The sequence below is a fragment of the Bacteroidia bacterium genome, from assembly GCA_040880525.1.
Taxonomy (GTDB): Bacteria; Bacteroidota; Bacteroidia; order CAILMK01; family JBBDIG01; genus JBBDIG01.
Window position 1 is genome coordinate 1 of sequence record JBBDIG010000014.1, and the last position, 57,671, is coordinate 57,671.

Annotated in this window: 45 protein-coding genes and 1 pseudogene (1 of these 46 running past the window's edge); 30 read left to right on the top strand and 16 right to left on the bottom strand. The window is 45.1% G+C overall.

Annotation, left to right across the window (positions count from 1 at the left end; translation table 11 throughout):
• Positions 1–74: 74 nt before the first annotated feature.
• Together WD077_02410 and lepB are read right to left on the bottom strand one after the other, a co-directional pair.
• A complete protein-coding gene (locus WD077_02410) occupies positions 75–329 on the bottom strand; it encodes a hypothetical protein (protein MEX0966062.1) in 255 nt (84 codons plus the stop codon).
• A gap of 8 nt (positions 330–337) precedes the next feature.
• Entirely contained in the window at positions 338–1,186 is an 849-nt protein-coding gene (gene lepB / locus WD077_02415; protein ID MEX0966063.1) for a signal peptidase I, read from the bottom strand.
• A gap of 212 nt (positions 1,187–1,398) precedes the next feature.
• Between lepB and WD077_02420 the strand changes: the two genes are divergently transcribed.
• The 7 genes from WD077_02420 to WD077_02450 all read left to right on the top strand — a co-directional run bounded on the left by WD077_02420 (position 1,399) and on the right by WD077_02450 (position 10,656).
• Positions 1,399–1,728 carry a thioredoxin family protein gene (locus WD077_02420; GenBank protein MEX0966064.1) on the top strand — a complete coding sequence of 110 codons (330 nt, stop codon included), beginning with the start codon at positions 1,399–1,401 and terminating at the stop codon, positions 1,726–1,728.
• A complete protein-coding gene (locus tag WD077_02425; GenBank protein MEX0966065.1) occupies positions 1,718–1,960 on the top strand; it encodes a hypothetical protein in 243 nt (80 codons plus the stop codon). The genes WD077_02420 and WD077_02425 overlap by 11 nt, the downstream gene beginning before the upstream one ends.
• Before the next feature lie 368 nt (positions 1,961–2,328).
• Positions 2,329–3,402, top strand: coding sequence for a 3-phosphoserine/phosphohydroxythreonine transaminase (gene serC / locus WD077_02430; GenBank protein MEX0966066.1), 1,074 nt, complete (start codon positions 2,329–2,331; stop codon positions 3,400–3,402).
• Positions 3,403–3,421: 19 nt separating this feature from the next.
• Positions 3,422–4,375 (top strand): D-2-hydroxyacid dehydrogenase, encoded by a 954-nt coding sequence (locus WD077_02435; protein MEX0966067.1) that lies wholly within the window; start codon positions 3,422–3,424, stop codon positions 4,373–4,375.
• Between the two features lie 21 nt (positions 4,376–4,396).
• Entirely contained in the window at positions 4,397–5,602 is a 1,206-nt protein-coding gene (locus WD077_02440) for a DUF1015 family protein (GenBank protein MEX0966068.1), read from the top strand.
• A gap of 387 nt (positions 5,603–5,989) precedes the next feature.
• Positions 5,990–7,369 (top strand): phosphoesterase, encoded by a 1,380-nt coding sequence (locus WD077_02445; protein ID MEX0966069.1) that lies wholly within the window; start codon positions 5,990–5,992, stop codon positions 7,367–7,369.
• Between the two features lie 668 nt (positions 7,370–8,037).
• Positions 8,038–10,656 (top strand): gliding motility-associated C-terminal domain-containing protein, encoded by a 2,619-nt coding sequence (locus tag WD077_02450; protein ID MEX0966070.1) that lies wholly within the window; start codon positions 8,038–8,040, stop codon positions 10,654–10,656.
• A gap of 239 nt (positions 10,657–10,895) precedes the next feature.
• On the opposite strand, the gene WD077_02455 is transcribed toward WD077_02450, so the two are convergent.
• From WD077_02455 to WD077_02470, 4 genes and pseudogenes are all read right to left on the bottom strand, one after another.
• The gene (locus tag WD077_02455) at positions 10,896–11,657 is read right to left on the bottom strand and encodes an outer membrane beta-barrel protein (protein MEX0966071.1); all 762 of its coding nucleotides are present in this window, start codon (positions 11,655–11,657) and stop codon (positions 10,896–10,898) included.
• Positions 11,658–11,839: 182 nt separating this feature from the next.
• Positions 11,840–12,119, bottom strand: a pseudogene (locus tag WD077_02460) (helix-turn-helix transcriptional regulator).
• Positions 12,120–12,250: 131 nt separating this feature from the next.
• Positions 12,251–12,535, bottom strand: coding sequence for an addiction module antidote protein (locus tag WD077_02465; GenBank protein MEX0966072.1), 285 nt, complete (start codon positions 12,533–12,535; stop codon positions 12,251–12,253).
• A complete protein-coding gene (locus tag WD077_02470) occupies positions 12,532–13,041 on the bottom strand; it encodes a type II toxin-antitoxin system RelE/ParE family toxin (GenBank protein MEX0966073.1) in 510 nt (169 codons plus the stop codon). The genes WD077_02465 and WD077_02470 overlap by 4 nt, the downstream gene beginning before the upstream one ends.
• A gap of 37 nt (positions 13,042–13,078) precedes the next feature.
• On the opposite strand from WD077_02470, the gene WD077_02475 reads away from it, so the two are divergent.
• Together WD077_02475 and WD077_02480 are read left to right on the top strand one after the other, a co-directional pair.
• The gene (locus WD077_02475) at positions 13,079–13,543 is read left to right on the top strand and encodes a gliding motility-associated C-terminal domain-containing protein (protein ID MEX0966074.1); all 465 of its coding nucleotides are present in this window, start codon (positions 13,079–13,081) and stop codon (positions 13,541–13,543) included.
• A 100-nt stretch (positions 13,544–13,643) separates the two neighbouring features.
• Positions 13,644–14,297: a hypothetical protein gene (locus tag WD077_02480; protein MEX0966075.1), complete on the top strand. Its 654-nt coding sequence runs from the start codon at positions 13,644–13,646 to the stop codon at positions 14,295–14,297.
• Between the two features lie 132 nt (positions 14,298–14,429).
• On the opposite strand, the gene WD077_02485 is transcribed toward WD077_02480, so the two are convergent.
• The gene (locus tag WD077_02485; GenBank protein MEX0966076.1) at positions 14,430–15,098 is read right to left on the bottom strand and encodes a nitroreductase family protein; all 669 of its coding nucleotides are present in this window, start codon (positions 15,096–15,098) and stop codon (positions 14,430–14,432) included.
• Positions 15,099–15,231: 133 nt separating this feature from the next.
• Positions 15,232–19,371: a CHRD domain-containing protein gene (locus tag WD077_02490; protein ID MEX0966077.1), complete on the bottom strand. Its 4,140-nt coding sequence runs from the start codon at positions 19,369–19,371 to the stop codon at positions 15,232–15,234.
• A gap of 130 nt (positions 19,372–19,501) precedes the next feature.
• On the opposite strand from WD077_02490, the gene WD077_02495 reads away from it, so the two are divergent.
• A complete protein-coding gene (locus tag WD077_02495) occupies positions 19,502–20,041 on the top strand; it encodes a redoxin domain-containing protein (protein ID MEX0966078.1) in 540 nt (179 codons plus the stop codon).
• On the opposite strand, the gene WD077_02500 is transcribed toward WD077_02495, so the two are convergent.
• Entirely contained in the window at positions 20,031–20,990 is a 960-nt protein-coding gene (locus WD077_02500) for a 2-oxoglutarate and iron-dependent oxygenase domain-containing protein (protein MEX0966079.1), read from the bottom strand. The genes WD077_02495 and WD077_02500 overlap by 11 nt on opposite strands.
• A 247-nt stretch (positions 20,991–21,237) precedes the next feature.
• On the opposite strand from WD077_02500, the gene WD077_02505 reads away from it, so the two are divergent.
• Positions 21,238–21,852 (top strand): hypothetical protein, encoded by a 615-nt coding sequence (locus WD077_02505; protein ID MEX0966080.1) that lies wholly within the window; start codon positions 21,238–21,240, stop codon positions 21,850–21,852.
• A 121-nt stretch (positions 21,853–21,973) separates the two neighbouring features.
• A complete protein-coding gene (locus WD077_02510; GenBank protein MEX0966081.1) occupies positions 21,974–23,014 on the top strand; it encodes a gliding motility-associated C-terminal domain-containing protein in 1,041 nt (346 codons plus the stop codon).
• Positions 23,015–23,228: 214 nt separating this feature from the next.
• Here WD077_02510 and WD077_02515 read toward each other — a convergent pair whose 3' ends face one another.
• Entirely contained in the window at positions 23,229–24,614 is a 1,386-nt protein-coding gene (locus WD077_02515) for a TIGR00366 family protein (protein MEX0966082.1), read from the bottom strand.
• A 271-nt stretch (positions 24,615–24,885) separates the two neighbouring features.
• Between WD077_02515 and WD077_02520 the strand changes: the two genes are divergently transcribed.
• Positions 24,886–25,269 carry a nuclear transport factor 2 family protein gene (locus tag WD077_02520; GenBank protein ID MEX0966083.1) on the top strand — a complete coding sequence of 128 codons (384 nt, stop codon included), beginning with the start codon at positions 24,886–24,888 and terminating at the stop codon, positions 25,267–25,269.
• A 9-nt stretch (positions 25,270–25,278) separates the two neighbouring features.
• Here WD077_02520 and WD077_02525 read toward each other — a convergent pair whose 3' ends face one another.
• Positions 25,279–26,979: a carbamoyltransferase C-terminal domain-containing protein gene (locus WD077_02525; GenBank protein ID MEX0966084.1), complete on the bottom strand. Its 1,701-nt coding sequence runs from the start codon at positions 26,977–26,979 to the stop codon at positions 25,279–25,281.
• A gap of 420 nt (positions 26,980–27,399) precedes the next feature.
• On the opposite strand from WD077_02525, the gene WD077_02530 reads away from it, so the two are divergent.
• The 12 genes from WD077_02530 (at position 27,400) to WD077_02585 (ending at position 43,284) form a co-directional block, all read left to right on the top strand.
• Complete coding sequence (locus WD077_02530) at positions 27,400–28,473, top strand: glycosyltransferase (protein ID MEX0966085.1); 1,074 nt, start codon at positions 27,400–27,402, stop codon at positions 28,471–28,473.
• A 7-nt stretch (positions 28,474–28,480) separates the two neighbouring features.
• Positions 28,481–30,355 (top strand): hypothetical protein, encoded by a 1,875-nt coding sequence (locus WD077_02535; protein ID MEX0966086.1) that lies wholly within the window; start codon positions 28,481–28,483, stop codon positions 30,353–30,355.
• An 18-nt stretch (positions 30,356–30,373) separates the two neighbouring features.
• Entirely contained in the window at positions 30,374–31,504 is a 1,131-nt protein-coding gene (locus WD077_02540) for a glycosyltransferase family 4 protein (GenBank protein ID MEX0966087.1), read from the top strand.
• Positions 31,505–31,692: 188 nt separating this feature from the next.
• On the top strand, positions 31,693–32,676 hold the full coding sequence (locus tag WD077_02545; protein ID MEX0966088.1) for a glycosyltransferase family 2 protein: 984 nt from the start codon (positions 31,693–31,695) through the stop codon (positions 32,674–32,676).
• 39 nt (positions 32,677–32,715) lie between these two features.
• Positions 32,716–33,891 (top strand): dTDP-4-amino-4,6-dideoxygalactose transaminase, encoded by a 1,176-nt coding sequence (gene rffA, locus WD077_02550; protein MEX0966089.1) that lies wholly within the window; start codon positions 32,716–32,718, stop codon positions 33,889–33,891.
• Between the two features lie 120 nt (positions 33,892–34,011).
• Positions 34,012–35,343, top strand: a complete 1,332-nt coding sequence (locus WD077_02555; protein MEX0966090.1) for a glycosyltransferase family 39 protein — start codon at positions 34,012–34,014, stop codon at positions 35,341–35,343.
• A 10-nt stretch (positions 35,344–35,353) separates the two neighbouring features.
• A complete protein-coding gene (locus tag WD077_02560) occupies positions 35,354–36,634 on the top strand; it encodes a hypothetical protein (protein MEX0966091.1) in 1,281 nt (426 codons plus the stop codon).
• Positions 36,635–36,706: 72 nt separating this feature from the next.
• Entirely contained in the window at positions 36,707–37,825 is a 1,119-nt protein-coding gene (locus WD077_02565) for a glycosyltransferase family 4 protein (GenBank protein ID MEX0966092.1), read from the top strand.
• 48 nt (positions 37,826–37,873) lie between these two features.
• Positions 37,874–40,054, top strand: a complete 2,181-nt coding sequence (locus WD077_02570; protein MEX0966093.1) for a bi-domain-containing oxidoreductase — start codon at positions 37,874–37,876, stop codon at positions 40,052–40,054.
• A 74-nt stretch (positions 40,055–40,128) separates the two neighbouring features.
• Complete coding sequence (locus WD077_02575) at positions 40,129–41,322, top strand: beta-L-arabinofuranosidase domain-containing protein (protein ID MEX0966094.1); 1,194 nt, start codon at positions 40,129–40,131, stop codon at positions 41,320–41,322.
• A gap of 7 nt (positions 41,323–41,329) precedes the next feature.
• Positions 41,330–42,070 carry a formyltransferase family protein gene (locus WD077_02580; protein ID MEX0966095.1) on the top strand — a complete coding sequence of 247 codons (741 nt, stop codon included), beginning with the start codon at positions 41,330–41,332 and terminating at the stop codon, positions 42,068–42,070.
• Positions 42,067–43,284 (top strand): hypothetical protein, encoded by a 1,218-nt coding sequence (locus WD077_02585; protein ID MEX0966096.1) that lies wholly within the window; start codon positions 42,067–42,069, stop codon positions 43,282–43,284. Before WD077_02580 ends, WD077_02585 begins: the two co-directional genes overlap by 4 nt.
• An 85-nt stretch (positions 43,285–43,369) precedes the next feature.
• Here WD077_02585 and WD077_02590 read toward each other — a convergent pair whose 3' ends face one another.
• Entirely contained in the window at positions 43,370–43,681 is a 312-nt protein-coding gene (locus WD077_02590; protein MEX0966097.1) for a hypothetical protein, read from the bottom strand.
• 266 nt (positions 43,682–43,947) lie between these two features.
• Here WD077_02590 and WD077_02595 point away from each other — a divergent pair, with 266 nt between their 5' ends.
• Together WD077_02595 and WD077_02600 are read left to right on the top strand one after the other, a co-directional pair.
• Positions 43,948–45,738: an adenylate/guanylate cyclase domain-containing protein gene (locus WD077_02595; protein MEX0966098.1), complete on the top strand. Its 1,791-nt coding sequence runs from the start codon at positions 43,948–43,950 to the stop codon at positions 45,736–45,738.
• A gap of 18 nt (positions 45,739–45,756) precedes the next feature.
• Positions 45,757–47,709 (top strand): adenylate/guanylate cyclase domain-containing protein, encoded by a 1,953-nt coding sequence (locus tag WD077_02600; protein ID MEX0966099.1) that lies wholly within the window; start codon positions 45,757–45,759, stop codon positions 47,707–47,709.
• A 771-nt stretch (positions 47,710–48,480) separates the two neighbouring features.
• On the opposite strand, the gene WD077_02605 is transcribed toward WD077_02600, so the two are convergent.
• The 4 genes from WD077_02605 to WD077_02620 all read right to left on the bottom strand — a co-directional run bounded on the left by WD077_02605 (position 48,481) and on the right by WD077_02620 (position 54,007).
• Positions 48,481–48,825 (bottom strand): protein-tyrosine-phosphatase, encoded by a 345-nt coding sequence (locus tag WD077_02605; protein ID MEX0966100.1) that lies wholly within the window; start codon positions 48,823–48,825, stop codon positions 48,481–48,483.
• A gap of 28 nt (positions 48,826–48,853) precedes the next feature.
• Positions 48,854–49,930, bottom strand: a complete 1,077-nt coding sequence (locus WD077_02610) for a PorV/PorQ family protein (protein ID MEX0966101.1) — start codon at positions 49,928–49,930, stop codon at positions 48,854–48,856.
• Between the two features lie 308 nt (positions 49,931–50,238).
• On the bottom strand, positions 50,239–50,979 hold the full coding sequence (locus WD077_02615; protein ID MEX0966102.1) for a DUF6602 domain-containing protein: 741 nt from the start codon (positions 50,977–50,979) through the stop codon (positions 50,239–50,241).
• A gap of 34 nt (positions 50,980–51,013) precedes the next feature.
• On the bottom strand, positions 51,014–54,007 hold the full coding sequence (locus WD077_02620) for a T9SS type A sorting domain-containing protein (protein ID MEX0966103.1): 2,994 nt from the start codon (positions 54,005–54,007) through the stop codon (positions 51,014–51,016).
• A 255-nt stretch (positions 54,008–54,262) separates the two neighbouring features.
• Between WD077_02620 and WD077_02625 the strand changes: the two genes are divergently transcribed.
• The 3 genes from WD077_02625 to WD077_02635 form a co-directional block, all read left to right on the top strand.
• Positions 54,263–55,198, top strand: coding sequence for a carboxypeptidase-like regulatory domain-containing protein (locus WD077_02625; GenBank protein ID MEX0966104.1), 936 nt, complete (start codon positions 54,263–54,265; stop codon positions 55,196–55,198).
• Between the two features lie 264 nt (positions 55,199–55,462).
• The gene (locus WD077_02630) at positions 55,463–55,732 is read left to right on the top strand and encodes an HU family DNA-binding protein (protein ID MEX0966105.1); all 270 of its coding nucleotides are present in this window, start codon (positions 55,463–55,465) and stop codon (positions 55,730–55,732) included.
• 443 nt (positions 55,733–56,175) lie between these two features.
• A protein-coding gene (locus WD077_02635; protein MEX0966106.1) for a carboxypeptidase-like regulatory domain-containing protein crosses the window boundary here: on the top strand, positions 56,176–57,671 show its 5' portion. The gene runs 3,283 nt beyond the window's last position; only the first 1,496 of its 4,779 coding nucleotides appear in the window; the start codon lies at positions 56,176–56,178; its stop codon lies beyond the right edge, outside the window.

The window sequence follows — 57,671 nt, forward strand, 5'->3', positions numbered from 1 at the left end:
CAAACTTGGTATCCAAATCGTATAATACGTAACTGAATTCCAGGTTAGGGTTTAACTTCCTATCGAATTTAAAATCATCCATCAGGCATCACAATAAATTCACCAAGCTCCAAATTCATGTCTGGACGCAGTTCGGGGGTCTTGTTCCATTCTTTTTCGGCAATTCTACCCATATCCGACAAGTGCATCCGACCCTTTTCAATTTCACCGAAAAAATGTTCCCGGTTAGCGGTACAGATGGTTATGAAATGCATTCCTTCATTGCCATAGTTCCATGATTGGAGCCGAGCGGATGAAATCCTGTATTTGTCCCTGAACAGATCAGCCATGATATTTCCTAAAACACATGCACAATTTTCCCTTTCAATAATTCTTCAGGAATAAAACCAATAAAGCGGGAATCGAATGAATTGTGCCGGTTATCGCCCATCACAAAATAGTAGTTCTGTTTAAAGGTGTATTGGGCGAGTACTTTATCAGGATTGTCTGCAGGTAATACTAATATGTCGAGGTTCGCTTCTTCATAACCATTGATCACTGGCTTTAGCCAGGACCAATTAGCAGGCGTTATTTCTACAGTAGCATCTCTGGCAGGAACAGTAACCGGCCCCCAAAAATCTATGTTCCATTCGTGTGAAGAGCTGCTTCCATAAACTGCTGCCTGCAAAAATCCCTTAGGCAGAATAACTCGCTCATAGCTTTTGGCATTTAATGCTGCTACCACCTTTTCTGCTTCCTTCTCAGTCATTTTTATCTGAATCTCATCCTGGACAGCCGTAATTTGATATTCGCGCTCATTCAATATACTCTTATTAGGCTGCACATCTTTTAGAAGGTAGTTGAACCATAATTCATTTACAGGATCAAAGGTTTCTCCGTTTACAATCGAAATTCCGTTTTGAATCTCCAAATAATCTCCTGGCAATCCTACCAGTCTTTTGATCCACAAGACTTCGCCTTTAGATTGATTCGGTTTGAGAAACAATACTAAATCATTTCTTCCGAGATTTTGGGTGTAGTGGACCAGAACCACGGAGCTAACAGGGATAGTTGGGGCCATTCCTGAAGAAGGGATCAAAAACAATCTATAGGCAAAAAGAAAATACAGGGGCAAACCCACTACAGCCAGTAAAGATAAAAATGTAAAGCTTCGTTGAACAGAATTTAGTCCTTTGAATATGCTCATATTGCAAATATAGAAGCTGCCCTATATATCTCCTTCTATTTATCTTCACTCCTTAGCTTTGGCCCAATAAAAGCGACAAAATCAATTCTGAGATAGGCTTAATGTCCGCAACCTCAATCTTTAGATATTGTTGCTATATCATAAAACTACATTAGTTAAATGCTGTTCTGGATCGAGGAGTAAATTTTAAAATAAAAATCTAAAAACATAAAATGGCAGTATTAGAAGTTTCAGATCATGAATTTGAAGACAAACTGAAAGAGAACAGGAACCTGGTGGTAAAATATTATGCGAGCTGGTGTGGCAGTTGCCGGCTGTTTGCGCCAAAATTCCGGAGAATGTCAGAAGAAGAAGGATTCAAGCACGTGGTGTTTCTGGACATTGACGCAGAAAACAACCCGATGGCGCGTAAAATGGCAAAGGTGGAAACGTTGCCCCACTTCGCGGTTTTTAAAGATGGGGAATTGTTGGATGCCGGATCCACGAGCAAGGAAGAATCAGTGCGTACAATGCTCGAAAAACTGCACAGCGATGAAAATTAGCGTGATAAAGCAACTTGCCGAAACCCATGAAGTGGCAACGCTGAAGAAACTTGAAGACGACCTGGTGGAAGGCCGCAGCATGGAATATGAGGTAGGCGGTGAAGACGAAGGCGAGCAGCTAACCCATATTCTGGGCGCCATCTGGGTAAAGGAGCAAATGAAGATCAATGGCTCCGACATGCGCACCGAGATCAGGAATTTTTCCGGGCGTGTAAGAGGGAGTATTTCCTGAGAACCTGAATGGACCTGCTCACGGCAGGAGATTCCTGCCTTTGCAGGAATGACATCAAAAGGAGGGGAATGAGGTATGAAGCGACCGCTTTTCCCGATAACCATTTCTTATCAAACAGATTGTCATTCCGGAATTTCGTTTTTCACGAAATGTCCGGAATCCCCGGCAAGAGTGCCAGACTTATGCCCCCGGCTTGACCACACTACCAGCGCAGGAGATTCCTGCCTTTGCAGAGGGGAGAATGAGGTATGAAGCGACCGCATTCGAAGAGCAATTATCTGCGTCAGGGATTAAAACAGCATAGCCCATCCTACCAATGAAGTCATCCCCTTTCACATATCTTTGCAGCCCACCCAAAAATACGTTTAATGAAAGAAGTTCACAACTTCAGTGCTGGCCCGGCAATCCTGCCACAACAGGCCATTGACGCTTCTATCGAAGCCCTTCGCGAATTCAAAAACATGGGCCTCAGCCTTGTTGAAATCTCCCACCGCAGTGCGCAATGGGAAGAGACGATGCAGGCTGCCGTTAACCTTGTTCGCGAACTACTCAAGGTACCCGATGATTACTCCATTCTATTTCTTCAGGGTGGGGCGAGTACGCAGTTTTGCATGGTGCCCTATAACCTGCTCTCAGAAAACGGAACTGCTGCCTACGTAAAAACCGGAACCTGGGCCAAGAAAGCCATTAAGGAAGCTCAGCTCTTTGGAAACGTGCAGGTGCTGGGATCTTCTGAGGACAAAAACTTCAGCTACATTCCCAAGGACTTTTCCATACCTGGCGATGCCGATTATTTCCACTGCACTTCCAACAACACCATTTTTGGGACACAGATGAAGGAGTTCCCGGACTCACCTATCCCGATGGTGTGCGATATGAGCTCGGATATTTTCAGCCGTCCTGTGGATGTATCCAAATTCGGGATCATCTATGCCGGAGCACAAAAAAACATGGGCCCGGCTGGAACTACCCTCGTAATCATTAAGAATGAATTATTCGGAAAAAGCGGGCGGAAAATTCCAAGTATGCTGGATTATAAGATCCATGCTGAGAACGATTCGATGTTCAATACCTGCCCTGTTTTCCCCATCTACTTATCTTTTGAGACCCTGAAATGGCTAAAAGGTGAAGGTGGCGTGGAAGGCATAGCCGAGCGCAACAAACGCAAAGCCGAGAAGCTTTATAAAGAGATTGACGACAATCCCATGTTTGTAGGAACGGCAGCCAAAGAAGACCGCAGCTACATGAACATTTGTTTTCTGCTGAAAGACGACAGCCTGAATAATGAATTTATGAAGGCAGCAAAAGAGGCCAACATCAGCGGCATTAAAGGCCATAGAAGTGTGGGCGGCTTCAGGGCTTCTACCTATAATGCCCTTCCTGAAAAAAGCGTAGATGTGCTTATCGGGATCATGAAAGAATTTGCCAACAAACACGCATAACTCATCAACTCAAAAAATTATGGTTAAGATATTAGCTAATGACGGCATAGCGCCAGAAGGACAGGCAATTTTAGAAGATGCCGGATTTGAAGTGGACACCAACAAAATTCCGCAGGAGGAGCTGACAGGTCGGCTAAATGGCTATGATGCCATTATTGTACGTAGCGCTACGCTGGTAACAAAAGAGGTGATAGACAGTGCGCCAAACCTGAAGGCAATTGGCCGTGCAGGAGTAGGTCTCGACAATATTGACGTGGCCCATGCCCGCAGGAAAGGCATTGAAGTGATCAATACACCTGATGCATCGTCACTCTCAGTGGCTGAGCTGGTATTTGCCCACATCTTCACAATGAGTCGGTTCCTGCATTTGTCAAACCACGAAATGCGCACAGGCGGAGAGTTCAAGGCATTAAAAAAGAAATATTCGAAGGGAATAGAGCTAAGAGAGAAAACCCTCGGAATTATAGGCTTGGGCAGGATTGGCCAGGAAACGGCAAAAATTGCCCTGGGACTTGGAATGGAGGTCGTGGCGTTTGACCCTCAGGTAAAGCGGGTTTTCCTGGATATGGATCACCTGGACATTACGCCCACACCGGAAATGGTGATTGAAACCACTTCGAAGGAAGAAGTGCTGGAGCGGTGTGATTTCCTCACACTTCATGTACCCTTCAAGGCGGGCAGCGATTCATTGCTTAGCAAGAAAGATTTTAGCCTGATGAAAAATACGGTTATCGTAATCAACTGCTCGCGCGGTGGCGTGGTACATGAGCAAGAGCTGATAGAGGCGCTGGATCAAAAACAAATCGCATTTGCCGGTCTGGATGTATTTGAAAACGAACCTGTAGTAAACCCGGCACTGCTCGGCCATCAGAATATTTCGGTTTCTCCACATATTGGCGGCTCCACAATAGAAGCCCAGGAACGTGTAGGTGTTGAAATAGCGAAGAAAATTGTCAGACATTTTCAGGGCTAAACAGAACACCTATCTTTCAGCATGGTAAAGATCTTTCCTTTCGTTGCCCTCAGGCCCAAAAAAGAGTATGTGGTTGATTTCTCGACCAATGCTTATGAGACTTCTGCAAATCTGCCGGTGGATGAAAGCAAGTTCAGCTATCAGCAGATCGTTCAGCCCGAAAGTTATTTCAAAAAAGCCATGCCGCCAGAAGAAGCCTTGCAATATGCAAAAGAGAAATTAGAGGAATTCCTGAAAAAGTCTGTATTACAGGAAGAGGAATATCCTTCCATTTATATTTATGAGCAGGTTAAGGATGATCATGTATTCCGGGGATTCATTGCCGGGGCCTCTGTGGAGGATTATGAGATCGGCAAAATCAAGAGGCACGAACTGACCCGCACCCAGAAGGAAGATCAGATCACGGAGTATTTCATGAAATTAGGCATCAATGGAAGTCCGGTACTTCTCACTTATCCAAAAGAGGAGGCGCTGGAAAATCTCCTTCATGAGGGAAGACAACATCGTTCTCCGGTTTATGATTTTACCGATGAAATGGGTATTCACCACGGGCTTTGGCTTCTGGGGAAGGAGGAAGCGCAGCAAGTGCAAAGTCTCTTCAGGCCGGTAGAGGCAATTTATATAGCTGACGGCCACCACCGATGTGCTGCTGCAGCGCGTGCAGCAAAGGAACTGCAGAACTCAGGATTCGCATCTTTTATGGCTTTCCTTATTGCCGGAAGTAATCTATCCATCTATAGTTATAATCGCCTGATAGAAAATCTGGGAGGAATATCAGTGCAGGATTTCCTGGAAAAACTCAGAGCTGATTTTGAAGTAGAAGAGGTAGCCGAATCACAAGCTGCTCCACAGGCAGGGAAATCCTTTGCCTTGTATATGGAGTATAAATGGTACAGGCTGAGATTGAAGAACGAAATTCCGCAGGCATCATCCTATAAGCAAAACCTGGATGTGTGCATCCTTGAGAACCATATCCTCGGGCCGCTGCTTGGCATTACTGACAGCCGCACGGATTCCCGCATCAGCTTTATGGATGGGGCAGCAGGCATACAAGCTCTGGTGAATAAAGTTGACTCCGGTGAGGCAAAAGCAGCATTCGCCCTGCATCCCGCCTCCATTGAGGATATATTTATTATTTCTGATACAAATGAAACCATGCCGCCTAAATCTACCTGGGTAGAGCCGAAATTGAGAAGCGGATTGTTGTTGCACAAACTATCTCAATAGCCAATCGCTTTAGGCTTCTTGCTCAAATTATGGGAACCACCAGCGGTAATTCCTTTGAATTACCGTCTTTCGCAATCTGTAAGATTCTTGGCCTCAGCGCAGTTTATAACTGCCATTACATCAAATTCCTGATCCTCAAAGATATTTTAACCATAGAAAATATAGCAGTTGAAAACTGGAAGAATAAGGAGGTATTAAATCTAAAACCTATGAAACATGATGAGGGAGCCCGATTTTGTGGCCGTTTACATTCCTATAGTGCTCCTTCAACTTCTTAAAAAATATTTTTTTAAATATTTAATATTTAATGCCAGATAAAGCTATTTTTGCTACCATCTTTTAATACGCCTGTGAATAGCAGGCGGAAACTAAAATCACTAAGTATATATGAAAAAGTTAGTAACACACAGAATTTTGCCGGCTCTCTTCGTGATAATGCTGGTCGTATCATCATGTCAGAAAGGAGGGAATGGCAACAGCCAATTGCCAAGACCGGATGAGCACTCATCTGAAGTAGTCACAGCCTGGATGGACCTGATCCTGGAAATGACACGCACCACACCAGGATTTAGCCCACCTGTGGCAGCCAGGGCATTTGGCTACGCAGGCCTCGGGCTTTATGAGAGCGTAAGAGGCGGACAGCCGGGCTACAAAACCCTGGCCGGCCAAGTCTCCGGGCTGAGCCAGAATTATCTGCCTAAAGCATCGCCCAATGGCAAGTATCACTGGCCTGCGGTAGCAAATGCTACCCTGGCTACCATCGCACGCGGATGTTACGTCCCCGCAGCTTTGGCCAACGAGCAGCTCATTGACGATTTGGAATTGGCTTTTAATAATGAATTCCAAAGTCAGATTCCGGGAAGTGGCCCAGGCCGATCACAGGGCTTGGATGCTTATGAACTTTCGGTTGCATTTGGAATCGAGATGGGGGAGAAAATCCTGGATTATGCAATGTCTGATAATCAGGACGAATGTTATAAGAATAATTTCCCTACAAGCTATACGGCACCTACCGGCAATGGACTTTGGGTTCCCACGCCTCCAGCATATCAGCGCGCGTTGCAGCCATATTGGGGTGATGTAAGGCCTTTTCTTGCACAAAATGTTTCTTCTGCTGTCCAACCGGGACCTCCGCCACCATTTTCAATGGATGGGGATTCTTACTTTTTCAAGGAGTGCAAAGAGGTGTATGACGTGGTAAATGCTATCACTTCTGAAGAGTTGAAGATTGCTAAGTACTGGAGTGATGATCCAGGCCTTACAGCCACACCGCCCGGCCATTCACTGTCAATCCTGCGCCAAGTCCTCATTAAAGAGGATGCTGACCTGCTATTGGCAGCAGAGGCTTTTGCCAAATTGGGAATGGGTGTACACGATGCATTTATCTCTTGCTGGAGGGCTAAATTCGATTACAACCTCGTTCGCCCGATTACATTGATCCGTCAACATTTTGATGCTTCATTTACCACGCCTCTTACAACACCTCCATTCCCTGAATACACGTCAGGGCACTCGGTGCAGTCGGGGGCAGCTTCGCTTATTTTGACGGACTTGTTTGGAAGCCACTACAGCTTTACCGATTATACCCATCAAAACAGGACTGACATTGACGGCACTCCCCGGTACTACAGTTCTTTTTATGATTTTGCTGACGAAGCAGCCATCAGCAGGCTCTATGGTGGGATCCACTTCCGCGCAGCCATTGAGAATGGCATCGTTCAGGGCCGCCTGATCGGAAATAATATTTCAGCTTTAAAGTTCAAATAGCTGGTCTCGGACATGGATCTTTAAAAGCCTCACCGGTATGTACTGGTGAGGCTTTTTTAGTGGAATAAGCCCAGGTAAAACGGGATCAGGCATTTTCTTTTGAGATTCACTGGCACCCACATGGCAGGGACCTGGGATTTGCATTGAAATTTCAGCCGATGGATGCCCTACAGGCCCCCAATGTCCGGGTGGAATAAGATTCCCTGGTTCTCCAGAAGAATGGGAACAGACTGGTGGCGATTTTTATCGTGAATATCCTCCAACTTCATGTTGCCCTATGGGGTATTCTGTAACCTTTAGTTCAGGTATTTTTACGTTTGATTGCCTCTGATAGTAACCCTCAATGATTATTAAAGCATTAGTATTGATTGATAGTTATTAAACCAGTTTTTCTCAACATTTAATTTAATTACAATGAAACATATATTTTTCTTCCAATCATGGCTTTGATAATGTTTGCCGGCTGCTCTGGTTAATTATCTTTTGACTGTATTTCTTAAATTGCATTGGTATCCATATTGAGGATTCAAAATGGATACCTTAATTTTCAGATAATGATTATAAAGCACATATTTATTTTGATGGTGTTCTTTCTATGGATGGGTATCCTTCGTTCCCAGCCATCGGGTTTTATAGCTGAATTGAGCACAAGTAAGCATAACGTTTTTGTGAAGAAGTTTGTATCCGACTACGATGGTTTTATTTTAATGCAACAGATGCATCAACATGGATTCTCTCTCACCAAATTTGATGAATGTCTCAATGTAATTTGGTGCAAAATAAAGCCGATATCTTCAATATCCCATACGCATGATATTGCTGGGTCTGCAGATGAAGACTATTTTTTCATGGTTAATAAGGATAGAAATACTTCAGACGGTAGCATTATTACTGTCTCCAAATTGGAAAAAATTGGAGGTGCAGTGGTATGGAGCAAAAATATTGCGTTTCCCGGCCTACAGGGACATCCTAATTTTATAGGGATTACCGAAATCACTGCTACGGCAGATTCCGGTATTGTAATAGTGAGCTCCCACGGATTAAGCAATAACGTATACAAAGTTGTGAGTATTCATAAAATTGCTAAAGATGGGGGGATGGTATTTACCAAAACTTTAGATGAATTGCAGTTTTCCCTAAATTCTATTAACTTGGAAGTACATGAAGTTGATGGTACTATTGCTTTGCTAATGAATGATGCAGCTAGTCACGTTATTGATCGTAATTTATATATATTGCACATAAGTGAAAACGGTGATCCTGTTATTTTCTATAAAGTAACTTCAATAGGCGACAAATGGATGTTTAGAGGGTCAGCAAAATTAACAGAGCAAACCCTGTTAGTGCTGGGGGTCGGACGCCAAGACAAAAGAATATTTTATTTTACAATTGAAAATTTAGGTAGTATCAGTGGTATTAAAGCGTACATTACTAATCAAGGCACGGGAAACTTTCCTTTTACACCTATCATAACCACTAAAGACTCCTCCGTCATTTTTTGGCAAGCAATTGATACTTTTTCCCGACAAGTCATAAATTATAATATTGGAAGCAATGCTTTCCGGAGTAAGCGCTATCCAACAAGCTACTGGCCTGACCAGGAAGTGTTTGAATGGAACAACTCAGTTTTGTTTTTTGGCACGTTTACCAAAGGTGCGATACTGGGCGGCAGGTCCTTGCTTGGACGTATATCAGATTTTGACCAGGATTTGTGTGCAGATGACAATGAGCCGCGAGATACAACCGGGAACAACGTGCCGTTCGATTCTATTCCCCAATATTTGCCCCTGCCTGCTGACACCAGCCTTTTTTTCCTGCGCGACACCACAGTAATTTTGGAAGACGCCAGCCAGGAAGTTGACATCATCTGCTCCGATATTAAAATACCAAAAGTTGAATTAGGAAATGATACATTAATCTGTGCTGGTTCCTTATTTCAATTAAATGCAGGCAATCCGTTAGATTCATTTTCCTACACTTGGAGCACGGGCGATACGGTGGCGGAGATCACGGCCACCACTTCAGGCCGGTATTGGGTGGAGGTGTCCAATGGCGGCTGCACGGCCACCGATACCATAGATTTGGTTTTTCTGGATGACGCACAATCCATATTGCCGGATGATACTACCCTTTGCCCCTACGACAGTTTGCTTGTTTCCATCCCTGCCAGCGGGAATTATCGTTTCATTACGCCAACTAATGACACCCTTACACACGGGGCTATTTATGCAAAGGACAGCGGCACCTATTATTTGTATGCTGAACTTGATGGCGATTGTGTCTTTCGCGACAGCATCCAATTAATATTGCATGATCTGCCTGCTGCCAAGGCGGGGCCTGACACGCTGCTGTGCTACAACCAGGAATACGTAATGCAGGGCGCGGGTGGGGTTAGCTACCATTGGATTCCTGCCACTTACTTATCGAACGATACCATTCCCGACCCTGTGGCACAACTTCCTCACCAGCAGAATTACATCCTCATTGTGGGCAATAATGCTGGATGCCGTGATACTTCAGCCGTCAGCCTGGACGTGCGTTCTCCGCTGAATCTGAGCCTGCGTCCCAGTGACACTATTGTATGCAAGGGCGATATGTTGCAGTTCATCGCATCTGCCACAGGAGGCGACAGCAGCAGCTATTCATTTACCTGGAACGGCAATTCGTCAACAGGCGCAAGCCATAGCCAGGCGTTTTATTCGGAGGGCTGGCTATATGTGACGCTGGAAGACGGCTGCTCACCGGAAGTGGGCGACAGCATATTTGTGCAGGTGGCAGACCCGCAGGCCGATTTTATGGTGCAGCCTGACGACACTGCCCATATTAATAATTCACTTCACCTCATCAATTATTCGGAAAATGCCGCCCATTATTCCTGGGATTTCGTGAATGGGGAAAGTTCCACGCTCCTGTCGCCCACGGTAGCTTATGGAGATACCGGGCGCTTTCAAATCCGTTTGGTTGCATTTACCGAAGAAGGCTGCGCGGACACGGCCATGCAATGGGTCTGGGTATTGCCGGAACTAAAGGTGTTCATTCCGAATGCCTTTCATCCGGGAGGAGGCATCAATGATGTTTTTGCCCCTACAACCTCAGCCGAAGTTTCGTGGCATCTGGAGGTTTACAACCGCTGGGGCCAGAAGGTATGGGAAGGCACCAACACCGGCTGGGATGGGCAGTACAAAGGCGCACCGGCCCCGGAAGGTGTATACGTCTATAAAATCCAGTTGTTGGACACTGACCGGAGGGAGAATGCTTTCAGGGGGAATGTGCATTTGTTGCGGTGATGCAACTGATTTATAAAAATCCTTATAAATCATTTTTAATAAGGCTACTCTCACCAACGGCACATTCCTATTCACCACCTAGAACGTGTGCTCGTAGTCACCAATTTCAATCTAAAGACATAAACGCCTTACGGCAGTGCTTCGCCTGTATAAAAATACCGGCCGTTATAGTTTTCGTCTTTGGCAACGGTGCAGAATACTGGTTCTACTGCTGCGCGGTATTAGCCAGGAAATTTTAACTAAAGGGCATATTTTAATGCTAGCGCTACACCTATGTTATAATATTCTTCATCAAAAAAAACGGATTCCCCAGCGAGCGGGGTTATTGCATATTGCACATGTGGTCCGAATGAAATGGATAGGGCAGGTCGCACTTCATAAGAAATGGCCATTCGCCCCCATACTGAAGCAGTATAAGGTGAGAAGTCATCAAGCCGGTCTGATGATTTATTGCTTTCATTTTCTTCATTCCACTCTGTAACTTTTTGACGGCTAAATAATAACAAATCTATGGAAGGGCCTACAGATAGGTGTAAACCCCAGCGGCCTGCACTATCTAAAGGCAATGAACCCTGAACCAACAATGGCAATGCTAAATATACCATTTTAAATCTTGCTTCATTTTCAACGCTGCCAGGAAACCTGCTTAAAAAGATAAACTCACAGTTGGGTGGAGGGCCAGGGCGGCAATTACGAACCCTGGGCCTGGAAAAGCCCCGCTCATTATACAGAAGTCCTGAAGATAAGGCCAGCCAATTATTTATGCGGTATTCTACCAATAGGCCGGCTGTAAGCCTGGCAGCAGGAAATTCAAGTGTATCCCGGTCTTTCTTCACCCTTGCAGCCAAAGCCAATACACTTGGGTCCCCTTCTTCCGCCAATTTTATATTTCGAAAAGCTGAATTCACTGAGAAAACAGGCTCCACATACCACCGTGAATTTTGAGCCTGTGACAAATGGCTTATAAAAAAGCAGGCTATGAAAATGTATCGTTTCTTCACTGTTGTAATTTTAGGATCTTTTGAGAAATATTCTGACTTAATTTGGAAATCAAATAAAGACCAGTAGATTAAAATACTGGCAAAATTTGGCTCTTTTGCAAAGATAGGGTGCGAGGGGCTTTCCCCGTCAGATACCGCTTGCGGAGAGGAGTCCTCAGTTGTGCGTTCGACTTTCTTTTCTGTCAGGTAAGTTTAACAAAATTGTCTTCAATTTTTACGTTAATATTTATCTCCGCATTCAAGGCGCTAAACACTTTCATTATTGTGTCAATGGTCGCACTGTTGGCACTACTTTCAAGTTTAGAGATTTGAGCTTCTGCACTCCAACAAGTCGTCCAAGTTATTTTTGTGTCAAGTTTCTTACTGTCTTGCGGTTTTAATCATCTTACCTAAAACGTCCATTCGAAGTTCGTATTCGTCACGTTCTTGAGTTCCGACTTTGCCGATATACTTGTCTTTCATCTCGGCAAGCGTATAGGTTTTAATTCTTTAGTTGCCATGTGATTACTTTTTTGTTTGTTTCTTAATATTCTCTCCACTCGATTACCATTCGTTTATTATTTCAACCAGTCATTAAGAAAGTGGATTAAAAATTAAGCAGCCGTAGAATCTATTTTGAGTTGTCCACCCAATGCTTTAAGTACCTTATAAATGGTTTCAAATTGTGGTTTGGAGTTTTGACTCAATGCCTTATACAAACTAGGTCGGCTAAGTCCTGTTTGTTCTGCAATTTTTGTCATACCAATAGCTTTGGCAATATGTCCAATGGCTGCTACCAATTCTTGCGAATCACCATCTTCTAAAACGGCATTCAAGTATTCAGCAATCATCTTGTTGTCATCTAAATAGTCAGCGATGTCAAATTTTGAAGTTGTCATGATTTCTTATTTTTATATTTAGTCCAAAGAGATTTAGCTTTAGCGATGTCCGCACTTTGAGTTGATTTGTCACCTCCTAAAAGAAGTAAGACAACCGTTTTACCTTGCTCTTTATAGTATACTCTATATCCTTTACCTTCCTCGATTCTTAATTCCATTAAACCATCTCCGACTGATTTACAATCTCCAAAGTTGCCTTTCAGTTCGATTCGTTGGATTCTAACTAAAACTTTGGCTTTCGCTCTAAAGTCTTTTAGCTTCCGCAGCCATTTATCAAATTCGGTGGTTTTTTCAATTAAGTACATCAACCAAAATTGTATCCAAGTGAATACAAAGGTAGGAAATTTTTTCTTACGTTTTAAAATGAATGGGAACGGAAAAGTGTATGGTCCGTGTCCCGAAGGGCATGTGCAATTCTCTTTGTGTGTGCCCGGCATGGGCAAAGTATCGAAGATGCCTAATAATTTCCAGCGGGTTTGCCGTGTATGCAACATTAATGTTTTCATACACTCAAATTTTATTAATGGAGCCAGGTCCATAGCTTTGCCCAAGGGCAAGTATCTCTGGCCCACGGTGGCAAATGCAGCCCATTATTCCTGGGATTTCGGGAATGGGGAAAGTTCCACGCTCCTGTCGCCCACGGTGGCTTATGGAGATACCGGGCGCTTTCAAATCCGTTTGGTTGCATTTACCGAAGAAGGCTGCGCGGACACGGCCATGCAATGGGTCTGGGTATTGCCGGAACTAAAGGTGTTCATTCCGAATGCCTTTCATCCGGGAGGAGGCATCAATGATGTTTTTGCCCCTACAACCTCAGCCGAAGTTTCGTGGCATCTGGAGGTTTACAACCGCTGGGGCCAGAAGGTATGGGAAGGCACCAACACCGGCTGGGATGGGCAGTACAAAGGCGCACCGGCAGCGGAAGGTGTGTACGTCTATAAAATCCAGTTGCTGGACACCGACAGGAGGGAAAATGCTTTCATGGGGAGTGTGCATTTGTTGCGGTGAGGATTTTCAGAGGCACCATGTTTCATCCATTTTACTCCTTGTCATTCATTTTTTCTTTACTTTTGATAACGAAATAATACAACAACAAAAAGATAACAACATGAAAAGGAACTTAATTACTTATCTGGCAATGGTCTTAGCCGCTGCTACCTTCACTTTTACTTCTTGCGGAAAAGAAGAAGGCACTCCCGTCCCTAAAGATCCGGTCACCGGGCCCTCAGGCACTCTCGAAGTAACGGTGATGGATGAGGATGGAAATTTACTTGAAGAAATCAATGTGCAACTTGCGTATACGCTGGATAGCATGAGCAATGAGAAGTTCTTTGCCAGCGCCAAGACTGATGCAGCAGGAATTGCGACATTTACAGAAGTGCGCATAAGCAAGGTATATGTGTATGCAAATAAAGGCACTCTTAATGATTATCAAATCGTAAATATTAAAGAGGATGAAACGGTAACTGCTGAGCTTACGCTTATCAGAAGTGGTGATCTAAGGGTAATCGTAAAGATCAGCACTACTGCCGGTAATGTGGCCGGTGGAGCAGATGTCCAGGTATCATTAACGGAAGCTGACTGGGAGAATGATAAATATATCGCTACAGGAGTAACTGATGATTTTGGACAGGTGCTTTTTCCAAACTTGCCTGTAGGAAGTGTTTGGGTCGCTGCTCAGCATGAGGATAAAAAGGGCTCGGCTTCTTTTGTGGTGAAAGAAGGCCAGGAAATAAGCCAGGTGATGGCTGTCGGGCCGTAACGTATCCAGGCTATATTAATAAGCAAAAGGTGCTGTCCGTTTTTCAGGCAGCACCTTTTTTTAATATACGCTATTTCTAAATGATCAATTCCCGGATCTTTATTCCAAAATAGAAATTCCAACAGCCGTATTTCAGGAAGCAGTGTAATAGGCCGTTACATCCGCCAGGGGTTTTCGCTCAATATCAGGGACTTGCGCATCCGCAGCCGGATAGCCGACAGGGATCAGCAGAAAAGGCCGCTCATTCTCCGGACGCTGCAAAATATTAGTAAGAAAATTCATGGGGCTTGGTGTATGGGTTAATGATGCCAAACCGGCATTATGAATAGCCGCCAGCAAGAATCCTGAAGCAAGACCTATGGATTCCGACACATAATAGTTATTCCTTTTTTTTCCGTCCCGGAGATCATAGGCTTTTTTAAAAACAATGATAAGCCAGGGAGCGGTTTCCAGAAATGGCTTCTCCCAGCCTGTTCCCAATGGTTCCAGATCCTCTAGCCATTCTTTGCTCATACGGCCATTATAACTGCGGTATTCTTCTTCTTCAGCCGCCTTTCGTATTTCTTTTTTTATCTGAGGATCGGAGACAACACAGAAGGTCCAGGGTTGCTTGTGCGCTCCGGACGGTGCTGTGGAAGCTGCCCGGATAATGTTTTCAATTATTTTAAGCGATACGGGTTTGTCAGAAAAATGGCGGATGCTCCTGCGGCTGTTTATCCATTGATAGAATGATTCACTCCTGCTCAGCATTTCCGCTTCATTTATTTCATCCATCTCGTAAGGAACCTTTTTATGTGGCATTTTTATTTTTTAAAAGAGGTTATAATTGTTATTTAGCTAAAAATGATTTTAATAAAAAATTAAATAATTTATTAAAACTAAAAATCCCCGGCTGCAAATGCACAACCGGGGATTTTTAAACAAATGAAAAGGTTTAATCTAAAATTTTCAATTTGCCGTTTGCCTCACGTACAAGGGTTCCATCTGAAACCAACATGCGGTAGCTATAGATACCGGCTGCCAGTTTATCGGTATTATACAGAATGGAATTGTCACCGGAGGGCAGGTTGCCTGCGTTTAGCGTGCTGACTTCTTTTCCTGCCACATTGTAAACCTTCACTGTAACGGAGGAAGGTTTTTCCAGTGAGAACCGAAACATCGTGCTGCCTGAAACCGGATTCGGATAAACACTCACGTCTACCTGTGGCTGGCCGTCTTCTTCAATTCCAACCCTTTGATTTTGAAGGGTAACGATCCTGGTAGGACTGGCACTGTAAAGGCTACCATCAGATGCCAATACCCTGTGGTACACTGTAATTTGCTGGCCTATAGCAACGCCTGCTTCTGTAAGAATAGAATCCATTGTAGCATGGGAAGCTGAGAATTCCGGAGTTGTACCCGTATTCCGGTTAAAGATCAGCTTGGTGAAATCTGCGGTTGCAGATGCCTGCCAGATATAAACAACCTTGTCGCCATCAGGATCTGAAACGGATGACCAGGTGACGTCAAAGGAAGTAAGGCCGGCTTCTATCACGATTACATCATTATCAGGAGGAGACGTTAATGCCGGAGCAGACGGAGCTGTATTATCAATAGGAAGCAATTGTCCGCGGATCTCTCCTCCGGCAAATGTGTTGGTATGGACGTTTACATAGAAATCGCCATTATCAAGATCCGCTGATTGCTGAGGGGTAAGCCTGAAACGGTTTCCCTCGAATTGTCCTCCTTCCTGATTCGCATCTATCCGGAAATTGAGCGGGAAAACAATGCTGCCATTGGTTCCGGTTTCTCCAAGATGAATATGGGCGCCTCCCTGTATGGAAGTATCAACTGCCGATTGAAGGTTGCTGAAAATTCCATTTACCGCAATAGAATCAGCGCCTACGCGGGTAACGGTTACGATTCCTCTTCCGGTTGTGAATACCGGCTGTACCTCATGCACTCCCACAAGATTGGTTGAGTAATCGCCCACGGCACCTCTGGTGAGGGTTACGCTAGCCGATTCGCCAATCGTATAGAGACTTCCATCTGAGGCATACACCCGGTGGTGATAGGTGAAACTGCCTCCCGGAGATACACCGGTTTGGTCCAACAGCGTGTCAATCTCGGCATAGGTGAAATTGATGACCGTATCCGTGCCGGTAGGGATCCTGAGCAAAATGGTATTGTAGGAGGCATCGGCAGCCAGTTCCCATACATATACTACTTCATTTTCATCAGCATCGCGGACATCATTCCAGTTGACTTGCAGGATCTGCCCTGGTGCTCCGGAAATTGTTTCGGAGGAACCCGGAGCAGGATTAAGGATCATAGCGGAATCGGGAAAATGATTAGGCGCCTGCAATACCTGGCCGCGCAACTCACCCGAAGGTTGTTGCACGCTGTGTACGTTTAAGTACAGATCTTCCTGGACCAGCGTGTCAAGCATTCCTCCTGAAAGGACGAACATGTTGCTGTCAGCATTCCAGAAGCCTGCGCGGTTGTTGGCGTTAGTATCCAGATCCACGTTCAGCCCGATGGCAACCGAACCGTTGGCGCCAGGGCCAGCACCGTGCAGATGGGACCCGCCTCCGATATTGGCGTTGAAGTCGCTTGCGAGCCCACTGAAGGAGCCGGAAAGGACGAGCCTCGGTCCGCGAAGTTCCAGCACGGCTGCACCGAAACCGTTCGAATTAACGGACGGCACCTCATTGAACCCATCAAGAGAAGCCATAAAATAATGATCAGCATTTGGCAGCAACTGGCCGCGTATTTCTCCATTAGCGTTATCTGTTGACGGTACATTGATATACGTCATGCGCATCATAAGAGTGTCTATCATTCCTGATGAAAGCGTAAAATGGTTGGAGTCTGCCAGGTAAGCCCCACCGCGCATGTCTGTGGTAGAAGCGGCATTCAGTTCCTCAAACAGGTTTCCAATGTTTCCTGCCAGTGCGTCTGTATAAATTCCGGAGCTGGCGGCTGTGTCAAAATCACTCATCAGCCCGTTGAAGCTACCGGTAACCGTGAGCCTGTTATTGCGTAATTCAGCGATCACCCGGCCTCCGGCCTCTGTATTTACAGGTGGTACTGCGCTTCCACCTCCGAGAAGGGCGTGGAAATACATATTTGCGATCGGCAGCAACTGGCCCCGGATCTCACCCCCGGTATAGTTGAGAGAGTGAATGTTTACATAAGTCAACCGGTTAAAAATGGAATCCTTGTATCCCTGGCTGATGGTAAAGGAATTGGATGCCGCCTCGTATTCTCCGTCCCGGTTGTTACCCGATAAGTCTACGGTCAGGCTGGTTTTTATGCCTCCGGCCCTTCCGGCTATGGCTCCGTGAATGTGGGATCCTCCGGCTACCCCTGATGCGAAATCAGAGGAAAGGTTGGCGAAAGAACCGCTCAGCGTGAGCCGGTTGCCATTGATTTCGCCCATCATCATGCCTTTAGCGCGGCTACGCACGAGGTGCGATTCGTTAAATGGCGCAAGCCCTATATGGAAGTAAAATGTTGCTGCGGGCAAAACCTGTCCACGCATTTCTCCTGTCGGATACATCTGAGAATGAATATTAACATAAAGCCTTCTTTCCCTTAGGTTTTGGGCCTGGGCTGCTGATAGTTCAAAGCGGTTGTTGTCAGGATGATAATACCCGCTCCGGCCATTGCCTGCAAGGCTGGCATTCAGCGCAAATGCTACGGGGCCATTTGCACCTGAAAGGCCAGTATGGATGTGGCTAGCTGTATAAGCTGAACCCAGGTCCCGGAAAGATCCTGAAACTATAAGGGTTGTGTCGTGCAACTCAAGGCTCACGCCCCCCTGTCCGCGAGTGATGACCATTGGAACTTCGTTCATTCCACTGATAATGGAGTTGAAATAAGTGTGGGATTCCGGCAGCAACTGCCCGCGCAATTCTCCCCCCGGATATTGTGATGTGTGGACATTATGATACAGCCCTCTCATGAACAGCGTATCCACCAGGCCGGAGGATACCGGATAGGTATTGGAAGAAGGTAAATAATCTCCGCTGGTGCCAAATACACCGGTGAAGGCGGTAAGTGGAATGACAACCGGGCCGGCTTCTCCTGCCATGCCCGCGTGGATATGGCTGGCAGAGTAATCTGCGCCTAATTCTGCAAATGAACCTGATATGATCAACTGCTGGCTGTCAAGTTCGGCAATGATTCCACCATGCCCGGCTGAAGGTGCGCTCGGCACTTCGGTAGCGCCAGAGAGATGTACGCGGAACACAGCCAAAGCCCTGGATATCAACTGGCCGCGAATTTCGCCACCGGGATAAGCTGTTGTATGGATATTCACATAGAGGTTGCGCTCAGCAAAATCCTGTAGTTGCGAGGGCTGTATAGTGAAAGTATTGCTGTCAGCCTCGTAAACTCCGCCACGGTTGTTACCGTCCAGCGTAGGATTCAGTGCAAACTCCACAGGGCCGTTGGATCCGGCCAAACCGATGTGAATATGGCTGGCGGTATAAGCAGCGGATAAGCCGGAGAATGAGCCGGAAAGCCTGATCTGGTTAGAGTCTACTTCCACGATAACACCACCATGTCCGTCCGTCAGAACAGGAGGTACCTCATTGCTGCCAAAAATATTGCTCATATAATACATCGAAGCCTCCGGAAGTAATTGGGCTCTGATCTCTCCACTGCCATGATCTTCAGTATGAATATTAACATACATCTGGTGGTTTTCGAGCATTTCCCGGTCCTGGGTGGTGAGCGTAAATCTGTTGTTGGCCGCATTAAATACTCCGCCTCTCATATTCGGATCTAAATCAGCATCAAGCGAAAACCGGATGCCACCATTCTGCCCGGCATAGCCGATGTGAATATGGGAACCCCCAGCTATGTTCGTGTCAACATCACTTGACAGATTGCTGAATACTCCGGAGATTTCCAGCGTATCTGCAATAAGGGTCGCAGTGATATTCCCTTCAGCAACCGTCAATACAGGGGGCACTTCCTGTGTCCCGGTCAGCTTTCCTGTATAAGTCTGTGCATTGGCCCCGGAAATGGCCAACCCTAAAATTCCAAAAAACAGGAACACACCTTTGGGTAGAATGTGTAATTTCATAATAAATGTAGTTTTGATTTTTTGAAGTTGTTATTTATGCTGCAAACCTATCTAAATCAGGTTGCATTGAAGTGGATAACAATGCGGGTATTTTTATGTTTTTTTAACAAATATTTAAATTCCATAAAATATGAAACGCCTTAACTGGCTGGTTCTTCTGATGATACTGATCGTCCCGGTTTTTTTCTTTCAATGTAACATGGATGAGACGGTAGCAGAGAAAAATGCTTCAGATCCGGATTTTGATACGCTGCCGGAACTGAAGCTTGTAACACTGGCGGGAGATACCATCACGCATCAGGATTTTGCGACTGACCAAAGGTTGGTATTCGTTTTCGTAAGTCCTGATTGTGATCATTGCCGGAAAGAAATGGAATCTTTTCCGAAGGAAGTCGCAAAACTGGAAAATGCACAAGTGCTTGTGGTATCACCTTATGGCCGGGAAGAAGTGAGCAACTTCGCTGTAGAATTCGGCCTGGATAAGCATCCGAAGATCATGGTGCTTCTGGATCCGCTCCATGAATTTGACAGTAAATTTCTTCCTGACCAGACTCCGATCCTATACCTGTTTGATGAGAACCGTGAATTTGTTGGCGTTGTAAGAAATAAACGCAACGCAAAAACCATCAATACGGCCTTTGAAGATCATAGTTCCGGTTCTATTTTTTGAGAAGGCCAATTTCAATGAGGCGTTGCGTGAGGTATTCGCCTGCACTGATGTCAGCGTATTGTTTGGGATGTTCAGCATCAATACATGAGGCTAAGCAGTTAAGCGGCATATCGCTGCGAGGATGCAGGAAAAATGGAATGGAGTAACGTGACAAGTGCCATTTTTCCTTTGGCGGATTCACTACGCGGTGGGTGGTTGATTTCAGGCGGTTATTGGTGAGCCGCTGCAGCATGTCGCCTACATTTACCACAAGCTGGTCAGGCAGGGCGGTTACGGCTACCCACTTATTCTTTTTATTCAGAATTTCTAAACCTTCGGCAGAAGCGCCCATGAGCAGGGTAATAAGATTGATGTCCTCATGCTCGGCTGCCCGCACGGCATCTCCGGGATCCTGCGTAATGGGTGAATAATGAATAGGGCGCAGGATGCTGTTTCCATTATGAATTTTATCATCGAAATAATTTTCTTCTAAATCCAGGTGTAGCGCTATAGCCCGCAGCAATTCTCTTCCGGTATCTTCAAGGGCTGTGTAAGCTTCCCTTCCAGCGGTATTGAATTCCGGCAATTCCCCCACGCTTATGTTGTCAGGATATTCTTTACGAATAGGATCGCCATCTGTTACTTCCTGGCCAAAATGCCAAAATTCCTTCAGGTCGCCCACATTGCGTCCTTTCGCATGTTCCTTTCCCATGCCTGTATAACCGCGCTGTCCGGCCATACCCTCAATCTCGTACTTATTTTTTACCTGAGCGGGAAGGGAAAAAAAATGTTGTACCTGGCTATATAGTTTTTTCGCTAGCTGAGGATTCAGGAAGTGGTTCTTTACGGCCACAAATCCAACGTCCTCATACGCCACGCCTATTTTATCTACAAAAGCTTGTTTTAATTTTTGGTCGCCTGAAGTAAAATCTGCAAGATCAATAGAAGGAATGGTCAGGGCATCGGCCATGTGAATAATTTTATGTTCAAAAAAGGGGTCAAAGTTAGGTTTTCATAACCTGTGGAAAAGCGTTTTTTCTTAAAGGATATAAGGAAAATTAAAGATTTCTGATTGACAGGCAGTCATTAATGGGAAAGTCATTTTTTCATATTAAAGCTGAAATCTGACAATTGAAGTGCTTGCAGTTAATTCCCGTTGTGGTACTCCTCTCCAGCACCCACATTTGCAGCGGGATTAAATTAAACAAAGTAACATTATGACTATTAGAAAACTTTTACTCGCTTCCGTCCTGACGATCTTAGGCTTCGGAATCAATGGCGCGATGGCGCAAACAACAGTAACTGACACAGTATGTGCCGGTGAAACAGGAACCAGCTACTGGGTGAGCGGAGCTTCCGGCTCCACCTACTCGTGGATGATTAACGGAGGAACCAAAGCCAGCGGTGGTACCTCAGACAGCATTACCGTGGACTGGTCTACTACCCCAGGAACGGATACCATGAAAGTGGTGGAGATCACCTCAACCAGTTGTTTGGGTGATACGATTACACTGATTGTGGTGAGAATGCCATTGCCAACTGCCGCTATTTCAGGCACAACAGCTTTCTGTTATGGAGATTCCACAACGGTTTCTGTGGCGCTCACAGGTACAGCACCGTGGAGTATTACTTATACAGACGGTACAACACCCGACACTGTTAATAACATTACTTCTTCTCCTTATCAGTTTAACACCGGATCGCTTACATCCAATACCACCTATAGCCTTACTAATGTAACGGACAGGTTAGGATGCGTAGGTACTACATCTGGTTCTGCTGCTATTACGGTTTATGCCAAGCCTACTACAACTGGCATCTTTCATAACTAGTAGTTTTAAAGAACACAGAGGTGAATGCACAAACCGCAGTGCATTCACCTCTTTCTATTCTGATAGAATATTATAGAACAGCGGATGCAAGTGAAATCAGGATCAGAGGTGGAAGGAACGAATGCAGTTAAGGAAAAAATATCTCCTGTTGCTGGGGTTGTTGTTTACAATAGCGGCCACCCCGATAGAAGCAGCTATTATAGATACGGTATGTGTGGGGCAGGAAGGTGAAGTTTATTTCACGATAGCCACGCCAGGCACATCCTATCAATGGACCGTGGAGGGCGGTAATATTGTCTCAGATACAGATTCTTCGGCCGTTGTCGTGGATTGGGATACAATACCGGGAATATTTGACATAACGCTGATATCAGCAAATAAGCAGGGATGCCCCGGAGATACGCTGATTGCCCAGGTTTGGGTGGTAAAAGAGGTGGAAGTCAGAATAACCGGACCAGCCGGACTTTGCCTGGGAGACAGCATTACACTCACCGCCAGTGGAGCGGAGATCTATTCATGGGACGATGGAGGAACCGGCTCCACAAGATCCTTCAAACCCAATAGCAACATCACATTGAAAGTATCAGGATACATCGGCTATTGCCTGGTGGATACTACTTCATACAGGGTACAGGTAAACCCGGTACCAATAGCAGATTTTACTTTCTCACCGGACCCGCCTCTTTTAGGGGATATTGTTGAATTCAAAGACAAAAGCGAGGGTGCTACCCGCAGAGAATGGTATATTGATTCTGACTCGGTTACTTCGGTAGAAAAAGATCCGGTTCATCCTTTTAATGACGCTGGCAATAAAGAAGTGATGCTGATCGCCATCAATGAATATGGATGCAGCGATACAGCCATTAAAGTACTGAAGATAGACCAGGATGCCAATATTTATATTCCTACCGCTTTTTCGCCTGATGGCGATGGCATTAATGACTATTTCAGTATAGCATCTACTGGCCTGGAATCTTTGCAGGTGGATATTTACAACCGCTGGGGCCAGCATATCTATTCCTTCACTGGCGTAGATGGCAGATGGGACGGTACGCATAAAGGAGAGCCTGTACCCATCGGAGCTTATGTTTATACCTTGAGTGCCAGTGCTGTGAATAAGCGCAAGTATTATCTCAACGGTTCCATCACTGTTATCAAATAGTTAATCCTTTTTTATAATACCCTAAGATTTCCGGCCCTTTCCGGGAGGCTGTCTCTTCCTATGGAGCAGCCTCCTATTATTAAAAAGCTATGTATTCTCCGTACTTCTAATTTACAGGTCGTCATGAACCGGTTTCGATCAATGTTGCTGATTCAGGCACATCACTCCTGCTTTTGATGCGATAACATTTACTTCAGAACTCCGCTGTAATATTTCACTGCCAGGAAAAGAATGCTGTGGGCAGGGCCAGAAAAATCATGCTCATTAAAAACAGCAACAGGATAAATTTCCATATCCACCTTAGCCATATTTCATAAGGAATTTTTGCGATGGCAAGAATTCCCATGGTGACCCCACTTGTAGGAATGATGAGGTTGGTTATGCCATCACCAAACTGGTAAGCCAAAACTGCTGTCTGACGGGAAATGCCGAGTAAATCGCTCAGCGGACTCATAACCGGCATGGTGAGAGCCGCTTGCCCGGAACCCGAAGGAATAAAAAAGTTGATGATCACCTGTAGAAAGAGCATCGCCTGAACGGAAATGTAGTTAGGCAGGTTTCCTGTAGCTCCGGTAAGCGCATTGAGAATTGTGTCAATTATTCTTCCTTCCTCAGCTACTACCAGTATGCCCCGGCTCAGCCCGATAATAAGCGCTGCGGCCATCATATCTTTAGCGCCAAGAATAAAAGCATCAATGGTTTTTTGCAGCGGCAACAAGCAGGCAATCGCAGAAAATATTCCCAGCGCCACGAAAAGCCCGGCAATTTCTTCAATATACCAGCCCCATTGATTTACACCAAAAACAAGCAAAACAAGGGATGCCAAAAAGAGTGAGAGCACCAGCACACGTTGTGCCGTCAATGGAAGCTGTTCCTGACGGTCCAGCGCCAGACTTTCATTTCGGGGCAATCCAAAGACAGGGCTTGATGCAGGTTTTGCACCTACTTTGGCCGCGTACCGCATAATGAACAACACGGCAACCAGGGTAAACAGCAGCCACACTACAAGCCGGTATTCCCAGACACTGAACACCTGCACATCAGCAATTCCCTGCGCTATACCCACCGTGAACGGATTGAACATGGCCCCGGCAAAACCTACTGCTGCGCCTACAAATGGAATAGCCACTCCCACAATGCTGTCATAGCCGAGGGCATAGGCCATGGGGATGGTGATGAGAATAAATACCAGCACTTCTTCACTCATCCCAAATGTGCAGCCACCTGCTGAGAAAAAAATAATGAGCAGCGGCAGTATGGCCTTCTTATACTGTGGCTTTTTTACTGAAAACCGGATGAGTTGCTGCAATCCTGCATTGACGGCTCCGGTGGCCGTTAAAATGGAAAAGGCTCCGCCTATCAGAAAGACAAAGGCAATTATGTGAGCCGCAGCGACCAGCCCTTTCAGCGGAGCCACAAAAAACTCCAGCGGACTTTGGGGGCTGGCCTCCACATAGTGAAACGATCCGGGCACTACAATTTGCCTTCCATCCACTTCCTGGCGGTCATAGTCTCCGGCAGGGATTATCCAGGTAAGACCGATGAAGAGCAGCAGAATTGCCGCAACAATGACAAGTGCATCGGGCAGTTTGAAGGACATGTTTTTTCGGGGCAAGATAGCAGGTTTGCCGGCAGTTCTGAATGCTCAGGACCCAGGTGCCATTATTCATAAGCAGCAAAGCCCTTGATGGGCCGGGCCTCGTTCAGCGAACAAACTGCCAGAAAAATTCTTTGAGGCATAGCAAGGAACGGGGCTGAATATCCGGCAGGTAAAACCGGTTTTATTAAGAATTGAATTCGAAGTCTGCAAAAATTCAGGATATAAATAATATTTGCGGACTTGTCGGATGGCGATTAACTAAAAATGAGCAATGTACCAACTCAGCGGAGAGCATTTGGATCAATGGATGAAAGGTTATAAATCCGCCTGGGAGGGCCGGATAGCCGAAGAAGCAGTGAGGTTGTTCACTGACAATGCGGAATATTATGAGAGTCCGTTTTCAGAACCTGCATGTGGCAGCAAATCCATTATGGATTTCTGGCAGGACGTACCGATCCTTCAAACCAATGTTTCCTTTGAATATCAAATTCTTTTTATAAAGGAAGCTATTGGATATGTGCATGCACACGGCCGGTTCATGCGCCTGGCTTCAGGCGAAGAAGTTACCATGGATGGCATTTTCGAGGTACATTTTGCTGAAAACGGACGGTGCGATCTCTTCCGCCAGTGGTGGCATGAAAAGACGGAACTTTAAGCAAGCCGCTTATTTCTCTACCAGGAAATCATTCATGATCAGACAATCCAGCCCGGACTGGTAAAAGCAGTTGATGGCATCCCCTGGAGTTTCTACCAGTGGCATTCCGTTTACATTAAATGAAGTATTGAGAACAATAGGCACATTCGATCTCGCGGCAAAATTCCTAATGAGATGATAATATCTCGAATTCAATTCTTCAGTAACCGTTTGCAATCTGCCTGAACCATCATAATGCACCACAGCAGGAAGCCTGTCCTTTACTTTCTCTTTAAACTGGAATACCCGCTCCATAAAATATGAAGTCTGATCATTTGAATATTCAAAATATTTCTCTTGTTTTTCTGCAAGAATGGCGGGAGCAAATGGCCGGAAACCTTCGCGATATTTGATCGTGGCGTTTACCAGGTCTTTCATATCAGGCCTCGTAGGATCTGCAATGATGCTTCGGTTTCCAAGTGCCCGCTGGCCAAATTCGCTGCCTCCCTGGAACCAGGCCAGGATTTTCCCATCCAGGATCAATTCGGCTCCTTTTACAGAGGCATCATCAAGCTTTGTGTAGCGGATCTTCCTTTTTATCAGTTCCAGCTCCACTTCGTCATTGGTGTATTCGCGGCCATAATAGTTATGGCGGTTGTTGCCAACATCCACCGGTTTATTCAGCACAAAGCGGGATCCATACAAGGCGCTGCCCACGCTGATTCCTGAATCATCAGGGCTGCCGCCCAAGTGTAGTTCTTCATAAGGCGTATTGTCTACAATTTTTCCATTTAATACAGAATTCATAAAAAAGCCGCCCGAAGCTACAAGCTTTGTATTTCCCGTTTTTTCATGCAGATTTTTCAGAAGCTGAAAAATTACATCCTGAGCCACCTTTTGTACAGCAGCCACAATATCATAAGCGCGCTGATCGAGTTCCTGACCTTTGGTGTAACATGGTCCCAGCAATTCTTCAAGCTTATAGGAAAAATAGCGAGGCGTGAAGAAAAGGAAATGTTCAAAATATCGCAGGTCCAGTTCATACAGCAGCCCGTCAATGTTGATGAGCTTATTGATCCTGTCATAATATTTGGCGGAGTCTCCAAGCGCTGAGAGCGCCATTACTTTCCATTCATCACCATTGGGCTGGAAACCCATGAAATCCGTAAAAGCCTGGTAGAACAACCCCAGGGAGTGAGGGGTGCGGTTGGTGTGGAGAATCTCGAATTTGCCATTCTTCACCTGGCCGCTTATGCCGCTGGCCACTTCGCCAAATCCATCAGCCACCAGAAAATCGCAATCATCGAATTCACTGAAAAAGTACGCGTTGGCAAGATGCGCTTGATGGTGATCTACAAAATGCACATTCCAGCGGATGTTCTCAGAAATAATGATTTGTTTAACATCCAAGATCTCCTTGGTTTCGAGGCTTGCCAGTTCGTTCAAGGCCAGGTATGCGATCTTACCGCGGTTACGCATGGCTTCAAAGAGGGTATGGTCCGGGCTTTTAATATAGTAGCGCGGATGCCATCCAATAAAGATATCGCTTACATCTGAAAGTGAAATGCCGGCAGCCTTGCAGCAATACTTTATAGATTGAAGAGGAAAGGATTTATCCTTTTTAATTCTGGTCAGCCTTTCTTCATTAATAGCATATTGAAGCTTGCCATCCAGAATAAGACAAGCCGAAGAATTGAAACCACTGCAATTGACGCCAATGATCGCCCCCATTTAGTTTAAGATTTGTAGGTGAATGAATAAAAACGTACTAACTGATTCTCTGAAAGAGCGTGCAAAATAAGCTGTTTTCAAGCAATATATTCTTGAGGTTTCAGTAGCGACATTATTTACTGAACAGGGTTGTTACCTTTTAAATCAACTTTTCTGTTTTGCTCCCTGACTTTCTTGTTTTATACTTTATTTCTTACCCCCTTAAAGTTTTATAATTATTATTTATAAAATTGTTACTCCGGATCTAAAATCTTCTGTTTAAGGCTGAATCCGGCTTATCTGATGCATTAGTATTTTAGCGTATCAGCATCAAAGCATCGTTTCCTTACAAAAAAAGGAATTGATTCTACTTCTTAATAATTCAGAAAGATGATTTAAAAATCTGCTATTATTGCAGGTTTTTACTAACAGGATTGAGAGGTGAGGATTCTGCATATATGCGGTTCATTTGAGAAGGGAGGAGTAACAGCATTTGTAAAAAACATGCTGGTGTTGAATAGCGAATTCGTTTCCACCCACGATCTTATGGTAATCCATGAGTCCAATGAAGTGGAAGCACCCGGAGGCGCCACAATATATAATATGACCCGCGACCTTTCCTTTTTCAAGGCAGGAACTTTTTACTCCATTTTTTCTCAATACGAAGGGATTATTATTCACAAGGCCCATCCGGCCCTCCTGATTCCCCTGATGAGGTGCGCTGCATCTAAGCTCATCTTTCAGCACGGAATGACGATGAGCAAGGGTGGAGCGCTGAAAAAAGCCATCAAAGGAACCTGGTATTCACAGTTGCCGCGACTGCTCAAGGCAAAGGTGGTTTGTTCCACCCAATATGCTCTGGAAAAGGCCCGACTGTCAGGCATTGAAATAGCAGATAGTGATGCTTTTATAACACCCTTCGGAATAGACCTGAAGCGAAAGGAAACCCCGAAAGAATATGGTGCTCCACTGAAAAGCCGTCTGGTGGTGGGAACTGCCGGAAGACTTGAAGAGATAAAGCGCTTTGGGCTTTTGCTCCAATCCCTGATGAACTACAGCGGACGGCCCATAGAATTGCGGATAGCAGGAGAGGGGAACCTCCGTGGTGAACTGGAAGCATTGGCAGCCAAATTACCGACAGCGCATGTTCAGGTACAATTTACCGGCAACCTCAGCGATCTGATCCCCTTCTATGATGATCTGGATATTTTTGTTTTTCCCAGCCACAACGAGTCTTTCGGACTGGTGGTGGTAGAGGCGCTGGCCCGGAATATCCCGGTGGCAGTTTTTCCTGATATTGGAGGAGCCCTGGAGGTGATGGAAGATGAGAAGAACGGTTTTGTAATGAAGCCGGGAAAAGAAGGGCTAAAGGAACTGTGGGACAAACTGGATAATAATCCTGAGATTTTAAGCACAATGAGCCAGTACATTTGCAACACCGACCTCTCTGTCTACAATATTATCGCTACCCGGAAAACGATGGACAACCTTATCCGGAAGATGAAACTAAGTTAATTTTCAAATGAGCGGCTGGTTCTTAGCATTCAACAACATACCGCCTGAGCGGATTGAGAAATTTCGCAAGGCATTCACATTTCCTCATTTACCGCCTCTGCAGTTGAATATCCGGGAATTGTCTCCTGGAATTTCGCTGGCTTTCTGGAACTGGCGCAATGACGGCCATTTCCATGATATTGCTATTGTTGAAGATAACAGCGGTCAACAACTATTGCTGGAGGGATACCTAACAGGTGCTGGAAAATATGGCAGTTTGCCGGCTGATCCCGAAGCTGCCGCAGCTACAGTTTTGCAGTTGTGGACGCAACATGGCGAAAAGGTAATCTCCGAATTGAATGGCAGTTTTTCGCTCTGCATTATGAATCCTGAGCGGAAAGAAGGTTTGTTCATTACCGACCGCTTTAATTCACGGCCCGTCTGGCACAACACAGAAGATGGCACTTCAGCCTTCGCCAATTTCGCTACACCTCTTGCTGCCCTGCAAAAGGCCGGAATTCGCTTCGATCCGGTTGCACTCTGGTCATTGCTCTGTTATTCGCGCCCATTGGATCATCGCAGTTTGTTTGCCGGCATCCGTTTTTTGGATGCAGGAACGCGGGCTGAGTTTAATAATGGCAGGCTGGAAAAGCAGGAAAAATGGTTTAATCTCCATTTTGAGCCGGATACAAAGCCGTCAGCCTCAGAATGGGCCGGGGCAATCGTGGAGCGGCTGGGCGTATCAACTTCCGAAATGATCAAAACGGCTCCGGAGCTTTATCTCTTCCTTAGCGGAGGGCTGGATTCGCGGGTGGCAGCAGGCGCTTTGGGAAACCAGGCGCAATCCATTACGCTGGCCTCGCATATAAATATGAATGTCAAACTTTCGCAGCAGGTTGCCGGAGCAGTAGGAATGCCCCATGAGATATTTTACAGGGATGACTATGATTACCTGAATTATCTTGATGTGGCTGCCCTATTGAGCAATGGTAATTATAACCTGGCTCATGCACATTTTATGAAACCCTGCTATAAAAAAGTTGAAGAAAAGCCGGCTGCTGCGTTCATTCTTGGAGATCTGTTTGAGAATTATAATAAGCACTATTATAAAGTACTTCCTTCGGATCCAAAGGAGGTTTCGCCTGAACAGTTGCCAACTATATTCAGAAAGCTATATGGCTATACCCATCCTGATTTCGTACAGCTCCGGGCGCTGTTTCAACCGGAGGTAGCCGGGCAACTGGAGTTGAGCTGGGAAGCGGCTCTGCAGGAATGGGCAGGGCAGGTGCAGGGTGTGAGCAATGATCACCGTGATTATCTGAATGCCCTATTCAGATGGTACAACAACTACTGCTGCCCCACCAACCTGATGCTGGAATGCATTAAGCCTTTTGCGCCTCACCGGAATCTGATGTTTGACAATGAGCTTTTCAGTTTGTTGCTGCAAATGCCCGCTGAATTGAAAGGAAAAGCCATTATGCATAATAAAATTTTAGGCACTCAAAATAAAAAGCTCCTCAATATTGCCGACAGCAATTTCTGGTTGCCGCCATCAGTGCCAAAACCGGTAAAGGAAATGGCTCAGCAGATACGGCCGTTACTGGGAAAATGGCGGAGAAGCCTCAACAGAAAGAGCAAAGGCGGCAAACCCAACTTCAAGAGCGAAGGTTCATGGCACATGCGCCACGAGTGGTTTAAGCATGATAAAACCTATCAGGATTTGATTGAAGGACTGCTGGAGGATGAAACCATTTTCATCAGCGAGGTTTTCAACCGCGAGGCTGTGCGGCAAAGCTGGGAGGAGTTTAAAGCAGGCAATAAAGCCCGCAACTTTGAATGGGATATGCTGATAAGCTATGCGCTGGTTCAGAGGCAGTTTCCTGCTTCAGGAATTGCGTTTTAATAAAACTAAATGGGAGAGGTGAAGAAAGTACTGATCGTTCAAAACATTCCGAATCCATACAGAATACCGCTCTTTAATGAGTTGCATACTCAACTGCAGCAGAAAGGGATTGATATGAAAGTGGTTTTTGGTGCTGCTACCTACAAGCGCAGAAAATTTTCACTGAACCTTGAGGACTGCCATTTTGATTTTGAAATATTGAAGTCCTCACTCGTTTATTCAGGCAAATCGGAAATTCCATTTTTTGGATACAACGGATTGTTGCGAACGGTAATAAAGGAAAAGCCGGACCTGATCATCATTATTGGGTTTTCTTTGGGAACATTCAAGCTTTGGCTGCGAAGTTTTTTCTCCTCAATCCCATTCCTGATCTGGAGTGGGAGCATCACTACTAAGGGGAGGAAGGATTCTCCCAACCGCAGGCGATTCAGAAAGGCGTTGGCCGCAAGGGCTGCCGGATTCGTGGCGTACGGCACAAAAGCCAAAGAGTATTTGATGGAACTGGGCGTACCGGCTGAGAAGATCCACATTGGAATCAACACCACTGACATCAGCTATTTTCGGGAGCGCGTGAAGAAGGTGGGGCGCAAGCTTTCCGGCAGCCGCAAGAATTTGCTTACAATAGGCTACCTTACCCGTGGAAAGCGCATTGATCTTCTGCTGCAGGCCATAAAACACCTTAGCCGGATACGACAGGATTTTGTCCTGAAAATTGTAGGAGCAGGAGCAATAGAGGAGGAACTGAAACAATTGGCCGCAGAACTTCAGGTGGAGCCGTACGTTAGTTTTGAGGGTTTTCAGCAAAAAACGGAGATTCCGGGATACCTGGCAGAGGCAAGTGTATTCCTGTTTCCTAGTGAATATGATATATGGGGGCTGGTTTTGGTTGAAGCGTTGGCAGCAGGCGTACCGGCAATTTCGTCAATTCATGCGGGAGCAACCATGGATTTGATCGTGGAGGGTAAAACCGGTTTCGCAATGGACTTTGAAGATACTGAAGCCGTGGCGAAGAAAATTGACTGGTTGCTTGAGAATCCTGAAGAGGCTGCCAGAATAGGAGCTGCGGCCCAATACCATATTGAAACGGAGACAAGCCTGGCGAAAAGTGCCGCAGGATTTGTACAGGCCATTGAGGAAAATTTAAATTAAAAATCGGTAAAAAAGATGTTTTCACATTTGAATATATATTTTTCGATACTTTTGCAATATAGTTTTGAAAAAGTAAAAAGTGAGAGACGAACGCCTTATACCACTATAAGCTCGTTTGTTTCCGCTCAGATGTTAGAAACCAGAACTTTTTATTTGGAAAAGATATTTTTAAGAAATAGCGTGAAAAGGTGAAGAAAGAGCTACGTCCGTATATTTCAATTGTCAGCCCTGTGTACGGGGCGGAAAAGCTGTTGGATGCGCTGGTAGAGCGGATCGGGAATTCCATGAAGCAGATAACGGAGAGCTATGAGATCATCCTAGTGGAAGACCACAGTCCGGACCGTTCATGGGAAAAAATCGAAGAGAATGCCCGCCTGGATTCACGGATAAAGGGCGTGAAGCTAAGCCGCAATTATGGACAGCACTACGCAATCACAGCAGGACTTGACCATTCATCAGGCAAATGGGTGGTGGTAATGGACTGCGACCTTCAGGACCGGCCGGAGGAGATCATTAATCTTTACAATAAAGCACAGGAAGGCTGGGATGTAGTATTAGCAAGAAGATATGACCGGCAGGATGGCAGGCTTAAGAAATGGTTCAGCCGGTCATTCTACAAGGTGCTGTCTTATCTCACCGGCTCCAGTATTGATCCTTCAATAGCCAATTTTGGCATCTATCATAAAAATGTGGTAGAGTCAATTTGCAGCATGCGCGAAAGCATCCGGTATTTCCCGTCCATGGTTAAATGGGTGGGTTTCAACTCGACCTCAGTAAACGTGAAACATGCTGAACGCGCAGCAGGCAGTAGCGGGTACAACTTCGGGAAGCTGCTGAAACTGGCAGTGGACATTATGCTGGCTTATAGCGATAAGCCATTGCTCATTACTGTGCAGATCGGGATCCTCATCTCAATGTTTTCTTTTGTTGCCGCCATCGTCTATTTTATTATGGCGGTTACCGGTAAGATCCAGGTGATGGGATTTGCCAGCCTTATTGTTTCTATCTGGTTTTTATCCGGATTGATCATCCTCACTCTGGGGATAATGGGATTGTATATCGGAAAAACTTTTGAAGGCGTAAAAAACCGTCCGATTTACCTGGTGGCTAAACGGGTAAATGTGAATGAAGCCGAAGAAGAAATTGTGTTAGGCCAGAAGGAAAGCAAATAAAGAATATAAGGCAGTTTAGAATAAAACCTTAAAGTGAAGATGAACAATACTCCGTTTAACAAGCCGTATCTGTCAGGAAAGGAAACTCAGTATATTGAGGATGCGGTGAGATCCGGAAAAATTTCAGGAGATGGCATTTATACTGCGAAATGCCACAAGTTTTTTGAGGAGCGATTCGGTTTTAATAAAACCCTGCTCACCACTTCCTGCACTGATGCGCTGGAAATGTGTGGAATATTGTTGGACATTCAACCGGGAGATGAGGTAATGCTGCCGTCTTTTACTTTCGTATCAACCGCCAACGCTTTTCTGCTGCGGGGAGCGAATCTCATTTTTGCCGACAGCATGGCCATGAATCCTAACATGGACGCTTCCCGGATTGAAGAATTGATCACTCCCCGGACGAAGGCAATTGTCGTGGTGCATTATGCCGGTATTGCATGCGATATGGGAAAAATCATGGATCTGGCTGAAAAGCATGAACTGTATGTGGTGGAAGATGCGGCACAGGCTATTGATTCCTATTATAATGGCAAACCGCTTGGCTCCATAGGAAATCTTGGTGCTTTTTCATTTCATGAAACCAAGAATGTTATTTCAGGAGAAGGCGGGATGATCGCCTTAAACGACAAGAAATTTCAAAACCGCGCTGAAATAATCCGGGAGAAAGGAACGAATCGCTCAGCCTTTTTCAGGGGCGAGGTTGACAAATATGGCTGGGTGGATATTGGCTCTTCTTTTTTACCATCGGATATTATTGCCGCGTTTCTTTTCGCCCAGCTCGAAAATCTTGATGACATTCAGCAAAAACGCAGGAAGATCTGGGACAAATATGATGAACTGCTGCAACCGCTCAGAGAGGAGGGACGGCTTCAGCTTCCGCAAATTCCCGGGTATGCTACCAACAATGGACACATGTATTATATCGTGTGTAACGGGCTGGAAGAAAGATCGGCTTTGATTGCTCATTTAAAGAAAAAGGGGATTATGGCAGTATTTCATTATATCTCCTTGCATTCCTCTCATTTGTACCGGAACAGGTATAAAGGAATGGCGCTTACAGAAGCTGACCGATATACGAATTCTCTGGTACGATTGCCCTTGTTTTACGACCTGACAATGGAAGAAGTAGCACGAATAGCTGAAGAAATAAAGAGCTTTTATAAGCAGTATCACAGGCAAAGTTCGCCACACGTTGCAACCTTAAATACCTGACAATTTTAATATTTTTGCAGTCCGTTTCCTATGAAGGACTTCTCCTTCCCACCCACGCCTTTTATAAGTATTAAGTTAAAGAATTGCTGACAACGCAGACGGCTGAGTTCAATGCTTAAAATGCGGCTGCGTTTAGGATTACAGAAGTATATGACATTAAGCGATAAGAAGGTGTTTGGAGTGAGCTCGCCAGGATTTCTATTAATCCTTGCCACCCTTGTAAAAATTCTCGTAATCTATTTTTTCTATCAGAAAGTGGTGGGATATGATGGAAATGTTGCAACCATTCAAACCGGATACGGATGGTCCGGCCTGGTGGAAAGCATGCAACGCGGAGAATATGAACTCAATTCCCAATCCGGCCTCAGTGACCTTTATGACCTGAATGCAAAAGCGCTGCGGACGCCTCTTTATGCTTTGTTCCTGTATGCTCTTACCTTTCTTGGGCCCTTTGCCTCATGGATTGCGGTGATCGTGCAAAGCATTGTAACCTCTCTGGTTGCATGGTTTGGCTATAAAATTATCAGGCGTTTTACAACAAATGACAGGCTTCCTCTTATCGGAGTTGCCGGGCTTTTTATTTTCCCGATGAATTTCTTGAAGTCGGGAACCATAGACGATGCACCGATGATGCTGATGTTTTCACTGATCTCAGCCTATTATCTCATTCTCTATTTTCAGCAAGGGCAGCGGCATCTCCGCTTTTTGATATGGGGCGCAGCTTTTATGGGATTTGCTATTCTGACGCGCACCATCCTGATGCCGGTCTTCATGGCCCTGTGCCTCTATATGCTGATTTTCACCCGGAAACGCTGGTTGAACACAGCGGTATTTATCACCATGTTCTACCTGGTACTTTCTCCCTGGATCATTCGCAATTATGCCATTTATGATCAAATCGTCATTATTGACGGAACGAACCGGTTTTTTGTCATTACCCAGTCAGATGAATTTATTGAGCGCTTTCCGGAAACTTCTATTGACGACATAGAGCGTTCTTATCTGAGAGAATACCATGAAACGCATCCTTACCTTAGTGATCTTGATGCCCTGGAACTGAACAGAGAATTTGGACGGCTGGCGGTGGAAGAATTCAAGGAAGATCCCTGGAATATGGTGGAGGCGACTTTCGTGAAATTAAAAGTATTTCTGCCATATAAAATATTTCCGGAAAGGGAGAACAATACCATTAAAAGCATAGTATACGTGATCCCATACTTAATTTCACTTCTCCTATTTCTGTATGCGCTTGTCTGGAAGCGCCACTTTAATCATCAGCTTAATATCATGCTGGTCTTTGTGGTATGTTATGCTGCAGTTGGAGTTGTATTCCTGCTGCTAAGTCGGCACTTTTATCCGCTTATCGTATACATGGCGCTATATGGCCTTATGGTATTAGGAGCAGATGAAACAAGGAAGAAATCATTAACGGCCGTAAATCAGGCGATTTAACCATCAGGAAGTGAAGAAATTTGTCCTTGTATATATCGCTCTCAGAAGCACCGTACTGGTGTTTTATGATACACACTTGCTTCCGGGAATAAGCGTGACTGATTTTGTAGGCGTTACTTTTCCAGCTTTGCTATTATACTATTACTTTACCACAGAGGAAAAGCCATTTCACTTTCTCAATCATATCATTATCATTTGGTTTGGCTGGATGATACTTTCCTCGGTGCTGGAGTATTTTGTATATAACACCAATATTCTGGGCAACATCATTATGGTGTTCAAGTTCCTGAATGCTTTCGCAGTTTTCCTGGTCTTTCCTGCCCTCTTTAAAACCAAAGAGGATGTGAACATGGTGGTGAATGCCTTTCTCATCAGCAGCTTGTTTCCACTGGCGCAGGGCATTGCCCAGCAGGTATTTGGCCCCACTTTTCTCGGTATGATGGTAATGGTTCGGCCGGGAGGAATTCAGTTATATTCAGGGTTCTACGGAAACTACGGAACCTTTTCCCTTCTTGCGGAATTCGGGCTGATGTGCCTTATCTACAAATTCAAGCAAATGGAGCTTCAGACAGGGTTGCTCTGGAAGCTATTCTATATTTTCCTTTTTGTGGCTTACCTCGCACTTGCACTGATGACGCTTTCCAGAACATTGTTCATTATAGTGTCCACGATCTCTATCGCTATATTAATGGGATTTAAACTGAGGAAGAATATTCCTTTCCTGGTGTTGATGATCATGGCGCTGGGCTACATCGCGACCACGGATTATTTTACCGAGAAATATGAATCTATTCTGGCCCGGTCTCAAAGCGAGATTGCCGTGATGGAAGGAGAGCAAAAAATTGAGCACGGAATGCATGGCCGCGTAGGCCGTTGGGGAGGCTATCTCGAAAAATTTTATGAACAATATACTCCGGCTGAAAGAATACTCGGTACGGACATTAACATAGGCCCGCACGGGGATTATTTCTACTGGCTGTTCCGGTATGGATATGTGGGTATAGGACTGTACATTTCGTTTTTCATCTGTCTTACTCTCTGGTGCTTTGTAAGATATTTTAAATGTAAAGATCCCCTTGATAAAGCTTATGGAAGATTAGCCCTGGTGGCTATTCTTGCCTGGCTATTTCAAGCCGTTACTTCAATTCCTTCCCTGACCACAGACAGCAGTTTATTTATATTGGGAAATATTTCTATTTTTCTTAATATGAAGTTAAAAGATACCACTCAGCGAAGCAGAGATGCTTCTTTTGCACAAAAACCTATTTATGAAATGCCGGCATTGCAATAGTTTTTTGACCAATAAAACTATTTAAACTAAATTTGCGAGGCTTTTTGGAAAATGGAAAATTCTAAACCTATTATGAAAGAAAATCATCCGCCAAAGGTGGTATTCCTTGGTAAGCTTCCTCCCCCATATATTGGGCCTTCTGTTGCTTGTCAACTTATTTTGAAGTCGAAACTTAAAGACAACTTCCAGCTTTTGCACCTTGATACATCCGATCACAGGGATATTAATACCCTGGCAAAAATGGACTTCACCAATTTCTACCTGGCTTTTAAGCAATATTATATGCTGTTTAAAATGCTGGTGAAGGACAAGCCGGACATGGTATACATACCTGCTGGCCAAACCACCATCAGCTATTTCCGTGATGCCGGGTTTATTTTGCTCGCCAAGCTTTTTGGCAAAAAGGTGATATGCCACTTACGCGGTGGAAATTTTGTGAACTGGTACAATTCCACCTCGGCCCTCACCAAAATGGGAGTACGGAGTATACAGAAAAATGTGGACGGCCAGATTGTGCTTGGCGACAACCTGCGCCCGCTCTTTAACTGGATGATGCCTGAAAACCGGATACATGTTGTTCCCAATGGTTCAAATTATCCCACCATCCCGAAGAATGGAAAAGTGAGCGATAAAGTCCGTATACTTTTCCTGGGCAATTTTATCGGCACTAAAGGCGTACTGATGCTGCTGAAATCTTCCCCTGCTGTTTTTGCAAAGCATAAAAACGTGGAGTTCCTCTTTGCCGGGAACTGGCGGGATGAGCCTACTAAGATTGAGTTTGAGAAATTCCTGAATGAGAACCCGGGTTTGCCGGTGACCATTATTGGCCCGGTACAGGGGCAGGAAAAGTTCGACCTGCTGTCGAGCGCTGATATCTTCGTATTCCCGACATTTTATCCAAACGAGGGACATCCGTGGGTGATCGTGGAAGCGATGTCAGCCGGGTTGCCGGTTATTTCAACGGACCATGCGGCAATTTCAGAATCAGTGCTGGACGGGAAAAATGGATTCCTGGTAGAGAAGCGGAACCCGCAGCAAATAGCCGATAAGATCAACTATCTCATAGAACATCCCGAAGAGAGGAAACGAATGGGTGAGGAAAGCCGCAAGCACTATCTCGCCAATTTTACAGAAGAAAAAATGGTGGAGCGCATGACCAAGGCATTTAATGCTACGCTTCACATCAACTAACCCATCAAGCTATATTTCAATTTATTACAATAACATATTAAAGTTTTAATGGAACAACTTACACAGAATTTGAAGGACGGTAAAATGGAACTTCTCGAAGTGCCATTTCCAGCATTGACAGAAGGAAACATGCTTGTCAGGGTTCATTTCTCCGTCATCAGTGCAGGCACTGAAGGCAAGACAGTGAAGGATGCCCGCCTCGGCTATATCGGCAAAGCCCGATCACGTCAGGAGGAAGTGAAAAAGGTTATACAGGTAGCCAAAACGCAGGGCGTAATGAAAACTTACCAGATGGTAATGAACAAGCTCGAAGCTCCTTCAGCCCTGGGATATAGCTGCGCTGGCGAAGTGATTGCCGTGGCACCTGATGTCCGGGGGTTCAAGGTGGGCGACCATGTAGCGTGTGCAGGCGCAGGTGCCGTGCATTCTGAAGTGGTAAGCGTTCCAAAGAACTTGTGTGTGAAAGTGGGCGATGGCGTCCGGCTGGACCATGCTGCTTTCTCTACTATCGCGGCCATTGCGCTGCAGGGTATCCGGCAGGCCGACTTGCGCCTCGGGGAAAACTGTGTGGTGATCGGCCTTGGGCTGGTGGGACAACTTACGGTGCAAATGCTGAATGCCGCAGGTGTCGATTCCATTGGCATAGACATAGATCCGCGGCAGGTAAAGCTGGCGCAGGAAACCGGTGCAAGGCTGGCACTGGAAAGAAACGCCCCCGGCCTTGAAGACGCCATAATGGAACAAACAGGCGGTCACGGGGCGGATTCAGTAATCATTACTGCCGGTACTTCATCACTGGATCCGGTGGAATTGGCAGGTACACTTTGCCGAACCAAAGGCAAGGTAGTGATAGTAGGTGTGGTGCCAACAGGCTTCAGCCGCAAGAATTTTTACCGCAAGGAACTGGACCTGAGAATGTCCTGTAGCTACGGGCCTGGCCGCTATGATGCGAATTATGAGGAAAAGGGCATTGACTATCCCATCGGCTACGTGCGCTGGACGGAGAACCGCAACATGCAGGCTTTCCTTCACATGCTTCAAGATGGTAAGATTGACATGGAGAAGCTGATTACTCATGAATATAAATTTTTCGATGCGCCTAATGCTTATCAGATGATCCTGGACAAAAAGGAACCGTTTGTGGGCGTGGTACTGAAATATGATACCGAGAAAGAACTGACACAATCAGTAAAGGTGAGCAAGGCCACGGTATACGCAAAGGCAGATGCAAACCTGGGGTTTATTGGTGCCGGTTCATTTGGCCAGAACTTTCTGTTACCGAATGTAAAAGGAAAGGCAAACCTCGTTGGGGTGGCCACGGCCCGCAGCAACAGCGCCCGGAATATTGCCGATAAGTACGGTTTCTCCTATTGCCCTGCTGATGCTGACGAGCTTGTTAAGGATGAGAATATCAACACCCTGTTTATTGCCACTCGCCACAATACGCACGCGGAATATGTGATGAAAGGTTTGCAGAACAACAAGAACGTGTTCGTGGAAAAGCCTCTTTGCATGACCGAGGAAGAATTGGAGGAAATCCGCCAGCTTTATGATAAATCAAATGCGCGCCTCATGGTTGGTTTCAACAGGCGCTTTGCACCGCATATTAAAACGATAAAGCAGAAATTTAGCGATCAATTGCCCAAGGCGATCAATTACCGCATCAATTCAGGGAAACTACCCGATGACCATTGGATCCAGGATCCTGAGATTGGTGGCGGAAGGATAGTCGGTGAGGCTTGCCATTTTATTGACCTCGCTATGTACATTGCCGGATCGCCCATTACCAGCGTAAGTGCAAACGGATTGCGTGATGCCAAAAACCATCTTGATACTGTAACCATTAGTCTGGGTTTTGAGAATGGAAGTGTGGCTGCAATTTCATATTTCAGCAACGGCAGCAAATCCGTACAGAAGGAATATCTCGAAGTGTTCTGTGGAGGAATGACGGCCATTGTGGATGATTTCAAAAACATGACGCTCCACGGAAACAAGGTGAGCAAGGATAATCTTTCATCGCAGGACAAGGGCCATGCACAGGAACTGCATGAATTCCTGCAATCAATTAAGGAAGGCAAGCCAGCCCCCATTCCGTTCGAGGATGTCTACCTGTCTACATTGGCCACTTTCAAAGTGCTGGAATCCATTCGGGAACAGCGCAAAGTGATCCTTGCTGATGAAGCGAACCAAAATGTAGTTGCCTCAGAAAATGGTGTATTGCAGGACTGAACGGCATAGCGGGAGCCCGACATCAAACCATAGCAGCAGTATTTGCAAGAGACTAATATAATTGCATCAGCACAATGGAACTATTGTTTACGATAAAAGAGGTAGCGAAGGATTCGCTCCAGCGCATTAAGCACAAATACTTGCCTTTCCCTATGAAGATTGGGCAGGATGAATTGCATCTGCAAAAGACCATGGAATGGCTGTGGCTCTCCTGCGAAAATGGGCAGGGAGGATCAGCAAGCCATTATAATCTGGTTAATGGCAAATGGCTTGACCCATTTCCTGAAACTACCGGCTACATCATTCCCACCTTTTTCGATTATGCTGAAATGTATGGGGAGAAGCGGTTTTATGACCGTGCTATTCGCCTTACGGACTGGCTGGGTGAGGCGCAACTGGACAATGGTGCTTGCATGCAGGGCTCATGGAACAGGAGCAAAGGGAAGAATAAACCGATCATTTTCAATACCGGGCAGAACATATTTGGCTGGCTCCGCACCTATCAGGAAACCAGGGAGCAGAAATACCTTGACATGGCGCTAAAGGCCGGGGATTTTCTCTGCCGCAGTACAGGAGAAGATTTGATCTGGAACCAGCACCTGCACAACAATATCCCCCACACCTACAACTCCCGTGTATCGTGGAGCCTTTTGCTTTTGGCAGAAGAAACAGGTTTACAGAAGTATAGGGATGTAGCGCTCGCCAACCTGGACTGGGTGGTGGAGCAGCAGCTCACAAATGGCTGGTTCCAAAACTGTAACTTCAAGCCGGGGGAATACCCAAACACGCATGGAATCGCCTATACAACACGCGGGCTGCTGGAATCATATCTTGTATCCAAAGACGAAAAATATTTGGATGCTGCCCAGCGCACAGCGCACAAGCTTTTCCGCATTTTTGAATTGAGAAAGTACATACGCACATTCTGGGACGAGAAATGGCGCAACCATGGCAAATTCCTGAAGAGCAGCAAAGGCCCTTATATCTGCCTGACCGGCAACATCCAGATTTCGATCGTGTGGATGAAGCTGTATGAGATCACCGGTGATGCCACTTATATGAATTCCGCAATGAAGATGCTGGACTTCATCAAAAGCCTCCAATATGTGGACCATCCAAAGAAAGAATTGAATGGTGGAATTAAAGGCTCATTTCCGTTTTATGGCCGCTATTCCATTATCAAGATGCCAAATTGGGCTGCCAAATTTTTTGTAGATGCCATGATGCTAAAAATCAGGCTACAGGACGAAATCGCTAAAAACAATTAAGCTGACGATGAAGAAGAAAATCACGGTTTTATTGCGTTATCCCAAAGTGGAGAAAAACCAGTGGAAGCGCGAACTCATTGAGAAATTGCAAGAGGAAGGCTTCGAAGTGAGCATCATTTTCGGTGAAAAGAGTTATCAGCGCCACGCATTTGCTGCACTTAAGGATTTCGGACTGGAAATCTTCAAAAAGAAGAGCAGTATTGACCAGCAGAAGAGTGTTAAACTGTATTCATATTTTAAGGATAAAATACATGTTGAAACGGTGAATGACCTGAATTCCAGCGACTGCGAAAAGAAAATCAGGAAGATTAACCCTGACTATCTCCTTTTGCTGGGCTCGGGCATAATCAGGAACAACATTATTGTGCTGCCAAAGAAGGGCGCCATACATTGCCATCACGGCTACCTACCTGAAGTACGCGGGGTCAGTACTGCAGAGTGGTCAATGTACCTGGGAAAGGACGTATACATTTCCACACACTTTGTTGATCCGGGCGTGGACACCGGGGACATTTTGCTGCGCAAGAAAATACCGCTCACACCAGATGATACCATCACCAGCGTGCGCCTCAACTGCCGTCTGCATTCTGTAGACCTTATCATGGATACATTTAAGCTGGTTGAATCAGGCGATTACGAAGTAATAAAGCAGCGGCCGGAGGAAGGTGTGCAATATTTCCTGATGCACCCATTTTTTAAGGACTTGGTGAATCAAAAGCTAAAAAGAATAAAAGCGGAGGCAGTATGACCGACCTGAACAAGATCACGAAAGCACAGCAGCAGGCATTGAAATTTGCTGAAGAAAATGACTATTACGGCTACGACCTTTATGATGGCCTTAAAGTCACGGATTCAGAACCGTTGCTGAAGAATAAAGTATTCAATGCGGTTTTTACCCAAAGCTTTAAACGCAACCCGGTAAACCTGCGACAATTGGCAGGCATTTCCAAATCTCGGATGCCAAAGGGAATGGGGATTTTCCTGAATGCCCATGCCTTGATGGCAAGGGTAACGGCAGGCGATCAACGCACCCATCATATTGCCGAGGGCAAGCGCATCCTGCAATGGCTTGACGAGCAAAAGGTGGAAGGTTACTCCGGTATTTGCTGGAATTTTGGGTTCAACTACAAGTTCATGTTCCACAAGCCCACAGTTGTGATTACCTCTATTATCGCCAGGGGACTGCACGAATACTACCTCGTAACACAGGACGAGCAGGCTAAACGACTCTTGCTGGGCACAAAGGACTTTATCCTGAACGACCTTTTCCGTACTGAAACGGAAGATGGATTGTGCTTTAGCTACACCCCCATAAAGCCAGATTGCTGTTACAATGCCAGTATGCTGGCCACGGAAACCCTGGCGCGCATTTACTCATTTACCGGGGAAAAGGAATTGCTGAATTTGATAAAGCAATCTATGGATTTTAATGTGGCGCACCAGCACAGGGATGGCCGATGGAATTATGCAATTGAAATTGAAAGCGGAAAGGAACGCCCGCAAGTGGATTTTCACCAGGGATATGTGGTGGAGTCCATGCACGAGATCATGCGTTGGGCAAAACTTGACGATCCCAAATATCAGCAGTCTGTCGCTGATGGGACCAAGTTTTATTTTGAAGAGCAGTTCTACAGCGATGGCCGGGCATTGCGCAGGATTCCCCGGATTTGGCCCGTGGATATTCATAACCAGGCGCAGGGCATCATTACTTTCACCAAACTTCGCAACTTGGATGAACGCTATTTGCCGTTCGCCAAAACTGTGGCGGAATGGACCATAGATAACATGCAGGACCTGGATGGCCACTTCTATTATCAGGTACATAAATACTACACCATCAAAACCTCCTACATGCGCTGGGCGCAGGCGTGGATGGTATTGGGCATGGCACTCCTCCTTAACCAAGAGGACAAAGCCAAGCTAAACGGGCAGGTAAATGTGAAGGAAGGGGAGCGGGTGTAGTCCTGTATCGCTGGTGTTTCTTCCCGGAGGGTGCCATTTATAATGGCCCTTTAGAAGCTGAAATAGTTGACAGGCCTGTACAATATCAATATTCCCGGTTAGGGATTTTGCGGGGATGAAGGGATTGCTGAAAGTGGAATTTCTGCGGTAGGTGCAGGTTTTTTTTACGCTCCTTTCTGTAATACACCACCAAGTTTGCCATGAAGAGGTCATCAGCCTGGGCCTTCAGGAAGTCCTCGGCATTTCTTACTCCACTGCCTTCCTTAATGGAAGCTACGAGGTCAAGCGGGGTGTAGTATTTTCCGCCAGCCATGGCAGGCACGCGTTGCGCTATCGCTAAACGCGCGGCAACGGGGGATATTTGCCCCAGTTCGTGCATATGGGGCAGTTCAATCATTTGGTAAATATATTTCTGAAAGATGTTGGGTTTTAATAACATACCTTTCCAGCAAAAGAGGATTCACGGGCAGATTCTTGAGATAGGGAAGCAGGTAATGATGCAACAGGTCGAATTTTATCGAAAAATATTAAAGCGATACCCGCTGATACCTAATCAGGAGGATTAAATTTATAACCTTGAAATCTTGGAGGTTGGAAACACATGAATTTAATATAATTTCACATTTCATAATTTTAACACAACCATTCCTCAAAAAAAATTCTATGAATTCAATAGAATTACAACTTCGGGAACAATTAAAGACAACTGAAAATGATATTTTAAGGATAAGGCTGCTTAACGAGCTTGCATACGAAATGAGGACCTTTAATGCGGATGAATCTATTCTTCTTGCTCAGCAAGCCTTAGAATTAGCTGATCGTCTTGATTATACCCACGAGTCGGCTCGAACCAAAGCTAACCTCAGCCATTTTTACATGCTCAATTCCGACCTGGAATCTGCCAAGAGTTTTTCAGATGAATCACTTAAAGTTTTGCAGGAACTAAACGATAAGGAAGGAATGGCCAAGATTTACCTGACTATCGGTAATATTCATCATCGGCAGGGTGACTTCCATACTTCCCTACAAAATTTCCAAAAGAGTATGGTTATGTATGAAGAACTTGGGGAATTGGGCGGACTGGCCAGTGCCTTGAAAAACCTTGCCCTTGTTTACTATCGTTTTGGTGATACAAAAACCGCTGAAGAGTACCTCAACCGCCAACTTGAGATCAGCCGACAAATTGGCGACCTCAATAGCGAATCCAACGCCCTGACCTACCTTGCCCGCAATGGACTTGAGCAAGGCCAGGTTAGTGAGGCAATGGAGAAAATTTGTCAGAGCATCGAAATCAAGAAGCAAACAGATGACCAACGTGGTTTAGCATTGGCACGGAATATATTGGGGAGGGTGTACTTGCAATCAAACCGGCTAAAAGAAGCTGAGGAAGTGTTACGGGAAAGTTTGGAAGACGCCATTCGGCTCAAGGATAAATATGGAACTATTGTGAATTTGACGGATCTCTCCAAGGTTCAGAACGAACTACAGCAATACGATAGTGCACTAAAACTGGCAGCCAGGGCTGAGAAGCTTGCTGTGGAGATTAATGCGCGGGAGTCCTTGATAAAAATATACTATGCCAAATACGTAAGCTACAATGCAACCTGCGATTTTAAAAAGGCACTGGAAATGTACAGCAACTACCACAAAGCCGAGAGTGATGTGATGAGCGTGGAGACGACTGGTAAGATAAGGAGCCTGGAGGCCACCTATCGCTCGCAATTGGCTGAGAAGGAAGCTGAAGTTTACCGACTGAAAAACGTGGAGCTCGCTGCCAAAAACCGCGAGATCAAGGAAGAGAAACGAAAATCAGAAGAACTGCTGCTCAACATTCTCCCTGCCGAGATAGCAGAAGAGCTCAAAGAAAAAGGCCGGACAGATGCCCGCGATTTTGATATGGTGAGCATCCTGTTCACCGACTTCAAAGAGTTCACCCAAACCTCAGAAACCCTCAGTGCCAAAGAACTGGTGGAAGAGATTAATATCTGTTTTGAAGCATTCGATGCCATTTGCGAAAAGTATGGCATTGAAAAAATAAAAACCATTGGTGATTCGTACATGGCCGCAGGCGGCCTGCCCGCCCCAACAGGTGATTCGGTAAAAAACACCCTACTGTCCGGACTGGAGATGTCCGCTTTCATGATAGAACGTAAACAGATAAGGGAAACCGCAGGACAAGTTCCCTTTGAAATGAGGACCGGAATCCACACCGGCCCGGTGGTGGCGGGCATAGTTGGCATCAAGAAATTCCAGTACGATATCTGGGGCGATACGGTGAATACCGCGAGCCGCATGGAAACCCATGGGGACGTAGACAAAGTGAATATCTCTCAAAGCACTTATGAGCTGATCAAGGATGACCCCAGTTTCCGGTTTGAGTCCAGGGGAAAAATACAGGCCAAAGGAAAAGGTGAGGTGGAGATGTATTTTGTGGAATTAAAAATAGATCAATAACCGAAATACAACTTATTTATGAAACACCTTCTTCTACTATCCACCTTCATTATTTTTATGAACCCGTCAGCCTTCGCTCAACAACAATCAGATACCAAACCAAGTCTCCTCGAAAAAATATCTCTGGCAAAAGACGATAGCACCAAGGTTTTGCTGTTGCTGGAACTATCATCGATTGAAGCTATTCCTGATAGTGCCATCCATTATAGCATAAAGGCCCTGGCTATCGGGGAAAAAATCAATTCGCCACTGCTGATGACGGAATGTCATAAACAGCTCGGGGGTATTTATCGAGGGCAATCAACCTATCAAAAGGCACTTCTTCATTATAAAAAAGCATTCACTTTGATTAATTCACGAGAGTCAGTTGATCAAAAAGAACTGGCAGCCTTACATCGTCTTTTATCAACTGTTTATTTTGACCGAGGAGATTTGCTTATGATGATCGATCATAATTTTGAAGCATTGAAAATTTACAGAACACTCAATGACGAGAAGGGGATTGCAACATCCTATAGTAGTATAGGGCTGGGATTTGCCACATTAGGTGATTATGAAAAGGCATTTAAGTATCAGAAAGAGGCCATTGGACTTTATGAAAAATATGATCTAAAACATGGATTGGCTTATACCAAACTCAATATGGCTGAGTCATATACAAGAATCGGCAAGTATGAGGAAGCTCTTGAATGGGGCGAAAGATCATTACAAATATTCAGAGCAATGGAAGATGAAATGGGAATAGCTTATAATTTTGAAAATTATGCCCTTACCTATAAGGGTTTACAACAATATGACAAAGCCTTGCATTATGCAGTAGAATCCCAAAAAATATATGACAAGCTTGGATACAAGAGAGGTTCTGGATATAGCCTGAAGATCATGGGAACTGTGTATTTAGCATTGGCTGAAGAAGCTTCAAAAATTAAGATGGAACAAAAACTATTAATTTCAGCGGATAGTTGTTTGAAAGAAGCGGTGGATGTACTTTCGGGAGAAGCAAAAGACTTTAAAAATCTAAGCGAAATATATGAAGCTCTTTCGAGAGTAGCTCAATTAGCCAATAACTATAAAACAGCTTTTGAGTGGCAACACAAATATATTCACCTGCGAGATTCGCTATACTCACATACACAAGGAATGGATGTGGCGGAGATAGAGCATTTGCATGATATAGAACTAAAAGACAGGGAGGTACAACTCTCTGAAGTTACAATTGCAAAAAAGAAGATTGAGCAGTACTACCTCATTGCCGGGCTCTGCCTGCTGTTGTTTTCAACAAGTTTATTTTTTCGTAATTATCGAAAACAAAAGATCTTAAACAGGTTACTGGATTCTGAAAAGGAAACCTCTGAAGAATTGTTGCACAATATACTACCGACCCAGGTTGCTAAAGAGCTGAAGGAAAATGGTTTTGCAGAAGCGCAGCAATTCAGTAATGCCACGGTAATATTTACAGATTTCAAAGATTTTACCAACTATGCAGGGCATTTTTCACCCTATGAGTTAGTCAAAACACTAAATGAATATTTCAGCGAATTCGACCGAATAATTGAAAGCTATGGAATTGAGAAAATCAAGACTATTGGCGACTCTTATATGGCTGCTGGCGGGCTGTTGGATGCGGGAAAGACAAATGCACGTCACGTGGTGAAGGCAGCACTCGAAATGACAGATTTTATTGAGAAGCAAAAGGTGTTAAGAGGTGACAAAGCTTTTGAAATGAGAACTGGCATCCACACCGGTCCAGTGGTAGCCGGCATCGTAGGAGTGAAGAAATTTCAATATGATATTTGGGGCGATACGGTAAACATCGCATCACGGATGGAAACCCATGGAGAAGTGGGTAAAGTGAATATCTCTCAAAGCACTTATGAACTGATTAAAGATGATCCGCAATTTCAATTTGAGCCCCGGGGGAAAGTGGCTGCAAAAGGAAAGGGGGAGGTGGAGATGTATTTTGTGAACTGATTAAATTTGTGGAGCCTCATTCCAAAAATTAATCTAAATTTGAAATAGTTATAAACCCACCGTAGATTGGAGTTACTTTGGAATATTTTACAGCCCCGCAATGGGCAATAAATATATTTTGTCGTACCTAAACTTAATTCCCGAAATTTTTGGCCGGTTACCGGGAAAAGATATTCCCTTCACTTTTCCTTAATCTTGCACTCCTAAAAATCAAAAGCAGGCAAAGGAACACAATCACCCGGAGATAGAATCCAAATGGCAGGAATGGTGGGAGCAAAATGGCACATACAAAGTGGGTATCAACAAGGACAAACCGAAATGTTTTGTACTCGATATGTTTCCCTACATTAGTGCGCATTTAGCGAAGAGTAACGCGTGCGGGTCCGGTTGCATCCCGAAAATTCCTCAACTTCATGCCGTGTCCGAAAAATCAAATTAAACGATTTCGAATTACGCTATTTCGTCAGTGCTCAATAATTTTTGGATTACCCCCTTCACACGGAAAGCGCTACCCTAAGCGGGATAAAATTCAGGCTTTGCTTCCTTACATCTGTCATGGGTATCGGGGTGAAGGAACTGCAAAAGTGCTTATGCAGTTCCTTCACTTCGCTCAGGAGGACAACGATCGGTTTCTGTTATTATCTCAAAATTATCACAATTTATCCCGAGTTTAGAATAAACAGATTATTGGAGATTTATTTCTGTATTGGCAAAACAAGAAGGATGCAGTGCGGGAGGCACGCGTCCCGCTATCGTTGAACGCGTGGGAAATTAAATTTTATAAACTGTTGTCAAGGTGTCTTCAATACCATCAGTAAGCATCTCGATAAGTTCTTCATCCATAAATTCATACTCGTCAGGAATATTAAGGACCTTAATTACTGGCAACTCCAGATGTCCATAAAGTCCGCGAATTTTCTCCCTTTGGCCAGTTTCCATTACAAAAACAAAATCAGCCCAATTCAAATCATTTTCTGAAATTTTTCTATCGCTTTTAGGGCTTACCCCTGCCGAACGAATATTGAAACGGTCGTCATTTTTATAGATGTGTTCCGCTGTTCTGCTGCGTTTTTTATTACGTCCACAAACTACCAGTATTTTCGGCCTTTCTGTCATTGTGCTTTGGTCGCATGACTTGGGAATGCTATTTTCCGTCTTGGAATGTCCAATTTAATCTAAGGTTGTATGTCTTGAAATTATCAAAGCCTGGCATTCTCTTGGAAAGAGAGGGCTGAGGTAAGGAGGTATAATCAAAATTTATGTTAAGGGGTAATTTGGTCAATTTGTGAATGGGTAGCTGAAGTCCAAATCCGTATGTTATCTCACTAATTTCATCCTTGTTTACAGCAGGGAAGCCGTAATTATATTCTTTCTCCATATAATAGCCCATACGAATGGAAAGAATCTCTAAGAGTTCAATTTCAGCTCCTGTATGAATACCTGAATGATACGGTGAATTTAATAGCATCTTATATTCTCCTTGAAATAAAAAATTAAGCGTTTCCAATGTATCAATTATTAAATGTTTATCCAGTTTAAATTGATAATTTGTTCCATATCTGGTTATCACAGGCAAATCCGCTGTATATGTGTCGTCCATAATCTCAAAAGAGGTCTTGGCATTGTTAAAGTTTGTAATACTGGCACCAATATTAACAGAATGCATAACTCCATTTTTTTCAAAAATATAAAACTTCTTGATTGCACCAAAATCAAAATAAATTGCACTTTCAGGTTTACCCAATGGTTTCCAAACAAGATAGTTTGTGTTTAGGCCAATGAATAGGTTTTTAATTGGCTGAGATGAAAGGGTCAGCGTATAATTGGAATTTTCAGGCGTATAAGGACCATAGGTATTGCCATTTACATCTGCAAAAGTAAATTCTTGTCCATAAGTAAAGTGGTTTCTACTTAAGCCCACAATTACATGGTCACTAACCTTATAGCCAATACTTACGAAATCGTATTGTGCAGAGGACAGCGTATAATAGGGAGAAGAGAATGACCCATCTATTTCAAGTCCCTTAATTGTCGCTATCCCTGCTGGGTTAAAGAAGATACTTGTAAGGTCACCGTCAATAGAACTGTAACCTCTCCCCATTGCTTCTGCCCTGGCACTTGGTTGTCTACCGAAAAAAGTCTCACGTAGAAATCCATATTGATATTGCCCACTGGCCATTGCCGGTAAAAACAAAAGAATTAGAATTGTTAAATGCTTCATAGTTCATAGTTTGATAAGAGTCATTATGGGCAAAGGCATTAAGGTAATGTAATTTTTTCTGAAACTAGTTTTCCCGCTTCAATGTCAAAAGCAGTTATAGTTCATTCTAATGCTGTACCGCACTTTGCTGGAAATCTAACGCCAATCCCTTCATTTAATTGCAGGGGTAATTTCATAGCATGTTTGATGCTGTTGAAGAGAGGTTCATGGCTACTATTTCGGGGAGTCACGCGTTGCGCTATCGCTAAACGCGCGGCAACGGGGGGGTTGGGATATCTGCGCCAGAGTTGATCAGAGCTGCTTACTATTTATTTCACTTCTTCTTGGTTTCTGATGTATGAACTCAACCAAGGGATATAGTTTTCTCCAAATAGGGTCAACCGTTTATTTGATTTACTCCTTGCAATGTCTAAAATCCAAGCTACAAATCGTTTTGTTTCCTCAAATGTTGAACTGTTGTTTTTGCAGTACTTCCAAGGGTTTGCCCCTGAGAGCCATCTGATCCAACTGTATTTCTGGACATGGCAAATTGAGTCGGTGTGATGAATGTTCTTTTCCAACCAATTTTTGTTATTGCCGTCCTTTAATTCTTTAATAGGGTTTCTGTTGAAGCCTATAATTCCTTTGACAATAAATATTGGATGTCGAAGTTGGTTATGGCAAATCAAAGTCTCATCCAGGTGTTTAAAGTTCTTCTCCGTGTCAAGAATTATTTGTCGGCTAATTGAAGACTTTACCTCAATAACTGCCAAAACTGACTCCAAAGGGTAAACTCCTAAATTGCTGTTCTTTATCATCGGAGGTAATATCCTGTTGTCGTAAAGAATAACGTCTATTTGGTGGCTTTGATTTCCGTAAGAGTCCACAATAATTCCAGTTCCAATACCAAATTGTTCAGTTATAAAATTTGAGAGAAGTTCATTCAGAAATAGTTCTCTTATTTCTCCCTTGTTGAGTTTATGACGAAGTTCTTTAGTTGAAATCACCCTCTCGTAAAAGCCCTTAATTAAGGCTGTCGAGTAATCTTTTATGATAGTGCTCTTTTTCATTAAAATTGGCGTTAAGCGTTCGAAACAAGCCACCCTACCGCACCACCACCTTCTTCATCACCACGCTATCGGCATCGGCAATCCTAACCATGTAAACCCCAGGCTCCCATTGGGCTACGTCCAGTTTTGTCACTTGAAGCGGGGCGGTTGGGCCGAGCACGGTACGGTATACCACTTTACCGTTCATATCAACCACGTCAATTCCGGTGAGGCCCTGGGTTGCTGATGCATTCCACAGATACACGAAATCTGAGGCAGGGACGGGGAACAGTTTCCAGCCGTCATCTTTATCCTTGTCATCTATGCCAAGAGGTTCGCCATCCTGCACGATCTCGATTTTGTAGGGCGAGTTGGACGCATCGGTTGCGCCAATGGTTATTTCGCCATTGCGGATGGTGCCTGCATTGTTTTCATAATCCAGTATCAACATGCCATCATTTTGGCCGGGAGCGCCCGAAACGACCGTGACCCAATCTGGTTTTTCCGTGATGTTCCAGTCAAGCATTCCGCCACCAATGTTGCTGACGTAAACGGTGTCAGTGCCTGCGGGCCGGCCCCACATTACCATAAAGCGTGATGTGGCAATTTCAGGCTTTGCCGTGTTCTCATAAAAAAGCGTGTCCTCCACCGTACCATCATTGCCCTGGTCCAGTTTGATCCAGACTTTGGCGGTTTTCAGGCTGTCTTTGTTGGGAATAATGATGTGGCGGCTGTTAGCATCCAAAGGCACAGCCACCGTGGAAAAAACGGAACGGCCATCATTGTCCAATTTCGTCACCATCAGGTCGTAAGTCTTTGTGCCACCGCTATTCACCACCGTTAGTTCGCCATTTTCCCTGCTTACGCTAAGGGCTTCGGCCTGCTTGAGCTTTACGTTCCCAAGCGAATAAGTGGTCTCCGTGGCCCCGGGAACAATGGTTTTCAATTCGAATGTCTTTTCCGTGGCATCTGGATTTTGCACTTCAAACGCATCATCAATTTTGAATTCGTCCGTTTCAGTGCCCACGGCTCCAGTACGCAGGTAGGCGTAGCGTGCCGCATCTCGCACCGCATAGAGCCGGACGGTATCACTTTCAGGATGTTGGAGGCTGACCTGGTGCTCGCCAACATCAAGATGGTAGCCATAAGGCCGCGAAACCTTGCCATTGTACCTCCATAGCGGGAAAGTATTCGTAGTTGAATCCTGCACCACACGGCCCTGGTAAAAGCCTGTGCTGTCCACTTGGTCGGAAACGATTAGCAGGTCTGCCGAGGCCGAGGGGTAGAGTACGTGTGGCACCGTGGCTTTTTTGTTGGTGGGTGCAATGGCATCATCCAGATAAGCAGAAGAGGCCAGGCTGATGAACATGCCTGAGCTGTTGTTTCCCCATTCAACGGCTGTCCCTGAGGTGTTCAATGTGGCTTCGTAGTACCATTTGCCCAGGCGCGTATGTACTTTGACTTTCCGTGTGGAATCGCCCGGAAAATTGGAATCATAAATCCATATCCATTCAATGTCCGGATCATTTTCGTCTTCTGTTATTTTGTAAGGAAGCAGGCTATGGCCGCCACCAGGATCCTGAAGATTGGAATTAAAGATTACCAAATTGTAGTTCTCGCCATCTTCCTGCATGCGCTCCTTGAGGATTTCCAGCGTTTGGTTGGCGGATGTCCAGCGGTTTGATCTTTCAAAATCAATGTCTTGCTCCGAATACTGGTAGGTCATCATGTGGTTTACCACGCGTCTGCGGGCATCAGAAAGGGCGTTTTTGTAAAGTTCATTGTCCGTTTCCTGTTTATAAGTAAACTTGTTGTTGTAGCCCTTCAGTGTGTCATAAGCCAGGATGGCCGAAGTGGAAAAGCCATAACATGAGCCTCCCCAATCACCAGAAATTGCCTGCCACAATTCCAGCGCCTCCTGCCTGATTTGGGGGACGCTTGAGTTGGTGTAGCAGTAGCTTTCGCCAAAAACCTCAACAAAAAGCGGCCAGTCGGGAAACATGGACGAAGGATAGGTCCAGGTCTTTTCGAAAGCCCGGCCAGGCCCACGGTAGGGATCGTACTGACTGTATCTGAACTGTTGCCACCAGCTTTGAGGCCACATGTTCGCTGCGCTGTTGCTGAAGTTCCAGCCGTGGGTTTGGGGCCTGAAGCGTATGTCAATGGGCTGTTGCGTAAAACCATGCGTGTTGCCACTGCCATCGGTATAATAGCCCACTACCTCAAATGAATTGTTGACGCCCTGGGGCTGCACCGTGGTGGCGCCAAGATGCGAAAGGTCAATCTCCTCAAAAGTGTAGCGGCCCTTCCCGCCCATGTCATGGATGAAGCCTTTGGTCCGCTGAAAATCGCCTACTACCACGAGGCTGTCGTTCATGCCCATGAAGCGCGTTTTAATATTCCCTGCCCCTGATTGGTCCACCAGGGTGAAGTTTTGGCCACCCGTCCACAAAAACCCGTAGTACTTGGCACCGTCAATAATGAACCCGCAAACCTCTCCTGACTTTGCCAAACCGTGCCCGTATGTCGGGAATTTATTCGCATTTTTCGTATAGAACCGCGTTTGTGTGGTGCCATCCGGGTTGCCGATATAAAACACCCGGTTCAGCCCTGTGCGGTAGTTCCCCACAATGGTCGAGTCGTCACGAACACCTTCCAGGGTGATGTAGTCAACCCCAGAGAGGAGCACCATGTCCCCATCCGTAGGTTTGGATAAGAGCTTGGTGTTGATATCATAAAAGAACCCGTGGGTCTCAGAAATCCCCACGTTGGTAAACGTGCCCGCCATAATAGACTTATTGTTAATGTGGGTAGCCTTAGTCCAGGCCGCGCCCGGCATGTCAAAGGTCAGGGTTTGGTTCGAGCGCAAATTGTGGTAAAAGGCATGGGTGCCTTGCCCGTCCTCAAAATAGCCCACCATCTCACCGTTGTCGTTAATGTCCATGATGAAGGTATTGGTGGCGCCATCAATATCAAATTGTTTGAGTTCCTCCTGACCAGAAACGGCCAGTGCGAAGAAAAGGGGCAGAATGTACAAAAGCTGTTTCATAAAACACACGTATTTACTTGATGAAAAATGATTTGGAATTGAAAGCGCCAAATTAAGAAAAAGCTCGATAGTAGCGGCTTGAAGTCCATCTTTTGCCATGCCCTGTTTCCCTGGAAACAAGAGCCATTTTTAATTTGCTTTTTTGCGGAATTCGTGAAGTTTTAAAATGTATATTGTGCCGTGGCAATATCCATAACTTATAGACTCAGTTATCTACAGAAAGCGCCTGAACACCAGCCGTTCAAAATGTATTTTATGAAAGTCGTTTTACACATAGCCATTCTTCTAATTGTCGCTAACCCTCTTGCAGCCCAGGTTACCGGATATGTGAAAGACAGCAAAGCCAGGCAACCCATTCCGTACGTGAATATTTGGGTGGAAAACGAGAATGTAGGAACGAGTGCAGATGCACAGGGAAATTTTACCCTGCCTGCAATAGATAGTACGAAGAGGCTGGTCTTTTCTGCGATGGGCTATGAAACCAGGAAAGTTTCTTTAAGCCGGGGCATTGATACCGTCTATCTCCAATTCAAAGCCATTCAACTTGCTGAGGCTGTTTTCATACCTAAAAGAGGAATCTCTGAAAGGACGATTGGAAATATTGATAAAAAGGACGTTGATGTTTATTTCTCTACTCAAAATAAGCCGTGGATTTTAGCGAAGTCCTTTCCCTATTCGGATGATTATAAAGAAACCCCTTATCTTAATTCAATTAGAATAATTACGAAGAGTGAAATAAAAAATGCCAAATTCAACGTCAGGCTCTACTCAGCAGGCGAAGGGGGCGAGCCCGTGGAATATATCTACAATGACACCATTCCAGGTTATGCGAAAAAAGGAAAAAGAATTACTGAAGTTGATTTATCCAATTTAGCAATACAATTTCCGGATGACGGTTTTTTCGTAGCCATAGAATGCCTGATCATAGAAGAAAACAGGCATGAAAGCAAGGGGACTGAAATTGCGCTTGATGGCCCCGTCACGAAAAAGAAAATCTGGAAACGGTATCAGCCTTCAATTGGCTCAATGTATCGTGAGACGGATGAAAATACCTGGTATTACAGCAAGGGAAATTGGAGAAGGGGGATGCAAATGAATATAAGAAAGTTCAACCCTGAATATGCTGAGAAGACCAGGAAAATCGAAGGTATGTATGCCGTGATTCCGATGGAGTTGGTACTGACGGATTGAGCAGACCTTACAATTTCATATCCGGCTCATCGAACTTTTAACAGCATATGCATACAGCTACTTCCCCTGTTTGTTTAGTCAGCTAAACGATGGCAAGCGTTCAACCTAATGTAAGTTGAACATTGCGGTCGCTTCTTTTCCGTTCCATATCAGTCCTCCGGATTCAGAGATTATTTCAAATCCGCTTTGATAAGTGTATTAACTTCATATATTTGTCTGAAGCTATGAATACATAGTCCTTTTAACTTTCTCAAATTAATTACTATGAACAAAGGAGATTTAATCAATCGCATTGCTGACGATGCGGAAATTTCAAAGGCAGAAGCACAGAACGTGCTGAACATTTTCACGAATTCTATTTCTGACAGCCTCAAAGGCGGAGACAAGGTAACGCTCGTAGGCTTTGGCACTTTCTCGGTTACTGACCGTGCCGCCCGGAAAGGCAGAAACCCACAAACCGGAAAAGAGATTGACATTCCGGCCAGAAAGGTTGTCAAATTCAAAGCTGGCAAGGATCTGACAGATTCGCTCTAAGCACTGAAATTGTTCCCTTTATGGGCTTTACCAAGCCACAACCTCTTTGTCCTTTCAGGATGAAGAGGTTTTTTTATGCCTTTTCACAAATGCACGGAGGCAGAATTACCCTTCGCTGAATGCACCTCATCTTTACCCCACCATCCGGCCTTCCCCATTCACCAAAATTTAGTTCCATCCATTCCCGCTTTCCCGGGAGAATACGGTGCCGGTTATGGAATAAATTCTTTCTCTACATCCATCATTTTATAAGCGCGTCATTTAGGGCTTCCGGGGGCGAAACAAGGAAAGGATCGTACACAATACATTCGCCTTTTTCCACTTCCCGGATGCGCTCCCGCTTATAGAATTATGCTTGATTCCGGCCTGCTTCCTATCGTATCTTACTTTAAGAGAACGGGATCTGAGAAGAATTTTTTCATCAATACTTAAATACCATCGTCATGAAAACGCACCACATCACTTATGTCAAACCTGCTTTGTTCATCCTTTTATTGATCTCCAGTATGGGACTCACCTTTTCGCCCTGGGCCTTTACCGCGCTGAAGGGCGATTTTCTGGAGGAAATTGTGTCGAAGTTGCGGGTATTTACTGCTGAATCAGATCCGGAGAGGGTATATGTGCATTTGGATAAAAGTCTGTACAAGCCGGGAGAATCGCTTTGGTATACAGCCTACGTCCGTAGCGCCACAGATATGACCCCTACCCGGAAGAGCGGGGTCGTCCATGTGGAATTGCATAATCCAGCAGGCGGAATTGATCAAAAGCATTCGCTGATTCTGAGGGATGGAATGGCAAGAGGTGATTTCTTTATTGAAGAGGAAAAGCCGGGAGGCATCTATAAAGTGAAAGCGTACACGGCCTGGCAGAAAAATGATACACTGACACCTTTATTCGAGAAAGAAATTCAGGTGCAGAAAGTGGTGTTGCCGCGGCTGAAGATGAAGCTTAATTTTCCGGAAAAGGGATATGGGCCGGGCCAAAAGGTTACGGCAGAATTATCATTGGAAACTATTGAAAACACGCCCCTCGGAAATTATGATGTAAAGTGGCTCGTGAAACTGGATAATAAGAAGTACCTGGAAAAAGCTGCCCAAACCAATGCCCAGGGAAAGCTGCAACTGGAATTCAACTTACCCAAAAACCTGAAGTCGGCTGATGGCCTGCTGAATGTGATGCTGGATTATCAGGGACAAGCGGAAGCCATTTCCCGTTCCATGCCCATCACCCTGAATCGTGTCAACCTCACATTTTATCCGGAGGGTGGCGACTGCATCACCGGGCTGCCTTCGCGAATTGCATTTAAAGCTGTGGATGAGCATGGAAAACCTGTGAATGCAGCAGGGAAAATATATGATGGTGATGGGAATGAAGTCACAGGGTTTAGCAACTATCATCATGGAATGGGCGCATTTGAACTGACACCCGGTAAAGGAACTTATTATTATGCCCGCCTCAGTGCTCCGGCAGGTATTGATTCTCAGTATGTATTGCCGCTCCCGGCCTATGATGGGTTCACCGTGCAGGCTTCCTTGCCTGAAAATGAGGTAGTACACTTTTCAATATTTGCGCATTATCCGGAAACTATTTCCGTGGTGGGCCAGATGAGAGGCAAACCACTCTTTGCCACTCAGATGAATATTAAGGCAGGTGAAAATCAATTGCGCGTTCCGGTAGGGAATTTCCCGATGGGAGTGGCGCAATTCACTTTTTTTGATTCATATAATGATCCTATGGCTGAGCGGCTGGTTTTTGTGAGCGATGAGCGGAAGATGAAGGTTGAGATCAGCACCGATAAAGAAAAGTATATGCCCAGGGAAAAGGTGACCATGCGCATTAAAACGATCGATGAGCACGGCAAGCCGGTAAAAGCCGGCCTATCACTGGCCGTGGTTGATGATAAATTGTTCAGCTATGCTGACGACAAAAGCGGCACGCT

Excerpts from the sequence above, each read along its gene's own strand:
- WD077_02410 (MEX0966062.1), bottom strand. The coding sequence starts at position 329 with ATGGCTGATCTGTTCAGGGACAAATACAGGATTTCATCCGCTCGGCTC.
- WD077_02425 (MEX0966065.1), top strand. The coding sequence starts at position 1,718 with ATGAAAATTAGCGTGATAAAGCAACTTGCCGAAACCCATGAAGTGGCA.
- WD077_02435 (MEX0966067.1), top strand. The coding sequence starts at position 3,422 with ATGGTTAAGATATTAGCTAATGACGGCATAGCGCCAGAAGGACAGGCA.
- WD077_02445 (MEX0966069.1), top strand. The coding sequence starts at position 5,990 with ATGAAAAAGTTAGTAACACACAGAATTTTGCCGGCTCTCTTCGTGATA.
- WD077_02485 (MEX0966076.1), bottom strand. The coding sequence starts at position 15,098 with ATGCCACATAAAAAGGTTCCTTACGAGATGGATGAAATAAATGAAGCG.
- WD077_02625 (MEX0966104.1), top strand. The coding sequence starts at position 54,263 with ATGAAAGTCGTTTTACACATAGCCATTCTTCTAATTGTCGCTAACCCT.
- WD077_02605 (MEX0966100.1), bottom strand. The coding sequence starts at position 48,825 with ATGACAGAAAGGCCGAAAATACTGGTAGTTTGTGGACGTAATAAAAAA.
- WD077_02585 (MEX0966096.1), top strand. The coding sequence starts at position 42,067 with ATGACCGACCTGAACAAGATCACGAAAGCACAGCAGCAGGCATTGAAA.
- WD077_02590 (MEX0966097.1), bottom strand. The coding sequence starts at position 43,681 with ATGATTGAACTGCCCCATATGCACGAACTGGGGCAAATATCCCCCGTT.
- WD077_02495 (MEX0966078.1), top strand. The coding sequence starts at position 19,502 with ATGAAACGCCTTAACTGGCTGGTTCTTCTGATGATACTGATCGTCCCG.
- lepB (MEX0966063.1), bottom strand. The coding sequence starts at position 1,186 with ATGAGCATATTCAAAGGACTAAATTCTGTTCAACGAAGCTTTACATTT.
- WD077_02515 (MEX0966082.1), bottom strand. The coding sequence starts at position 24,614 with ATGTCCTTCAAACTGCCCGATGCACTTGTCATTGTTGCGGCAATTCTG.
- WD077_02490 (MEX0966077.1), bottom strand. The coding sequence starts at position 19,371 with ATGAAATTACACATTCTACCCAAAGGTGTGTTCCTGTTTTTTGGAATT.
- WD077_02600 (MEX0966099.1), top strand. The coding sequence starts at position 45,757 with ATGAAACACCTTCTTCTACTATCCACCTTCATTATTTTTATGAACCCG.
- WD077_02500 (MEX0966079.1), bottom strand. The coding sequence starts at position 20,990 with ATGGCCGATGCCCTGACCATTCCTTCTATTGATCTTGCAGATTTTACT.
- WD077_02575 (MEX0966094.1), top strand. The coding sequence starts at position 40,129 with ATGGAACTATTGTTTACGATAAAAGAGGTAGCGAAGGATTCGCTCCAG.
- serC (MEX0966066.1), top strand. The coding sequence starts at position 2,329 with ATGAAAGAAGTTCACAACTTCAGTGCTGGCCCGGCAATCCTGCCACAA.
- WD077_02595 (MEX0966098.1), top strand. The coding sequence starts at position 43,948 with ATGAATTCAATAGAATTACAACTTCGGGAACAATTAAAGACAACTGAA.
- WD077_02570 (MEX0966093.1), top strand. The coding sequence starts at position 37,874 with ATGGAACAACTTACACAGAATTTGAAGGACGGTAAAATGGAACTTCTC.
- WD077_02465 (MEX0966072.1), bottom strand. The coding sequence starts at position 12,535 with ATGACAACTTCAAAATTTGACATCGCTGACTATTTAGATGACAACAAG.
- WD077_02480 (MEX0966075.1), top strand. The coding sequence starts at position 13,644 with ATGAAAAGGAACTTAATTACTTATCTGGCAATGGTCTTAGCCGCTGCT.
- WD077_02565 (MEX0966092.1), top strand. The coding sequence starts at position 36,707 with ATGAAAGAAAATCATCCGCCAAAGGTGGTATTCCTTGGTAAGCTTCCT.
- WD077_02615 (MEX0966102.1), bottom strand. The coding sequence starts at position 50,979 with ATGAAAAAGAGCACTATCATAAAAGATTACTCGACAGCCTTAATTAAG.
- WD077_02525 (MEX0966084.1), bottom strand. The coding sequence starts at position 26,979 with ATGGGGGCGATCATTGGCGTCAATTGCAGTGGTTTCAATTCTTCGGCT.
- WD077_02510 (MEX0966081.1), top strand. The coding sequence starts at position 21,974 with ATGCAGTTAAGGAAAAAATATCTCCTGTTGCTGGGGTTGTTGTTTACA.
- WD077_02440 (MEX0966068.1), top strand. The coding sequence starts at position 4,397 with ATGGTAAAGATCTTTCCTTTCGTTGCCCTCAGGCCCAAAAAAGAGTAT.
- WD077_02555 (MEX0966090.1), top strand. The coding sequence starts at position 34,012 with ATGCGGCTGCGTTTAGGATTACAGAAGTATATGACATTAAGCGATAAG.
- WD077_02505 (MEX0966080.1), top strand. The coding sequence starts at position 21,238 with ATGACTATTAGAAAACTTTTACTCGCTTCCGTCCTGACGATCTTAGGC.
- WD077_02420 (MEX0966064.1), top strand. The coding sequence starts at position 1,399 with ATGGCAGTATTAGAAGTTTCAGATCATGAATTTGAAGACAAACTGAAA.
- WD077_02470 (MEX0966073.1), bottom strand. The coding sequence starts at position 13,041 with ATGAAAACATTAATGTTGCATACACGGCAAACCCGCTGGAAATTATTA.
- WD077_02535 (MEX0966086.1), top strand. The coding sequence starts at position 28,481 with ATGAGCGGCTGGTTCTTAGCATTCAACAACATACCGCCTGAGCGGATT.
- WD077_02630 (MEX0966105.1), top strand. The coding sequence starts at position 55,463 with ATGAACAAAGGAGATTTAATCAATCGCATTGCTGACGATGCGGAAATT.
- rffA (MEX0966089.1), top strand. The coding sequence starts at position 32,716 with ATGAACAATACTCCGTTTAACAAGCCGTATCTGTCAGGAAAGGAAACT.
- WD077_02620 (MEX0966103.1), bottom strand. The coding sequence starts at position 54,007 with ATGAAACAGCTTTTGTACATTCTGCCCCTTTTCTTCGCACTGGCCGTT.
- WD077_02580 (MEX0966095.1), top strand. The coding sequence starts at position 41,330 with ATGAAGAAGAAAATCACGGTTTTATTGCGTTATCCCAAAGTGGAGAAA.
- WD077_02610 (MEX0966101.1), bottom strand. The coding sequence starts at position 49,930 with ATGAAGCATTTAACAATTCTAATTCTTTTGTTTTTACCGGCAATGGCC.
- WD077_02520 (MEX0966083.1), top strand. The coding sequence starts at position 24,886 with ATGTACCAACTCAGCGGAGAGCATTTGGATCAATGGATGAAAGGTTAT.